Annotated in this window: 59 protein-coding genes and 1 riboswitch (2 of these 60 cut by a window edge); of the genes, 32 read left to right on the top strand and 27 right to left on the bottom strand. The window is 71.1% G+C overall.

The window, feature by feature from the left end; all coding sequences use genetic code 11:
- Positions 1–1,031 carry the 3' portion of a lipopolysaccharide biosynthesis protein gene (locus tag LHA26_RS06675; RefSeq protein ID WP_252167941.1) on the top strand. 451 nt of this gene lie to the left of the window's left edge, so the window shows 1,031 of its 1,482 coding nt (coding positions 452–1,482); its start codon lies beyond the left edge, outside the window; it ends in the stop codon at positions 1,029–1,031.
- A gap of 24 nt (positions 1,032–1,055) precedes the next feature.
- Here the strand turns inward: LHA26_RS06675 and LHA26_RS06680 are convergent, their stop codons facing one another.
- Positions 1,056–1,487: a CBS domain-containing protein gene (locus LHA26_RS06680; protein WP_252167942.1), complete on the bottom strand. Its 432-nt coding sequence runs from the start codon at positions 1,485–1,487 to the stop codon at positions 1,056–1,058.
- A gap of 73 nt (positions 1,488–1,560) precedes the next feature.
- Between LHA26_RS06680 and LHA26_RS06685 the strand changes: the two genes are divergently transcribed.
- Positions 1,561–1,893 (top strand): hypothetical protein, encoded by a 333-nt coding sequence (locus LHA26_RS06685; protein WP_252167943.1) that lies wholly within the window; start codon positions 1,561–1,563, stop codon positions 1,891–1,893.
- Positions 1,894–1,927: 34 nt separating this feature from the next.
- On the opposite strand, the gene LHA26_RS06690 is transcribed toward LHA26_RS06685, so the two are convergent.
- The 4 genes from LHA26_RS06690 to hisS form a co-directional block, all read right to left on the bottom strand.
- Positions 1,928–2,641: a DUF4167 domain-containing protein gene (locus tag LHA26_RS06690; RefSeq protein ID WP_252167944.1), complete on the bottom strand. Its 714-nt coding sequence runs from the start codon at positions 2,639–2,641 to the stop codon at positions 1,928–1,930.
- A 303-nt stretch (positions 2,642–2,944) separates the two neighbouring features.
- On the bottom strand, positions 2,945–3,769 hold the full coding sequence (gene prmC / locus LHA26_RS06695; RefSeq protein ID WP_252167945.1) for a peptide chain release factor N(5)-glutamine methyltransferase: 825 nt from the start codon (positions 3,767–3,769) through the stop codon (positions 2,945–2,947).
- Positions 3,759–4,835: a peptide chain release factor 1 gene (prfA, locus tag LHA26_RS06700; protein ID WP_252167946.1), complete on the bottom strand. Its 1,077-nt coding sequence runs from the start codon at positions 4,833–4,835 to the stop codon at positions 3,759–3,761. The genes prmC and prfA overlap by 11 nt, the downstream gene beginning before the upstream one ends.
- Complete coding sequence (gene hisS / locus LHA26_RS06705) at positions 4,835–6,091, bottom strand: histidine--tRNA ligase (RefSeq protein ID WP_252167947.1); 1,257 nt, start codon at positions 6,089–6,091, stop codon at positions 4,835–4,837. The genes prfA and hisS overlap by 1 nt, the downstream gene beginning before the upstream one ends.
- Before the next feature lie 106 nt (positions 6,092–6,197).
- On the opposite strand from hisS, the gene ppa reads away from it, so the two are divergent.
- Both ppa and LHA26_RS06715 read left to right on the top strand, forming a co-directional pair.
- The gene (gene ppa, locus LHA26_RS06710) at positions 6,198–6,767 is read left to right on the top strand and encodes an inorganic diphosphatase (RefSeq protein WP_252167948.1); all 570 of its coding nucleotides are present in this window, start codon (positions 6,198–6,200) and stop codon (positions 6,765–6,767) included.
- A 124-nt stretch (positions 6,768–6,891) separates the two neighbouring features.
- Entirely contained in the window at positions 6,892–8,820 is a 1,929-nt protein-coding gene (locus tag LHA26_RS06715; protein WP_252167949.1) for a M61 family metallopeptidase, read from the top strand.
- Positions 8,821–8,882: 62 nt separating this feature from the next.
- On the opposite strand, the gene LHA26_RS06720 is transcribed toward LHA26_RS06715, so the two are convergent.
- Positions 8,883–9,260, bottom strand: coding sequence for a DMT family transporter (locus LHA26_RS06720; protein ID WP_367890742.1), 378 nt, complete (start codon positions 9,258–9,260; stop codon positions 8,883–8,885).
- Between LHA26_RS06720 and LHA26_RS06725 the strand changes: the two genes are divergently transcribed.
- Positions 9,259–9,921, top strand: a complete 663-nt coding sequence (locus tag LHA26_RS06725; RefSeq protein WP_252167950.1) for a DUF1345 domain-containing protein — start codon at positions 9,259–9,261, stop codon at positions 9,919–9,921. The genes LHA26_RS06720 and LHA26_RS06725 overlap by 2 nt on opposite strands.
- On the opposite strand, the gene LHA26_RS06730 is transcribed toward LHA26_RS06725, so the two are convergent.
- The 6 genes from LHA26_RS06730 to rpmF form a co-directional block, all read right to left on the bottom strand.
- The gene (locus LHA26_RS06730; RefSeq protein ID WP_252167951.1) at positions 9,899–10,837 is read right to left on the bottom strand and encodes a hypothetical protein; all 939 of its coding nucleotides are present in this window, start codon (positions 10,835–10,837) and stop codon (positions 9,899–9,901) included. The two genes, LHA26_RS06725 and LHA26_RS06730, sit on opposite strands and share 23 nt — an antisense overlap.
- Before the next feature lie 23 nt (positions 10,838–10,860).
- Positions 10,861–11,328 (bottom strand): MerR family transcriptional regulator, encoded by a 468-nt coding sequence (locus LHA26_RS20250; protein ID WP_437441237.1) that lies wholly within the window; start codon positions 11,326–11,328, stop codon positions 10,861–10,863.
- A 14-nt stretch (positions 11,329–11,342) separates the two neighbouring features.
- On the bottom strand, positions 11,343–11,642 hold the full coding sequence (locus tag LHA26_RS06740) for an integration host factor subunit alpha (RefSeq protein ID WP_252167952.1): 300 nt from the start codon (positions 11,640–11,642) through the stop codon (positions 11,343–11,345).
- 70 nt (positions 11,643–11,712) lie between these two features.
- Positions 11,713–12,690, bottom strand: a complete 978-nt coding sequence (locus tag LHA26_RS06745; protein WP_302898070.1) for a beta-ketoacyl-ACP synthase III — start codon at positions 12,688–12,690, stop codon at positions 11,713–11,715.
- 8 nt (positions 12,691–12,698) lie between these two features.
- Positions 12,699–13,748, bottom strand: a complete 1,050-nt coding sequence (gene plsX / locus LHA26_RS06750; RefSeq protein WP_302898050.1) for a phosphate acyltransferase PlsX — start codon at positions 13,746–13,748, stop codon at positions 12,699–12,701.
- Between the two features lie 26 nt (positions 13,749–13,774).
- On the bottom strand, positions 13,775–13,954 hold the full coding sequence (gene rpmF, locus LHA26_RS06755; protein ID WP_252167954.1) for a 50S ribosomal protein L32: 180 nt from the start codon (positions 13,952–13,954) through the stop codon (positions 13,775–13,777).
- Positions 13,955–14,149: 195 nt separating this feature from the next.
- Here rpmF and LHA26_RS06760 point away from each other — a divergent pair, with 195 nt between their 5' ends.
- Positions 14,150–14,566, top strand: coding sequence for an MAPEG family protein (locus LHA26_RS06760; RefSeq protein ID WP_252167955.1), 417 nt, complete (start codon positions 14,150–14,152; stop codon positions 14,564–14,566).
- A 22-nt stretch (positions 14,567–14,588) separates the two neighbouring features.
- Here the strand turns inward: LHA26_RS06760 and LHA26_RS06765 are convergent, their stop codons facing one another.
- Entirely contained in the window at positions 14,589–15,263 is a 675-nt protein-coding gene (locus tag LHA26_RS06765) for an MBL fold metallo-hydrolase (RefSeq protein ID WP_302898051.1), read from the bottom strand.
- Positions 15,264–15,344: 81 nt separating this feature from the next.
- Here LHA26_RS06765 and pabB point away from each other — a divergent pair, with 81 nt between their 5' ends.
- Both pabB and LHA26_RS06775 read left to right on the top strand, forming a co-directional pair.
- Positions 15,345–17,105, top strand: coding sequence for an aminodeoxychorismate synthase component I (gene pabB / locus LHA26_RS06770; RefSeq protein WP_252167956.1), 1,761 nt, complete (start codon positions 15,345–15,347; stop codon positions 17,103–17,105).
- 49 nt (positions 17,106–17,154) lie between these two features.
- A complete protein-coding gene (locus LHA26_RS06775) occupies positions 17,155–18,357 on the top strand; it encodes a pyridoxal phosphate-dependent aminotransferase (protein ID WP_252167957.1) in 1,203 nt (400 codons plus the stop codon).
- 6 nt (positions 18,358–18,363) lie between these two features.
- On the opposite strand, the gene LHA26_RS06780 is transcribed toward LHA26_RS06775, so the two are convergent.
- A complete protein-coding gene (locus LHA26_RS06780) occupies positions 18,364–19,251 on the bottom strand; it encodes a S1/P1 nuclease (protein ID WP_252167958.1) in 888 nt (295 codons plus the stop codon).
- A gap of 56 nt (positions 19,252–19,307) precedes the next feature.
- Positions 19,308–20,219 carry an isoaspartyl peptidase/L-asparaginase family protein gene (locus LHA26_RS06785; RefSeq protein WP_252167959.1) on the bottom strand — a complete coding sequence of 304 codons (912 nt, stop codon included), beginning with the start codon at positions 20,217–20,219 and terminating at the stop codon, positions 19,308–19,310.
- 75 nt (positions 20,220–20,294) lie between these two features.
- On the opposite strand from LHA26_RS06785, the gene ispG reads away from it, so the two are divergent.
- Together ispG and LHA26_RS06795 are read left to right on the top strand one after the other, a co-directional pair.
- Positions 20,295–21,422 carry a flavodoxin-dependent (E)-4-hydroxy-3-methylbut-2-enyl-diphosphate synthase gene (gene ispG, locus LHA26_RS06790; protein WP_252167960.1) on the top strand — a complete coding sequence of 376 codons (1,128 nt, stop codon included), beginning with the start codon at positions 20,295–20,297 and terminating at the stop codon, positions 21,420–21,422.
- Positions 21,419–21,913, top strand: a complete 495-nt coding sequence (locus LHA26_RS06795; protein ID WP_252167961.1) for a GNAT family N-acetyltransferase — start codon at positions 21,419–21,421, stop codon at positions 21,911–21,913. The genes ispG and LHA26_RS06795 overlap by 4 nt, the downstream gene beginning before the upstream one ends.
- On the opposite strand, the gene LHA26_RS06800 is transcribed toward LHA26_RS06795, so the two are convergent.
- Positions 21,910–22,458 carry a SixA phosphatase family protein gene (locus LHA26_RS06800; protein WP_252167962.1) on the bottom strand — a complete coding sequence of 183 codons (549 nt, stop codon included), beginning with the start codon at positions 22,456–22,458 and terminating at the stop codon, positions 21,910–21,912. The genes LHA26_RS06795 and LHA26_RS06800 overlap by 4 nt on opposite strands.
- A gap of 17 nt (positions 22,459–22,475) precedes the next feature.
- A complete protein-coding gene (locus LHA26_RS06805) occupies positions 22,476–25,181 on the bottom strand; it encodes an ATP-dependent DNA helicase (protein ID WP_252167963.1) in 2,706 nt (901 codons plus the stop codon).
- A gap of 108 nt (positions 25,182–25,289) precedes the next feature.
- On the opposite strand from LHA26_RS06805, the gene LHA26_RS06810 reads away from it, so the two are divergent.
- The 3 genes from LHA26_RS06810 to LHA26_RS06820 all read left to right on the top strand — a co-directional run bounded on the left by LHA26_RS06810 (position 25,290) and on the right by LHA26_RS06820 (position 27,611).
- A complete protein-coding gene (locus LHA26_RS06810; RefSeq protein WP_252167964.1) occupies positions 25,290–26,057 on the top strand; it encodes an SPFH domain-containing protein in 768 nt (255 codons plus the stop codon).
- A 125-nt stretch (positions 26,058–26,182) separates the two neighbouring features.
- Positions 26,183–27,025, top strand: coding sequence for an RcnB family protein (locus LHA26_RS06815; protein WP_252167965.1), 843 nt, complete (start codon positions 26,183–26,185; stop codon positions 27,023–27,025).
- A 112-nt stretch (positions 27,026–27,137) separates the two neighbouring features.
- Positions 27,138–27,611, top strand: coding sequence for an RcnB family protein (locus LHA26_RS06820; protein ID WP_252167966.1), 474 nt, complete (start codon positions 27,138–27,140; stop codon positions 27,609–27,611).
- 24 nt (positions 27,612–27,635) lie between these two features.
- Here LHA26_RS06820 and LHA26_RS06825 read toward each other — a convergent pair whose 3' ends face one another.
- From LHA26_RS06825 to LHA26_RS20040, 3 genes are all read right to left on the bottom strand, one after another.
- Positions 27,636–28,376 (bottom strand): hypothetical protein, encoded by a 741-nt coding sequence (locus LHA26_RS06825; protein ID WP_252167967.1) that lies wholly within the window; start codon positions 28,374–28,376, stop codon positions 27,636–27,638.
- A gap of 43 nt (positions 28,377–28,419) precedes the next feature.
- Positions 28,420–30,009 carry a lysine--tRNA ligase gene (locus LHA26_RS06830; RefSeq protein ID WP_252167968.1) on the bottom strand — a complete coding sequence of 530 codons (1,590 nt, stop codon included), beginning with the start codon at positions 30,007–30,009 and terminating at the stop codon, positions 28,420–28,422.
- Positions 30,010–30,148: 139 nt separating this feature from the next.
- Complete coding sequence (locus LHA26_RS20040) at positions 30,149–30,943, bottom strand: cold-shock protein (RefSeq protein ID WP_302898071.1); 795 nt, start codon at positions 30,941–30,943, stop codon at positions 30,149–30,151.
- Between the two features lie 241 nt (positions 30,944–31,184).
- Between LHA26_RS20040 and LHA26_RS06845 the strand changes: the two genes are divergently transcribed.
- From LHA26_RS06845 to rpoN, 6 genes are all read left to right on the top strand, one after another.
- The gene (locus tag LHA26_RS06845) at positions 31,185–31,949 is read left to right on the top strand and encodes a TerC family protein (RefSeq protein ID WP_252167969.1); all 765 of its coding nucleotides are present in this window, start codon (positions 31,185–31,187) and stop codon (positions 31,947–31,949) included.
- 33 nt (positions 31,950–31,982) lie between these two features.
- Positions 31,983–32,600, top strand: coding sequence for a ribonuclease D (locus LHA26_RS06850; RefSeq protein ID WP_252167970.1), 618 nt, complete (start codon positions 31,983–31,985; stop codon positions 32,598–32,600).
- Positions 32,593–33,264, top strand: a complete 672-nt coding sequence (lptC, locus tag LHA26_RS06855) for an LPS export ABC transporter periplasmic protein LptC (protein WP_252167971.1) — start codon at positions 32,593–32,595, stop codon at positions 33,262–33,264. The genes LHA26_RS06850 and lptC overlap by 8 nt, the downstream gene beginning before the upstream one ends.
- Complete coding sequence (locus LHA26_RS06860; RefSeq protein WP_252167972.1) at positions 33,261–33,803, top strand: LptA/OstA family protein; 543 nt, start codon at positions 33,261–33,263, stop codon at positions 33,801–33,803. The genes lptC and LHA26_RS06860 overlap by 4 nt, the downstream gene beginning before the upstream one ends.
- An 81-nt stretch (positions 33,804–33,884) precedes the next feature.
- Positions 33,885–34,661: an LPS export ABC transporter ATP-binding protein gene (gene lptB, locus LHA26_RS06865; protein ID WP_252167973.1), complete on the top strand. Its 777-nt coding sequence runs from the start codon at positions 33,885–33,887 to the stop codon at positions 34,659–34,661.
- Between the two features lie 42 nt (positions 34,662–34,703).
- On the top strand, positions 34,704–36,155 hold the full coding sequence (gene rpoN, locus LHA26_RS06870) for an RNA polymerase factor sigma-54 (RefSeq protein WP_252167974.1): 1,452 nt from the start codon (positions 34,704–34,706) through the stop codon (positions 36,153–36,155).
- Positions 36,156–36,329: 174 nt separating this feature from the next.
- Here the strand turns inward: rpoN and LHA26_RS06875 are convergent, their stop codons facing one another.
- The gene (locus LHA26_RS06875; protein ID WP_252167975.1) at positions 36,330–38,156 is read right to left on the bottom strand and encodes an ABCB family ABC transporter ATP-binding protein/permease; all 1,827 of its coding nucleotides are present in this window, start codon (positions 38,154–38,156) and stop codon (positions 36,330–36,332) included.
- 235 nt (positions 38,157–38,391) lie between these two features.
- On the opposite strand from LHA26_RS06875, the gene LHA26_RS20045 reads away from it, so the two are divergent.
- The 5 genes from LHA26_RS20045 to LHA26_RS06895 are packed head-to-tail and all read left to right on the top strand — an operon-like array spanning position 38,392 to position 39,807.
- On the top strand, positions 38,392–38,523 hold the full coding sequence (locus LHA26_RS20045; RefSeq protein WP_302898052.1) for a hypothetical protein: 132 nt from the start codon (positions 38,392–38,394) through the stop codon (positions 38,521–38,523).
- Between the two features lie 30 nt (positions 38,524–38,553).
- Complete coding sequence (locus LHA26_RS06880; protein WP_252167976.1) at positions 38,554–38,739, top strand: PspC domain-containing protein; 186 nt, start codon at positions 38,554–38,556, stop codon at positions 38,737–38,739.
- 39 nt (positions 38,740–38,778) lie between these two features.
- Positions 38,779–39,210 carry a cupin domain-containing protein gene (locus tag LHA26_RS06885; protein ID WP_252167977.1) on the top strand — a complete coding sequence of 144 codons (432 nt, stop codon included), beginning with the start codon at positions 38,779–38,781 and terminating at the stop codon, positions 39,208–39,210.
- Complete coding sequence (locus tag LHA26_RS06890; protein WP_252167978.1) at positions 39,203–39,592, top strand: ribose-phosphate pyrophosphokinase; 390 nt, start codon at positions 39,203–39,205, stop codon at positions 39,590–39,592. The genes LHA26_RS06885 and LHA26_RS06890 overlap by 8 nt, the downstream gene beginning before the upstream one ends.
- On the top strand, positions 39,586–39,807 hold the full coding sequence (locus LHA26_RS06895; RefSeq protein ID WP_252167979.1) for a hypothetical protein: 222 nt from the start codon (positions 39,586–39,588) through the stop codon (positions 39,805–39,807). Before LHA26_RS06890 ends, LHA26_RS06895 begins: the two co-directional genes overlap by 7 nt.
- Positions 39,808–39,825: 18 nt before the next feature.
- Here the strand turns inward: LHA26_RS06895 and thiC are convergent, their stop codons facing one another.
- Complete coding sequence (gene thiC, locus LHA26_RS06900; protein ID WP_252167980.1) at positions 39,826–41,682, bottom strand: phosphomethylpyrimidine synthase ThiC; 1,857 nt, start codon at positions 41,680–41,682, stop codon at positions 39,826–39,828.
- 39 nt (positions 41,683–41,721) lie between these two features.
- Positions 41,722–41,827, bottom strand: a riboswitch (TPP riboswitch).
- A 94-nt stretch (positions 41,828–41,921) separates the two neighbouring features.
- Between thiC and LHA26_RS06905 the strand changes: the two genes are divergently transcribed.
- Together LHA26_RS06905 and LHA26_RS06910 are read left to right on the top strand one after the other, a co-directional pair.
- Complete coding sequence (locus LHA26_RS06905; RefSeq protein ID WP_252167981.1) at positions 41,922–42,596, top strand: glycine zipper 2TM domain-containing protein; 675 nt, start codon at positions 41,922–41,924, stop codon at positions 42,594–42,596.
- 178 nt (positions 42,597–42,774) lie between these two features.
- A complete protein-coding gene (locus LHA26_RS06910; protein ID WP_252167982.1) occupies positions 42,775–43,059 on the top strand; it encodes a UrcA family protein in 285 nt (94 codons plus the stop codon).
- Between the two features lie 13 nt (positions 43,060–43,072).
- Here LHA26_RS06910 and LHA26_RS06915 read toward each other — a convergent pair whose 3' ends face one another.
- Genes LHA26_RS06915 through LHA26_RS06935 form a run of 5 tightly spaced genes read right to left on the bottom strand, consistent with a single transcriptional unit; the run spans position 43,073 to position 48,553 of the window.
- On the bottom strand, positions 43,073–43,543 hold the full coding sequence (locus LHA26_RS06915) for a DUF2141 domain-containing protein (RefSeq protein ID WP_252168312.1): 471 nt from the start codon (positions 43,541–43,543) through the stop codon (positions 43,073–43,075).
- On the bottom strand, positions 43,431–44,204 hold the full coding sequence (locus LHA26_RS06920; RefSeq protein ID WP_252167983.1) for a sterol desaturase family protein: 774 nt from the start codon (positions 44,202–44,204) through the stop codon (positions 43,431–43,433). The genes LHA26_RS06915 and LHA26_RS06920 overlap by 113 nt, the downstream gene beginning before the upstream one ends.
- Positions 44,205–44,246: 42 nt before the next feature.
- Positions 44,247–44,999, bottom strand: a complete 753-nt coding sequence (gene ppk2, locus LHA26_RS06925) for a polyphosphate kinase 2 (protein ID WP_252167984.1) — start codon at positions 44,997–44,999, stop codon at positions 44,247–44,249.
- Between the two features lie 31 nt (positions 45,000–45,030).
- Complete coding sequence (locus LHA26_RS06930) at positions 45,031–46,059, bottom strand: glycosyltransferase family 2 protein (RefSeq protein WP_252167985.1); 1,029 nt, start codon at positions 46,057–46,059, stop codon at positions 45,031–45,033.
- Between the two features lie 4 nt (positions 46,060–46,063).
- Positions 46,064–48,553, bottom strand: coding sequence for a DegT/DnrJ/EryC1/StrS family aminotransferase (locus LHA26_RS06935; RefSeq protein ID WP_252167986.1), 2,490 nt, complete (start codon positions 48,551–48,553; stop codon positions 46,064–46,066).
- A gap of 252 nt (positions 48,554–48,805) precedes the next feature.
- On the opposite strand from LHA26_RS06935, the gene LHA26_RS06940 reads away from it, so the two are divergent.
- The 6 genes in view from LHA26_RS06940 to LHA26_RS06965 are tightly spaced (at most 53 nt apart) and all read left to right on the top strand, a layout consistent with a single transcriptional unit that may run on beyond the window.
- A complete protein-coding gene (locus LHA26_RS06940; RefSeq protein ID WP_252167987.1) occupies positions 48,806–50,383 on the top strand; it encodes an efflux transporter outer membrane subunit in 1,578 nt (525 codons plus the stop codon).
- Positions 50,383–51,717, top strand: coding sequence for an efflux RND transporter periplasmic adaptor subunit (locus tag LHA26_RS06945; RefSeq protein ID WP_252167988.1), 1,335 nt, complete (start codon positions 50,383–50,385; stop codon positions 51,715–51,717). Before LHA26_RS06940 ends, LHA26_RS06945 begins: the two co-directional genes overlap by 1 nt.
- Before the next feature lie 9 nt (positions 51,718–51,726).
- Positions 51,727–52,434, top strand: coding sequence for an ABC transporter ATP-binding protein (locus LHA26_RS06950; protein ID WP_252167989.1), 708 nt, complete (start codon positions 51,727–51,729; stop codon positions 52,432–52,434).
- A gap of 53 nt (positions 52,435–52,487) precedes the next feature.
- Positions 52,488–53,693 (top strand): ABC transporter permease, encoded by a 1,206-nt coding sequence (locus LHA26_RS06955; RefSeq protein WP_252168313.1) that lies wholly within the window; start codon positions 52,488–52,490, stop codon positions 53,691–53,693.
- Entirely contained in the window at positions 53,690–54,385 is a 696-nt protein-coding gene (locus tag LHA26_RS06960; RefSeq protein ID WP_252167990.1) for an EF-hand domain-containing protein, read from the top strand. The genes LHA26_RS06955 and LHA26_RS06960 overlap by 4 nt, the downstream gene beginning before the upstream one ends.
- On the top strand, positions 54,382–54,444 hold the beginning of the coding sequence (locus LHA26_RS06965; RefSeq protein WP_252167991.1) for a response regulator. It continues 648 nt past the right edge of the window; the window shows 63 of its 711 coding nt (coding positions 1–63); the start codon lies at positions 54,382–54,384; the stop codon falls past the right edge of the window. Before LHA26_RS06960 ends, LHA26_RS06965 begins: the two co-directional genes overlap by 4 nt.

Raw genomic sequence — 54,444 nt, forward strand, 5'->3', positions numbered from 1 at the left:
TCGACTTCCGCACCCAGGGCCGCGCCAATCTGGTGGCGGCGGCGGCGGGCGCGATCACCGCGCCGCTGTGTGCGCTCGCCGGGTTCGGCGTCTGGACGCTGGTCGCGGCGCCGCTCGCCCTGTTCGGAACGCGCGCGCTGATGCTGGGGCTGCTCGGCCGCTGGTGGATCCGCCCGCGCTTCGCCATCGCCGGCGCGGGCGATCTGCTCGCCTATGGCGGCACGGTGCTGGTGAGCGACATTCTCTGGTTCGTCCAGAACCAAGCCGATATCGTGATCGCCGGCCGGCATTTCGGCGCGGCGGCGCTCGGCTGCTATTCCGAGGGCCTGTTCCTCACCCAGCTTCTCGTCAACAAGTTCGTGCCCGCGCTCAACGAGGTCGCCTTTCCCAGCTATGCCCGGCTCCAGGCCGAGCAGGGCGCGGTGGGGGAGAGTTTCGCGCGCGCGGCGGGCGCGATCATGCTGGTGGCGCTGCCCTGCTATGCCGGGCTGGCGGCGACGGCGGCGCCGCTGATCCTGGCGGTGATGGGCCCGCGCTGGGCGGACGCGATCCCGATCGTGCGCGTGCTCGCGCTCGCCATGCCCTTTGTGACGCTGCACATCCTCTACCCGCCCGCGACCAACGCGCTGGGCCGCCCCGGCATTGCCGCGCGCGCCACCGCGGCCGGCGCGGTGCTGCTGCCGCTCGCCTTTCTGGTCGGCGTGCGCTTCGGGCCGGTCGGCATGGCGGCGGCGTGGCTGGCGACGATGCCGGTGCTGCTCGCCATCTCCACCTATTTGTCGCTGCCGGTGCTGGCGCTGCCGGCGCGCCGGCTGGGCGCGCAGATCCTGCCGCCGTTGCTGGCGGCGACGCTGATGGGGCTCGCGGTGGCGCTGGCCGATCGGCTGCTGCCCGCGCTCGGGCCCTGGCCGAGGCTGGGCCTGCTCGTGGCGTTGGGCGTCCTGAGCTATGGCGCGCTCGCCTGGCTGGTGGCGCGGCCGGTGGTGAGGACCGCCTTCGCCATGGTGCGCGGGCGCGGCGCGGCGGCCTGAGCGCCCGCGCGACCGGCGCGCCGCCTAATTGCCCGCGATATAGTGACGCATCGCCTCGGCTTCGGCCTCGATCCGGTCGATCCGCAGCTTGACCAGATCGCCGATCGAGATGAAGCCGACCAGCGCCTCCCCCTCGATCACGGGCAGGTGCCGGATGCGGCGGTTGGTCATCACCGCCAGCGCCGAAAGCAAGGGCGTGGTGGGGCTTACCGTCACCACCGGGCTCGTCATCACCTCGCCCACGCTGCGCGCGAGCAGGGCGGCGCCCTCGCGCGCCAGGCCATAGATGATATCGCGTTCCGAGATGATGCCGCTCACCCGGCCGACCTCGTCCAGCACCGGCATCGCGCCGATCCGCTGCTCGGCCAGCCGCGCCACCACCTCGGCGACGCGCTCATCGGCACGCGCCGATAGGATGGACTTGCCTTTCCGCTCCAAAATCGCTGCGACCGTCATCGCCGCCTCCTCTCGTCCACCGGTCTGGCGCCGGCGCGGCGATGATCCCATGTATGGCGACGGAAGGAAAGCCATGGCCGATCCTGAACCTGCCCCGCCACGGCCCGGCATCGCGAGCCAGGCGGCCTGGGCGCGCTATCGCCGCATCATGCGCGGCATGACCGCGCTCGCCCTGGTCTGCGTGCTGGTCGCGCTGGGGGTGCTGCGCGCGAGCGGGCCGCTGCATCTGCACGAGGCGATCGCCACCGCGCTCGGCGTCTTCTTCACGGTGCTGGTGGGCACCGGCCTGATGAGCCTCGCCTTCCTCTCCTCGGGCAGCGGGCACGACGCCGCCGCCGGCGCGGTCTTCACTCCCGAACGCCCGACGCGCAAACGCCGCCGTCCCGGCTGGGACGACGGCGTCTGAATTCGCTTCCGCGCCGGAGCGCGGGCGCGGCGGCTCAGGCGGCGGCGACGCTGTCGCCACCCTCCTTCACCACGCGGCGGGTACGGCGCTTCTTGGGCGCAGGCTCGTCCCCGCCCTCGCCGGGCGCCTCGGCGGCGGCATGGCCGTTGGCGAGCGGCGGCGTCTGCGGCTCGGCCTCGGAGAAAGCGGGCGGCAACCGGTCCATCTCGAGCCGGGGCTGCTCGTCGCCGCCCTCGGGGCGACGGCTGCGGCGGCCACGGCGGTTGCGACGCGCCTCGCCTTCCTCGCTCGTGTCGGCGGCGATCGGCGCCTCGGCGCCATTGGCCGCCGGCGCGGCGACGGGCTCCGGTGCCGGCTCGTAGCGACGATCGGCGCGGGGTTCGCGGCGCGCCGGCGCGGGCCGCTCGAACTCGCCCTCCTCGCCGTCATTATCGTCGCGATCGCCATCGTCATAATCGAAATCGTCGCGCGGACGGCGCTGCTGGTTCTGCTCCTCGAAGCGCTGCCGGCTCTCGCCCAGAACGCGGAAATAATGATCGGCGAACTGCAGATAATATTCGGTCATCACGCGATCGCCCTGCATCTGGGCGTCGCGCGCGAGATTCTTGTACTTCTCGTGAAGCTGGGCGGCGTTGCCGCGCGCCCGGTTATCGATCCGATTGCCCCGGTCCGAGCCATTACCCGCGCCGTTACGCACCTGCGGGCCGCCGCGGCCACGGCGGCGGCCGTTCTGCCGATTGTTGATCAACGTCTGCTGGTCCTCGTCACTGGTGGACTAAGCTCACCGCTCCTGCCGGAAATCCCCTCCGGCTCACCCTCCGGAACATCCGGACGGTCGGTTTCGCCGATCGCACAGCGTGCGCAGGGCCATCCGGGAGCCGGAACTCCCAGCCCGCGTCCCGCCGGGGTGGCGGCCGCCAAAGGCTACGGCTTGGGGTCGGGGCGCGCCATGTGCGCGAAAAACACCTCGCGCAGACATCGGCCACTCGCTGACCCCCGATGCCCCATGTAGTGTGGGAAGGTTACGAAACCAAGCACATTCTCGCGAAAATCAACCTGTGATGGCAAGGCAGCGGGCATGTCCGGCGAGATCGTGACGCACCGCCACGCTCAGGCCCTGCGCCCGCGCCAGCGCCGCCACGGCATCCGCTTGGGACCAGCCGATTTCCACGCAGGCGACCCCGGCCGGCGCCAGCTGCGCCGGGAGCAGCGGCAGCAGCGCGCGATAGGCGTCCAGCCCGTCTTCCCCGGCGAACAGCGCGCCGTGCGGCTCATGCTCCACCACGTCGCGGGGCAGGGTCTCGCCCGTGCCGATATAGGGCGGGTTGCACAGGATGAGATCGAACCGATCGCCCGTGCCGCTCCAGTCGCCGGCGCGGATCTCGGCGCGCGCGGAGAGGCCGAGCGCGGCGGCATTGGCGGCGGCGGTGGCGAGCGCCGCCTCGGCGCGATCGATCCCGACGCCGCGCGCGGCCGGCCAGTGGCGCAGCGCCGCCAGCAGCAGCGCGCCCGAGCCGGTGCCGAGATCGAGGATGGTGCGCGGCCCGGCGCTTCCCGCGAAATGCGCGATCGCGGCTTCGATCAGCGTCTCGCTGTCCGGCCGCGGGATCAGCACGCCCGGCCCCACCGCCAGGTGCATGTCCCAGAAATCGCGGCCGCCCACGATATAGGCGATCGGCTCGCCGGCGGCGCGCCGGGCGAGCCGCGCGGCGAAGCCGTCGGGCACCGGTCCGTCCGCGCCGAGGAGCAGCGTCTCGCGCTCGATGCCGAGCGCGTCGGCCATCAGCAGCTCGGCGTCGAGCCGGGGCGTGGCGCTGCATGCGGCGAGCTGGGCGGCGGCGCGGCGCAGTGCGGCGCGGCGCCCCTCAGCCGGCATCCAGCGCGGCGAGCCGGCCCGCCTCGTCCTCGGCGATGAGCGCGCCGATCAGCTCGTCCATCTGCCCCTCCAGGATTTCGGGAAGGCGGTGGAGGGTGAGGCCGATGCGATGATCGGTCACGCGGCCCTGGGGAAAATTATAGGTGCGGATCCGCTCCGAGCGATCGCCCGAACCGACCATGGAGCGGCGCGCGCCGGCCCGCTCGGAGGCGAGCCGCTCGCGCTCCAGCTCGTACAGCCGTGCGCGCAGCACCTTCATCGCCTTGGCCTTGTTCTTGTGCTGGCTCTTCTCGTCCTGCTGGCTCACCACCAGGCCCGAGGGCAGATGGGTGATGCGCACCGCGGAATCGGTGGTGTTGACCGATTGGCCGCCCGGCCCGGACGAGCGGAACACATCGATGCGCAGATCCTTGTCGTCGATCTGCACGTCCACATCCTCGGCCTCGGGCAGCACCGCCACCGTCGCCGCCGAGGTGTGGATGCGGCCGCCGCTCTCGGTCACGGGCACGCGCTGCACGCGGTGCACCCCGCTCTCGAACTTCAGCCGGGCGAACACGCCCTGGCCGGTGACGCTGGCGACCACTTCCTTGAAGCCGCCCAGCTCGGCCGCGCTGGCCGAGATCAGCTCCACCCGCCAGCCATGCTGCTCGGCATAGCGGCCATACATGCGGAACAGATCGCCCGCGAACAGGGCGGCCTCGTCGCCCCCGGTCCCGGCGCGGATCTCGAGTATGGCCGAACGCTGGTCCGCCGCGTCGCGCGGCAACAGGCTGAGCGCGAGCTGGCGCTCGGCATCGGGCAGGCGCTCGCGCAGCGCCGCCGCTTCCTCGGCCGCCATGGCGCGGATCTCGGGATCGGGATCGCCGTCCATGCCGGCCAGCACCGCCAGCTCGGCGCGCAGCCGGCGCACCTCGGCGGCGGCCACCGCGACCGGCTCGATCTCGGCATAATCGCGCGACAGCTGAACGAATTGCTCGGCGGCGAGGTCGCCGCGCGCCATGGCGGCGGCCAGCTCGTCGCGCCGCGCCTCGATCGCGGCGATCCGCTCCGACGTGATCGTAACCATCAGCCGCGCGTCTCGAGCCCGACCCATTCGGCCAGGCGATCCAGCGGCACCGCCGCCTGCTCGCCGGTGTCGAGCCGTTTCACCGCCGCCTCGCCGCGCGCCAGCTCGTCCTCGCCGAGGATGACGGCGAAGCGCGCGCCGGCGGCGTCCGCCTTCTGCATGCGCCGCTTCATATTGCCCTTATACGCCATGTCGCAGGCCAGACCCGCGCGGCGCAGCGCGGCGAGGATGCCGCCCGCCGCCGCCTCGCCCGCCGCGCCCATCGGCACCACCGCCACGTCGATCCCCGGCGCGGCCGGCGCGTCGATCAGCATCGCCAGCCGCTCGATCCCCGCCGCCCAGCCGACGCCCGGCGTGGCCGGGCCACCCAGCGCCTCGATCAGCCCGTCATAGCGGCCGCCCGCCAGCACCGTGCCCTGCGCGCCCAGCCGATCGGTCACGAACTCAAAGGCGGTATGGCGATAATAATCGAGCCCGCGCACCAGCCGCGCATTGCGCGTCCAGGCGACACCGGCCGCGTCCAGCCCGCGCGTCACCGTCTCGAAGAAGAGCGCCGCCTCGTCAGTCAGGAAGCCGTCGATACCGGGCGCCGAGTCCGCCACGGGGCGGTCGCGCGGGTCCTTGGAATCGAGGATGCGCAGCGGGTTCTTCTCCAGCCGGACCAGGCTCTCCTCCGAAAGCTGGTCGCGATGCGCGGCGAAATGGGCGACCAGCGCCGCGCGCCAGGCATCGCGGGTCGGCTGGTCGCCGAGCGTGTTGAGCTCCAGCGTCACCCCCGCGATGCCGAGCGTGCGCAGCAACTGATCGGCCATAGCGAGCAGCTCGATGTCCGCCTGCGGCTCGGCCGCGCCGATGATCTCGGCGTCGATCTGATGAAATTGCCGGTAGCGTCCCTTTTGGGGACGCTCATAGCGGAAGACCGGGCCGTGCGTGGCGAGCTTGAGCGGCACGAATTGCTGCCAGCCTTCGCTCAGAAAGGCGCGCGCGAGGCCGGCGGTGAATTCCGGCCGCAGCGTGATGGAGTCGCCCCCGCGATCAGTGAAGCTGTACATCTCCTTGGAGACGACGTCGGTGGTTTCGCCGATGGAGCGGGCGAAAACCGCGGTTTGCTCGATCACCGGCACCGCCACCGGCGCGAAACCGTAGAGGCGCGAAACCTGGGCGAAGGCGGTCGTCACGGCCTGGTGCCGGCGTACCGCCTCGCCCAGCAGATCCTGCGTGCCACGAATGGGGTGGGGAATATCGGCCCGGCTCATAGCGGCGGCGTCCTAAAGGAAAATATGGAACGGGAAAATAGCTTCGCACATGCACAAAAGAGCCGCTTGTCCGGCCCCCGCCCGGCAAGCTATGTCCGGCAGCGCTATGAACATCGATCTCATCCCCATCGGGACCAACCCGCCCCACGAGCTCAACGTCATCATCGAGGTGCCGGTCGGCGGCGAGCCGGTGAAATATGAGTTCGACAAGAAGTCCGGCGCGCTGTTCGTCGACCGGATCCTCCACACGCCGATGCGCTACCCGGCCAATTACGGCTTCGTGCCGCACACCCTCTCGCCCGATGGCGACCCGCTCGACGCGCTCGTCGTCGCGCGCTCGCCCTTCATCCCGGGCTCGGTGGTGCGCGTGCGGCCGGTCGCCGTGCTCAAGCTCGAGGACGAGGCCGGCGGCGACGAGAAGCTGCTCGCCGTGCCGGCGGACGCCACCTTCCCTTATTATTCCAAGGTCGGCGAGCGTAACGATCTGCCCGAGATCGTGATGCAGCAGATCGAGCATTTCTTCACCCACTACAAGGATCTCGAGCCGAAGAAGTGGGTGCGCGTCGGCTCGTGGGGCGATGCCGAGGAAGCGCGCCGCATCGTCGTCGAGGCGATCGAACTGGCCGCCAAGAAGCGCGCCGAACACGGCACCGACGCCGGCGTGAAGCAACTCTGATCCGGCGCCCGGCGCGCCGCTATATGTAGAATCCGAAATATGTGAAATCTGACCGCCGCGCTCTGGACCTGGGGCGCGGCGGACGGCATCCCTGGCTGATAACCGCCAGGGAGACCCCCGACAGATGACCCGCTTCGCCCGTGCGCTCGCCAGCGCCGCGCTCTTCGCTCTCGCCGCGCCGCTCGCGGCCCAACAGCCCGCCACCAACAGCCTGCCCCAGCCGCTGCCGATCCCGGATACGATCCCGGCGGCGCAGGATACGCCCTATCCCGGCACCATCCGCCTGGCGGTCGACGCCAGCGACACCAGCCAGGGCATCTTCAAGGTGCGCGAGACGATCCCCGTCGCCGCCGCCGGGCCGCTGGTGCTGCTCTACCCGCAATGGATCCCCGGCACCCACAGCCCCACCGGGCCGATCTCCAAGCTGGCGGGGCTGCGCTTCACCGGCAACGGCCAGGTCATCCCGTGGACGCGCGACAAATACGATGTCTATGCCTTCCATCTCGACGTGCCCGCGGGCGTGACGAGCGTCGAGGCCGTGTTCGACTATCTCTCGCCGACCGATGACAATCAGGGCGGGCTGGTGATGACCCCGGACATGCTCAACCTGGATTGGAGCGCCATGTCGCTCTACCCGGCGGGCCATTTCGTCCGCCGCATCCTGGTGAGCCCAAGCGTCTCCTACCCCGCCGGCTGGAAGTCGGCGAGCGCGCTGATCCCGGGCCTGTCGGGCGACAAGGTCGCCTATCCCACGGTGGATTACGAGACGCTGGTCGATTCGCCCGCCATGGCCGGCCGCTATGCCCGGTCCGAGCCGCTCTCGCCCAAGGTCAATCTGAACATCATCGCCGATCGCCCGGACCAGCTGGTGATCAAGCCGGAGCAGCTCAAGCCGCATAAGGAGCTGGTCGTGCAGGCGCGCAAGCTGTTCGGCGCCGAGCATTACGATCATTACGACTTCCTCTTCTGGCTGTCCGACACGATGGGCGGCCAGGGGCTGGAGCATCACCGCTCCTCGGAAGACGGCGTCGACGGCGATTATTTCACCGATTGGGATGGCGCGATCCGCGATCGCAACCTGCTGCCGCACGAATATACCCATAGCTGGGACGGCAAATTCCGGCGCGGCGCCGATCTCTGGACGCCCGATTACCGCCAGCCCATGGGCGACAGCCTGCTCTGGGTCTATGAGGGCCAGACCCAATATTGGGGCTATATCCTCCAGGCGCGCTCGGGCCTCGTCAGCAAGGCCGATACGCTGGATCAGCTCGCCGCCACCGCCGCCTATTACCAGAACTCGCCCGCCAAGACGTGGCGCACGGTGGTGGATACCACCAATGATCCCACCATGTCGCAGCGCCGCCCGCTCGGCTGGCGCAACTATCAATGGTCGGAAGATTATTACGAGGCCGGCAAGCTGGTGTGGCTCGATGCGGACCAGCTGATCCGCGAGAAGACCGGGGGCAAGAAATCGCTCGACGATTTCGCACGGCTCTTCTTCGGCATGCGCGATGGCGATTGGGGCGTGCTCACCTATCGCTTCGAGGATGTCGTCGATACGCTCAACAAGGTCATGCCCTATGATTGGGCGAGCTTCCTGAAGGAGCGCATCTATGCGGTGCGCGATCAGGCGCCGCTCGATTGGATCACGCGCGGCGGCTATAAGCTCGTCTATACCGATACGCCGGGGGCGGCCTGGAAGGCCGGCGAAACCCGCCGCAAGATGAAGGATTTCAGCTACTCGATCGGGTTCGCCGTGGGCCGCGAGGGCCGGCTCGCCTCGGTCGCCTGGGATAGCCCCGCCTTCAAGGCCGGCCTCACCCAGGGCACCAAGCTGCTGGCGGTGAACGGCCACAGCTATGACGACGACCAGCTCAAGGTGGCGATCGTCGCGGCGCAGACCAGCAAGGCGCCAATCCGCTTCGTGATCCTGCAGAATGATCAGGTCCGCACGATCGACATCCCTTATGCGGGCGGCCTGCGCTACCCGCATCTGGAAAAGACCGGCAAGGGCGAGGGCGGCCTCGACAAGCTGCTCGCCCCCAAGGCCTGATCCACCCCGCCCGCGCGCCTGTGCCGGCGCGCGGGCGGCCCCGCGGCGCGCGCGCCGCCACCTCAGCCCGCCAGGCGCAGCCCCGCGACGCAGGCGATCAGGCCCGCGATCAGCGCCATCCGCGCGGCGCCCAGCGGTTCGCCGAAGCAGAGCGCGCCCACCAGCACCGTGCCCAGCGCGCCGATCCCGCCCCACACCGCATAGGCGGTGCCCATCGGGATGGTGCGCGCCGCCCATTCCAGCGCGCCCATGCTCAGCGTCACCGAGGCGAGGAAGCCGGCGGTCCAGCCGATATTGCGGAACCCATCCACGAAGCGCAGGCAGGTGGTGAAGCCGACTTCGCCCAGCCCCCCGATGATGAGCAGCACCCAGGCCATCGTCCAACTCCTGACGAAATTGTCACATGCGCCGGCCGCGCCGCCGCCTATGCTCGCCGCCATGGCATCCCCCTCCTCGCTCGGCAATCGCATCGCCCCCGCGCGCTTCCTCGTCTTCTTCGCGCAGCTGGTGGTGCTGGCGCCGCTGCTCACGCCGTGGATGGGCGGCCGGCATGCGGTGATGGCGGCGTTCGATGCCAGCGCGGCGCTGTTCCTGCTCTCGCTCTGGCCGCTGTTCCGCGATGGCCGGCCCAAGGGGATGCGCGCCCACGCCGCCGCCAACGATGCCAATCGCGCGCTGCTGCTGGCGATCACCGTGTCCGTCACGCTGGTCATCCTGATCGCGATCGGCTCCGAGCTGGCCGATCGCCACGGCCTGCGCCCGGCCACCATCACGCTGCTGATCGCCACGCTCGCCTGTGCCTGGCTGTTCGCCAACACCGTCTATGCGCTGCATTACGCGCACATCTACTACAGCCAGGGCGATACCGACGGGGATGGCAGCGAGGAGGATCTCGGCGGGCTCGACTTTCCCAAGACGCAGGAGCCCGGCTACTGGGATTTCCTCTATTTCGCCTTCACGCTCGGCATGACCTTCCAGACATCGGACACCCAGCTCACCACCACCAAGATGCGCATCGTGGTGGTCTTCCACTGCCTCGCCGCCTTCGTCTTCAATCTCGGCGTGGTCGCCTTCACCGTCAACGTTCTGGGGAGCAGCTGAGCGCGGCGATCGCGGCGGCGGTGCGGCGGCGATATTCGCCGCGCGCATAGCGGTGGGTGCCGACGAAATGGAGGAAGCGCGCGTCCGGCGCGACCGGCTCGGCCCAGTAATTGCTGTAGCGGGCATAGGGCAGCAGCACGGGATCGGCGCTGTTGGCGATCAGGAAATTGGAAGCGACCTGCTCGCTGCCCCAGCGCGCCCAGCTCGCCGCGCCGACCACCGCCTCGGCGGCGCGGCTGAACCGCTCCGCCGCCTCGGCGCCGAAGCCGCCCCGCGCGAAGCCGGCAAAGCCCGCGCAGCCCCGCACATAGCGCGCGTCGCGCCAATCGGGCAGGCGATCCCAATTGCTCTCGATCGCGCGCTGGACATGCGCCGGCCCGCGCGGATCGACCCCGCCCTGCGGATGATAGGCGGCCAGAAAGCCGGGCAAATCGAGCAGGCCGTGCCGCTCCACCCCGGCATCGCCGAGCAGGGTGAAGCTGCGATTGGCGGCGATCGCCGCCGCCACCTCCGGCACCGGCCCGAGCGTCACCGTGTCCGAATCGAGCTGGACGACATAATGGTCGCCGGTGCGGCCGAGCAGCGCCAGCAGCCGCTCCCAGCAGCCGCCCTGCGGGCACGCGCCGCGCGCCACCGCGGCGATCGGGACTATCTCCGCGCCGCCGCACTGCCGGTCCAGCAGCGCGCGATCGGCGGCGGTGAGGCTGCCATCGTCGAGCAGCACCACCCGCCCGCGGCCGAGCGCGGCATGGAGCGATTTCACGGCCACCAGATAGGGCAGCACCACCCGCGTGCCGATCATGGAGAAGAGCAGCACGCCATCGTCACGCGCGGCGATCGGCGGCGCGGCCAGCACCCGGCGCGCCGTCCAGCGATGGCGACGCGCCTCCACGGCGCGGAAAAGGCGGGCGATCATGCGCCCGGCCTAAGGCGCAGGGGTTAAGATATGCTGGCCCCGCTCGGCTCGTCCGCGAGCAGGCCCGCGAGCAGATCGCGAATCGCGCGCAGCTCGTCGAGCAGCGGATCGGGCGCGGCGGACGCGGGCGAGCCCGGCTGCGGAGCGGCGGACGCGGACGGCGCGGGTGGAGCGGTCGCCGCATGCCCGTTGGCGCCGGCGCCGCCACCCTCCGGCGCGGGCGCAGACGTAGGCGTAAGCGTGGGCGGGGCGGGCGCGTCGGCGAGCAGCTTCTGCACGCCGCGCACCGTATAGCCCTGCTCGCCCAGCAGCGACTGGATATGGCGCGCCAGCGCCACGTCCTCGGGCCGGTAGTAGCGGCGGTTGCCGGCGCGGGTCAGCGGCTTGAGCTGCGGGAACCGGGTTTCCCAATAGCGCAGCACATGCTGGGGCACACCCAGCGCCGCCGACACCTCACCGATGGTTTTGAAGGCCGTGTCAGACTTGGTCACGTCCCTCGCAACGCTCAGCCCGCGCGCGCGATCCGATCCCGCAACATGGTGGAGGCGCGGAAGGTAAGCACGCGGCGCGGCGCGATCGGCACCTCGACGCCGGTCTTGGGATTGCGGCCCACCCGCTCGCCCTTGTCGCGCAGCACGAAGGTGCCGAATCCCGAGATTTTCACATTCTCGCCCTTGGCCAGGGCTTCGCACATATGGGCGAGCACGCGCTCCACCATCCCGGCCGAATCGGCCCGCGACAGGCCCACTTCGGAATGAATACGATCGGCGATGTCCGCCCGTGTCAGCGTTCCAACTTCTGCCACACCCTTCCCCCTGGTTACGGAGATTAGCTTTTAACGCGGGGATTTCCGGGATGAAAAGACCGTAAGACTATCAATATCGTATGATCGCGGCGCCCCAGGTGAAGCCGCCGCCCATCGCCTCCAGCGCGAGGATCTGGCCCGGCTGCACGCGCCCGTCGCGCACCGCCGCGTCCAGCGCCAGCGGCACCGAGGCGGCCGAGGTGTTGGCGTGGCGATCCACCGTCATCACCACCCGATCCGGCGAAAGCGCGAGTTTCCGGGCGGTTGCCTCAAGGATCCGGGCATTGGCCTGATGCGGCACCAGCCAGTCGATCGCGTCGGCGGCAAGGCCGATCTCGTCCAGCACCTCGCCCAGCACGGCGGCGAGATTGACGACCGCGTGCCGGAACACCTCGCGTCCCTTCATCCGCAGCTTGCCCACCGTCCCGGTGGTGGACGGGCCGCCATCGACATAGAGCAGGCCATTGTGCCGGCCATCGGCGTGCAGCCGGGTGGCGAGCACGCCGCGCGCCTCGGCGGGGTCGGCCGGCTCCATCGCCGCCGAAAGCACCACCGCGCCCGCGCCGTCGCCGAACAGCACGCAGGTGGCGCGGTCCTCCCAATCGAGGATGCGGCTGAACGTCTCGGCGCCGATCACCAGCGCGTGACGGAAGCCGCCGCCGCGAATCATGCTGTCGGCCACCGTCAGCGCGTAGAGAAAGCCCGAGCAGACCGCCGCCACGTCGAACGCGACGCAATCGTCGATGCCGAGCAAGGTCTGCACCTTGGTGGCGGTGGCCGGGAAGGTCTGGTCCGGCGTGGCGGTGGCCAGCACGATCAGATCGATCGACTCGGGCGCCAGCCCCGCCGCCGCCAGCGCGGCCCGCGCGGCCTCGGCGCCCAGCGTCGCCGTGGTCTCGCCCTCGCCGGCGATGTAGCGCGCGCTGATGCCGGTGCGCTCGACGATCCACTCGTCGCTCGTGTCCACCCGCTGCGCCAGTTCCGCATTGGTCACCCGCCGCGCCGGCAGCGCCGATCCGGTTCCACTCAGCACGGCGCGGCGAATCAGGGCGTCGGTCATTGCGCGGGGATCGCCTCGCTGGGGGTGGCGGCGCGGTAGACATCCAGATCGCGCGCGATGCGCCGCACGAGATCCTCGCGCGCGAGCTTGGCCGCGAGCGCCACCGCATTGGCCACGCCCTTGGCGTCGGCGCCGCCATGGCTCTTCACGACAATGCCATTAAGCCCCAGAAAAATGGCACCATTATGGTTATTCGGATCCAGATGCACCTTGAGCAGGTGCAGCGCCGGCCGCGACAGCAGGAAGCCCAGCTTGGAGCGGAGCGAACTGGTGAAGGAGCGGCGCAGCAGATCGGTGACGAACCGCGCCGTGCCTTCCGCCGTCTTGAGCGCAATATTGCCCGAAAAGCCATCCGACACGATGACATCGACCTCGCCGCGCGAAAGCCGGTCGCCCTCGATGAAGCCGCTGAAGCTGAGCGGCAGCGGGCCGGCGGCGCGCAGCGCGGCGGCGGCGTCCTTCAGCTCCTCGGTGCCCTTCAGCTCTTCCGTGCCGATATTGAGCAGCGCCACGCGAGGCGTCGGCAATTCCATCGCGGTGCGCGCATAGGCCGCGCCCATCAGCGCGAACTCGATCAGATTGCGGGCGTCGCACTCGGTATTGGCGCCGAGATCGAGCATCACCACGTCGTTGGCGCCGAAGGTCGGCAGCAGCGCGGCGAGCGCGGGCCGATCGATCCCCGGCATCGTCCTGAGCGCGAGCTTGGCCATGGCCATCAGCGCGCCGGTATTGCCGGCGGACACGGCGGCGCTGGCGCGCCCCTCCTTCACGGCGGCGATGGCGAGCCCCATCGAGCTGGTCTTGGCGCGCCGGATCGCCTGGCTCGGCTTGTCGTCGCCCAGGATGCGGTCGGGCGCGTGTTCGATCTCGCAGGCGTGCGCGAGCGACCGGTGCCGATCAAGCTCGGCCCGGATCGCCGGCTCGTCGCCGACCAGCAGGAAGCGCAAGGACGGATCGGCGCTCAGCGCCCGGGAGACCCCGGCGAGCATGATGGCCGCGCCACGATCTCCGCCCATCGCGTCGATGGCGATTCGCGGCGTGTCCACGCCCCGTCCTTTCGCAGTGACGCCGATCAGGCTTCGACCGAGACGATCTCGCGCCCGTTATAGTGGCCGCAGGCGTTGCACAGATTGTGCGGACGCTTCAGCTCGCCGCAATTCGGGCATTCCTGGAAGGACTCCACGGTCAGCGCGTGGTGGCTGCGACGCATGTTGCGCCGCGAGGGCGAGGTCTTTCGCTTGGGGACGGCCATCTCGGCACCTATTCTGATCTACACAAGGATGCGGGGCCGATATGCCACCGAACGTGCCCGGGGCTCCCACCCACGGATTCGCAGGCAGCCGGCCTCGACGCGAAGCGCGGCCTATAGCGATTTCGGCCGCTGTTGCAAGCGCGCGTGCGCCATGCGAGCGAGACGCTCCCTCCTCCTCCTGATCGGAGCCCGTCCATGCTGCCCGTCTCGCTCACTCTGGCCGCCGCCTTGGGCCTGCTCAGCCTCTGGCTCGCCTTCCGCCTCTCGCGGATGCGCATGGCGGGCAAGGTGATGATCGGCGATGGCGGCGATCCGCGCCTCGCGGCCCGCATGCGCGCCCATGCCAATTTCGTGGAATACAGCCCCTTCGTCCTCGCCCTGGTGGTACTGATCGAGCTTGCCGGCGCGCCCCGCCGCGCCTTGTGGCTGGTCGCCGCGCTGTATGTGGTGGCGCGCGTCGCCCACGCCTTCGGCATGGACAATCCGCGCCGCAACGCCGCCCGCGCCGGCGGCGCGCTGGTCACCTGGCTGGTCCTGCTCGGCCTGTCGCTCTGGGCGATCGTCATCGCCAGCCACGCCCCCGGCGCCACCGGCCATGTGACGCTGTTCTGAGCCGCAGGCGGCCGCCGCCACCTCAGCCGGCGGCCGCCGCCAGAACGTGATCGGCCACGAAGGGATTGCTGCGCCGCTCGATCCCGAAGCGCGAGGCCTGGCCATGGCCGGGCACGAACACCGTATCGTCGCCGAGCGGCCAGAGCTTGCCCGTGATCGACGCGATCAGCGCGTCATGATCGGACCGGGGAAAGTCGGTCCGTCCGATCGAGCCCTGGAACAGCACGTCGCCGACCTGGGCGAAGCGCGATTCGGGATGGTGGAAGATGACATGGCCGGGGGTGTGGCCCGGCGTGTGGTAGACGTCGAGCGTCAGCGCGCCCACCGTCACCTGATCGCCATCCTCCAGCCAGCGATCGGGCTCGAACACCCGGCCTTCCAGCCCGAAGCCGCGCGAATCATCCTCGAGCCGCGCGATCCAGAAGCGATCCTCCTCCTGCGGCCCTTCGATCGGCACGCCCCGTTCGGCGGCGAACACGCCCGCCAGCCCGCAATGGTCGATATGGCCGTGGGTGAGGAGGATCTTCTCCAGCGTCACGCCATGCTGCGCGATCGCCGCCGCGATGCGATCGAGATCGCCGCCGGGGTCGATCACCGCCGCGCGCCGGGTGGCGGTGCACCAGATCAGCGTGGCGTTCTGCTGAAAGGCCGTCACCGGGATCACGGCGGCGCGCAAGGGGGGCTCGATCTCGCTCATCCGTCAGACGATGGGGGAGCGCGCCGGCCCGCGCAAGCGCGCAGGCTTGCGGCGGCCGGCCCGATCGCGGCAGGAGGCGCCATGCTCGATCCCGCCTCCTGCTTCGTCCTGCTCGATGATGCCAGCGGCCCCGATGCCGCGCCGGCGCGGCTCTACCAGCATCCGCGCGACCAGGTGATCGCCCACGCGCCGGAGGAGATCCCGGCTGCGCTCGCCCGGCTGCGCGCCGCGCGCCACGCCGGCCTGCATGCCGCCGGCTATTGCGCCTATGAGGCGGGCCCCTTCGGCGACGGCGCCGCCCGCCCGGGCGACGGCGCGCCGCTGCTCTGGTTCGGCCTGTTCGACGGCTATCGCACGATCGCGTCCGACGCCGTGCCCGCGCTGCTGCCGGATGGCGCCGGCGCCTGGGCGAGCCCGCCCGCCCCGCTGATCGATCGCGACGCCTATATCGCCGCCGTGGCGCGCATCCAGGCCTGGATCGCGGCGGGCGACATCTATCAGGCGAACCTCACCTTCGCCGCCGCGCTGCGGATCGTCGGCGATCCGCTGGCGCTCTATGCGCGCATCCGGCGCCACGCCGCCGCCGGCTGGGGCGGGATCATCCGCGACGGGACCGAGCGGCTGATCCTGTCCTTCTCGCCCGAACTCTTCTTCCGGCTCGACCAGGGCCGGATCACCGCCCGGCCGATGAAGGGCACGGCGCCGCGCGGCGTCGATGCGGCGTCCGACGCCGAGGCCGCCCGCGCGCTGGCGCGCGATCCCAAGCAGCGCGCCGAGAATCTCATGATCGTCGATCTGCTGCGCAACGATCTCGCGCGGGTGGCGGTGCCGGGCAGCGTGGCGGTGCCGGCGCTGTTCACCGTGGAACGTTATCCCACGCTCCACCAGCTCACCTCCACCGTCACCGCCGCGCTGGCGCCGGGCCTCGACGCGGTGGCGGTGCTCGAGGCGGCCTTTCCCTGCGGCTCGATCACCGGCGCGCCCAAGCTGCGCGCCATCGCCCTCACGCAGGAGGTGGAGTCCGCCCCGCGCGGCCTCTATACCGGCGCGATCGGCCGGATCGACGCCGATGGCGACGCCGCCTTCAATGTCGCCATCCGCACGCTGGTGGTGACGGGGGAAGCGGCGCGCCTGGGCCTGGGTTCGGGTATCGTCGCCGATTCGCACGGGGCCGCCGAATGGCGCGAGTGCCGCGCCAAGGGAGAATTTGTGAGCCGCGCCTGCCCGCCTTTCGACCTTCTCGAAACCATGCGCTTCGATCCGTTCGACGGGCTGCTCGAAACCGAGCGCCATCTCGCGCGGCTCAAGGCCTCGGCCGAGGCGCTAGGCTTCGCGGTGGATCGTCACGCGGTGCGCAACGAGCTTCAGGCCGCCACCTTCCGCCTGCGCGAGCCGGCGCGGGTGCGCGTGCGCGCCGCGCCGAGCGGGCGGGTGGCGATCGAGGTCCGGGCGCTGCCCGCCACCCCCGCCGCGCCGGTCGCGGTGGCGATCGTGCCGCTGCCCGTCGCGCCCGAGGATTTCCGGCTGCGGCACAAGACCAGCGCCCGCGATTTCTACGACGAGGCGCGCCGCGCCGCCGGCTGTTTCGAGGTGGTGTTCGCGCGGAGCGATGGCTGGCTCACCGAGGGCAGCTTCACCTCGCTGTTCGTCGAGCGCGACGGCCGGCTGCTCACGCCCCCGCTCGCGCACGGGCTGCTGCCCGGCATTCTGCGCCAGGCCTTGCTCGAGTCCGGCCGCGCGATCGAGGCGCCGCTGCGCGCCGAGGATCTGCGCGATGGATTCTTGCTCGGCAACGCCGTGCGAGGATTGATTCAGGCACGGTTGAACGATCGGGCGCCATGAGGCTATAGGCGCGCCCGCGTCTCCCGCCTTCATGGAAAGTGTCTGTCCCATGCGAACCACGTCGCTCGCGCTCGGCCGCATCGCGCCCTCCCCCACGCTCGCCATGACGTCGCGCGTGCTGGATCTGAAGCGTCAGGGGGTCGATGTGATCGGCCTCAGCGCCGGCGAACCGGATTTCGACACGCCGGACTACGTGAAGGCCGCCGCGATCGAGGCGATCCAGGCCGGCAAGACCAAATACACCAATGTCGACGGCACCGCCGAGCTTAAGGCCGCCATCGCCGCCAAGTTCGAGCGCGACAATGGCCTGCGCTTCACCGCCGATCAGATCAGCGTCAATGTCGGCGGGAAGCACACCCTGTTCAACGCGCTCGTCGCCACCATCGACGCGGGCGACGAGGTCGTCATCCCCGCGCCCTATTGGGTGAGCTATCCGGATATCGTCCAGTTCGCGGGCGGCGTGCCGGTGTTCGTCCCCGCCGGCGCCGATCGCGCCTACAAGATCACCCCCGAGCAGCTGGACGCGGCGATCACGCCGCGCACCCGCTGGGTGATCCTCAACTCGCCCTCCAATCCCACCGGCGCCGCCTATAACGAGGCCGAGCTAGCGGCGCTGGGCGAGGTGATCGCGCGGCATCCGCAGGTCTTCGTCCTGTCCGACGATATCTACGAGCATGTCGTCTACGACGATTTCCGCTTCACCACGCTCGCCCAGCTCCGCCCCGATCTGGCCGACCGGATCCTGACGGTGAACGGCTGTTCCAAGGCCTATGCGATGACCGGCTGGCGGATCGGCTATGCGGGCGGCCCGGCCTGGCTCATCAAGGCCATGGCCAAGCTCCAGTCGCAATCCACCTCCAATCCCTGCTCGATCGCCCAGGCGGCGGCGGTGGCGGCGCTGAACGGTCCGCAGGATTTCCTCGCGGAGCGAAACGCCGCCTTCAAGCGGCGGCGCGACATGGTGGTGGCGCGGCTCAACGCCATTCCCGGCATCAGCTGCCCGACGCCCGAGGGCGCCTTCTACGTCTATCCCGACGTGTCCGGCGTGATCGGCAAGACCGCGCCCGACGGCACGCGGATCGAGAATGACGCCGTGCTGGCCGATCAGCTGCTCGCCGCCGGCCGCGTCGCGGTGGTGCACGGCGCCGCCTTCGGGCTCGAGCCGGCCTTCCGCATCAGCTACGCCACCTCGGACGAGGCGCTGGCCAGCGCCTGCGATCGCATCGCGGAATTCTGCACCGCGCTGCGCTGAGCCGGCTCAGCCGCCGCGGCGGCGCGGCGGCACCCGGCCCGCCACCGCCGCGTCGAGCATCGCCGCGAGGCGGAGGCCGCCCTTCGCGATCTGCGCCCGCACCAGCGGCGTGAGGCGCTGGATCGCGGCCTCGTCGAGATGGCCCGGGCCGGGCTGCGCCGGGCAGGCGGGCGCGCCGCCGCTCGCGCTGGGATAGACGGTGTCGCGCGCGATCCCCCAGCTTTCGCGCGCCCAGTCGAGCGGGCGGCCGGCCACCACCGCCGCCCGCTCGGCCGGCGGCACGGCCGAGAGCAGCCCCGCCACGCCGGCCGGCGGCGTCGTCAGCGCGCGCTCGGCGAGCAGCCCGTCCCAAATCGAATGGAGGTTGCTCGGCACGCGACCGTACAGCGCCTTGGCTTTGTTGCCGCCCTGATCGCCGTCGCGCTCGGCGGCATGCAGCGGCTGGTGCAGATCGCCGACGAGATGGACCAGGAAGATCAGCGCCATCAGCCGCTCGCGCGGGTTGAGCGTGCGATCCGCGAGCAGCCGCTGGTTGCGCTCGATCTGCGCGGTCACGCACTGGCCGCCGGGGCAGGTGCCGCGCTCGGTGAAGGCGGTGCAGACGTCGAAATCCTGATAGTGCCAGGCATAGGCGTAGCTGAACCGGTCCCCCAGCGTCTTCACGCAGTCCGGCCAGGTCGAAGCCTGGGCGAGCGTGCGCGCCGGACAGGTCGGCGTGTCGAGCCGGCGGGACTGCGCCAGCAGCCGCTGCAGCGCGGCGCGCGTGGCGGGGCGGATCTGCGCCCAGGCGATCCGCGCCACCATCTGGTGGCCATAATCCCACCAGGCCGCCGCCGGCGAAAGCGGCAGCAGGGCAAGCAGCAGGGCGAGCAGCGCGGATCGGATGCGAATCATGTCGCGCCCTCTACTGGATTGATCCCGCGCCACAATGCCAGCGCTGCAACAGAGGCTCAGCGATAGATGGCGATTTCGGCGGGCGTATCGGCCGCGATCCGGCCGCGATACATGCCGGGCGTGTTGAACCGCCAGCACGCCTCGCCTCTGGGCGTGACGAGGATGAAGCCGCCCTTGCCGCCGAGCTGGCCCAGCTCGGCCAGCACCGCGTCCGCCGCCGCGTCCGGGGTGGCGCCGGCGAGCCGCAGCCGCGCGCACAGTTCGTGGGCAAGGCCCATGCGGATGAAATGTTCGCCCGATCCCGTGCAGGAAATCGCGGCGGCGCGATCATCGGCGTAGGTGCCGGCGCCGATCAGCGGCGAATCGCCGATCCGGCCCCAGCGCTTGGCGGTGAGGCCGCCGGTCGAGGTGGCCGCCGCGACATGGCCGGCGGAGTCGCGCGCCACCGCGCCGACCGTGCCGTATTTCATGCCCGAATCGAACGGCAGGTCGGGCCGCGCCTTGATCTCGTCGAGCTGGCGCCGGCGCTCGGGCGTGGCGAACCAGTCCGGCGGCGCCTGTTCGGCCCCGCGCGCCCTGGAAAAGGCGTCGGCGCCCGCGCCGGCCAGCAGCACATGCGGCGTATCGCGCATCACCGCGCGCGCCAGGCTGACGGGATTGCGGGTGGCGGTCAGCCCGGCGGCGGCGCCGGCGCGGCGATCCCGCCCGTCCATGATCGCCGCGTCGCACTCGATGCCGCCCTCCCAGGTGAAGACGGAGCCGCGCCCGGCGTTGAAATGCGGATCATCCTCCAGCACCCGGACCGCCGCCTCGACCGCGTCCACGGCGCTGCCGCCCGCCTCTAGCAGCGCGGCGGCGGCGGCCAGCGCGGCCCGCAGCCCGGCGGCGGCGCCCTGCTCCTCCGCGGCGCTGAGCCGGCCGGGCGCCATCGCCCCGGAACCGCCATGGATCATCACCGTCCAAGCCATCGCTCTCGTCCACCCGCTTACTTTACGCCGTGCGAGCGCCTATAGAGGCGCGGAGAGCAACCGTTAAGGCATCCCATGTCGCTTCGTCCTTGGCGTGACATCACGCGCCGCCAGAGCCGCCAGATCATGGTCGGGAACGTCCCCGTCGGCGGCGATGCGCCGATCACGGTGCAGACCATGACCAACACGCCCACGCCGGACATCCGCGCCACGGTGGACCAGATCCGCCGCTGCGAGGAAGCGGGCGCGGATATCATCCGCGTGTCGTGCCCGGACGAGGAAAGCTCGGCCGCGCTGCGCCAGATCACGCGCGCCGCCCGCGTGCCGATCGTGGCGGATATCCACTTTCACTATAAGCGCGCGCTCGAGGCGGCCGATAACGGCGCGGCCTGCCTGCGGATCAATCCCGGCAATATCGGTTCGGCCGCGCGCGTGGCCGAGGTGGTGCGCGCCGCCAAGGCCAATGGCTGCTCGATCCGGATCGGCGTCAATGCCGGCAGCCTCGAGAAGGATCTGCTCGAAAAATATGGCGAGCCCTGCCCCGAGGCGCTGGTGGAAAGCGCGCTCGATCACATCAAGCTGCTGCAGGACGCCGATTTCCACGAATATAAGGTGGCGGTGAAGGCATCCGACCTGTTTCTCGCCGTGGCCGCCTATCAGCAGCTCGCCGAGGCGGTGGATTGCCCGCTGCACCTCGGCATCACCGAGGCCGGGGGCCTGATCGGCGGCACGGTCAAATCCGCGATCGGCATTGGATCGCTGCTCTGGTTCGGCATTGGCGATACGATCCGCGTCTCGCTCTCGGCGGAGCCCGAGGAGGAGGTGCGCGTCGGCTACGAGATGCTCAAGGCGCTGGGCATCCGCACGCGCGGCGTGCGCGTCGTCTCCTGCCCGTCCTGCGCGCGCCAGGGCTTCGACGTGATCCGCACCGTGGAGGCGCTGGAATCGCGGCTCCAGCACATTTCCACGCCGATCTCGCTCTCGGTGCTGGGCTGTGTCGTCAACGGCCCCGGCGAGGCGCGCGAGACGGATATCGGCGTCACCGGCGGCGGCAATGGCAAGCACATGATCTATCTCTCGGGCGTGACCGATCACACGATCGGCGACGAGGCGATGATCGATCATGTCGTCAAGCTGGTCGAGGCCAAGGCCGCCGAGATCGAGGCCGCCAGCGCGGCGGCGACGGCCCAGGCCGCCGAATGAGCGTGCACGTCCGGCGCGCGGCGCCGGAGGATGTGCCCGCCTTGCTCGGCCTCGTCCGCGCGCTCGCCGCCTATGAGCGCGCGCCGGACGCGGTGGAAGCCGATGCCGCGGCGCTCGATCGCGCGCTGTTCGGCGCGACCGCCCACGCCCATGCGCTGGTCGCCGAACGGCATGGCCGCGTCGTCGGCATGGCCATCTGGTTTCTCAGCTTCTCCACCTGGACGGGGCGCCCCGGCCTCTATCTCGAGGATCTTTTCGTCGAGCCCGAGGCGCGCGGCCTCGGGCTGGGCCGCGCGCTGTTCGCGGCGCTGGCGCGGGAGGCGGTGGCGCGCGGCTGCGCGCGGATGGACTGGGCGGTGCTCGACTGGAACCGCCCCGCCATGGATTTCTACGAGCGGCTCGGCGCCGCGCCCAAGGCCGAATGGCAGGGCTGGCGGCTGGAGGGCGCGGCGCTGCGCGCCTGCGCGGCGGACGGTGGCGCCGCCGCCTAGCCGCGTTCCGGGCCGAGCGTCGGATCGAGATCGCGCGGGCGGACGAAGCGGATCAGCTGGCCCCCGCCCGGCGCCACCGCGCTCCACCGATCGGCCTCGAAATGCAGCTCGGCGATCGCGGCGGTGGGATATTTATCCTCCACCGAACCGCGCGTCGCCAGCTCCTCCTCGCCGCCGGCGCCGGCCAGCAGCAGAACCAGCTCCTCGATCCCGGGATTATGCGCCGCGATCATCAGCGTCTCGACGCCATCATCGGCCTCCTGGATCGCCTCGAGCAGCGTCTGCGCGGTGGCGAGATAGAGGCGGCGGTCCCAGGCGGGGGTGATCCGCCGGCCATAGCCGTCCGCCATCGCGTCCAGCGTCTCGGCCACGCGCACCGCCGGCGAGGCCAGCACCGCATCGAAGACCAGCCCCAGCGTCCGCATATGACGGCCCATGGTGGCGGCGGCGCGGCGGCCCTTGGCGTTCAGCCCGCGATCGAAATCGCGCATGGTCGGCTGGTCCCAGCCGGATTTGGCGTGGCGGAAGGTGATCAGACGCTTCATGCCGCGCTCCCCGCCGCTCAATCTCCGGAGGCCTGATGCCCGATGGCGACCGGCTTGGGAAGGCCGCTCGCCACCCGCGCCACCACCTCGTCGAGCGGGAGGCGCCGGATCGGCACGCCGGCGGGAAAGGCGGTGAGCAGCCGCGAGGGGGTGGCGGAGGAGAGCAGGACGAACTGGCCGCGATCGCGCGCCGAGCGGATCAGCCGGCCAAAGCCCTGCGCCAGCCGCGCCCGCACCACCTCGTCGTCATAGCTGCCGCCGCCGCCGGCGGCGCGCCGCGCGGCGTGCAGCACCGTCGGCCGCGGCCAGGGCACCTGCTCCATCACCACCAGCCGCAGCGATTCGCCGGGCACGTCGATGCCGTCGCGCAGCGCATCGGTGCCGAGCAGCGAGGCGCGCGGATCGTCGCGGAACATGTCGACCAGCGTGCCCGTGTCGATCGGATCGACATGCTGCGCGAAGAGCGGCAGCCCCTCGCGCGCGAGCCGGTCCGCGATCCGCGCATAGACGGCCTTGAGCCGCGCGATCGCGGTGAACAGTCCGAGCGCGCCACCGCCGCTCGCCGCGATCAGGCGGAAATAGGCATGGGCGAGCGCCACCGGATCGCCGCGCGGCACGTCGGTGGCGATCAGCACCTCGGCGGCGGCGGCATAGTCGAACGGGCTCGCCACCGCGAACCGTTCCACCGGCGCGTCGAGATGGCGCACGCCGGTGCGCGCCTCGGCATGATCCCAGCCGCCGCTGCCGGTGAGCGTCGCCGATGTCACCAGCACGCCCTGCGCCGGCGCGAGCACCGCGGCGGCGAGCGGCCGGCCCGGATCCAGCCAGCGGCGATGCACGCCGATGTCGAATTCGCGGCCTTCCACCCGATCCACCGCCAGCCAGTCGACGAAATCGGGATCGGGCGCGCCGCCCAGCCGGCCGAGCAGCGCGATCCACGCCGCCAGGGTCCGCGCGCGCTGCGCCAGCCCCGCCGCCGCGCCCTCGATCCGCGCCCGCGCCGGCCCGTCCAGCCAATCGGGCGCTTCCTCCAGCACCGCCAGCAGCCGGCCGCCCAGCGCCACCATCGGCCGCATCAGCTGCTCCAGCGCCGCCGACGCGGCGGTGGCGGCCTCAATCACCGGCCCGTCGAGCGCGGCGACCTCGGTCTCGATGCCATAGCCGGCATCGGCGGCGGTGGCGCGGGCCAGCACCACCTGCCGCACCGCGCCGAGCAGCGCCTCGATCGGGCCGCGCGGCGCGCCTTCCGCCAGCCGGCCGAGCCATTGGTCGGCGGGCAGCGCCTCGGCCGCCTGGATGATCGCGTCGAGCGCCGCCGCGCCCGCCTCGTCATAGGAGACGACATCGGCGAGCCGCGCCGCCAGCCCGCGCCGCCGCCCGCGCGAGGCGCGCTCCGGCCCCACGATCCAGCGGCGCAGCTCGATCCCCTCCTGCCCGGTCAGCGCCGCCGCGAAGGTCGAATCGGCGGCGTCGTGGAGATGATGGCCCTCGTCGAAGATGATCCGCCCGAGCGCGCGCCCCTCGTCGCGCCGGCGTTCCGCCAGCAGCATCACCAGCGCATGGTTGGCGATCACGATGTCCGCCTCCTCGGCGCGGCGGATCGAGCGCTCGATGAAGCAGCGGCGATAATGGGGGCAGCCGGCATAGACGCATTCGCCGCGCCGGTCGGTCAGCGCGGTGGCGCCGGCGCGCCGGAACAGGCTGGGCAGCCAGCCGGGCAGATCGCCGCCCACCATATCGCCGTCGCGCGTATAGGCCGCCCAGCGCGCCACCAGCTGCGCCAGCACCGCCGCGCGCCCGGCGAAGCCGCCATAGAGCGCGTCTTCCAGGTTGAGGAGGCAGAGATAATTCTCGCGCCCCTTGCGCACCGCCACCTTGGCGTGGCGCGCCGCCGGATCGGGGAAGAGCCGGTGCGTCTCCTTGTCGAGCTGGCGCTGGAGCGCGCGCGTATAGGTGGAGACCCAGACGCTGCCCGACGCCGCCTCGGCCCAGAGCCCGGCGGGCGCGAGATAGCCCAGCGTCTTGCCGATGCCGGTGCCCGCCTCCGCGAGCAGCAGCCGCGGCCGGCCCTCGGCCGCGCGCGGCGCGAAGGCATGGACCGCCGCCGCCGCATAGGCCTGCTGCCCCGGCCGCGCCTCGGCACCCTGGCCGGTGAGGCGGGTGAGCGCCGCCTGCGCCTGATCGGGCGTGATCACCACGCTGCGCGGCTGCGGGCGCGGCGCCGCCTCCTCCCATTCGGGCAGCCGCGCGAACAGCCCGCGCTCGCTGCGCTCGGGCATGGTGAGCCGGGCGAGCAGCTGCTGCGCCCAGGGCCAGCGCAGCCGCGCCAGCGCCTGCGCGACCGTCCAGGCGCCGTCGCGCTCGGGCCAGTCGGCCGCGCCGGTACGGGCCAGCAGCGCATCGGCGATGTCGAGCAGCGTGGCGGCGGCGACATCGTCGCCGGCCGGCGGCGCGAGCCCGAGCATGCGCGCCAGGCCCGCCGGCGTCGGCACCGCGAAGCGGGCGGGATGCACGAAGGCGAACAGCTCGAGCAGATCGAGCCCGGACAATTCGGCATAGCCCAGGCGCTGGCCGACCAGAGGCGCGTTGAGCAGCACCAGCGGCTGCTCGGCGGCACGCGCGATCGCCTCGCCGCGCGCCAGCGGCCGCACCGGCGCGCCACGCTCGGCCAGCCAGATGCCGCCATGGGTGGCGTGGAGCGCGGCGGAAACAGGAGGAAGCATCGGCCGCCGCTATAGCGCGGTCGCGAACGAAAGGAAAACGCGGAAGCCGCATCGCGGCCCTGCCACAGGGCTGCTATAAGACCATCATCCCTGATCGAGGCGTGCGCCATGTCGATGCTCCTGCCCTTTGCCGTGCCCCTGATCCTGCTGCTGATCGCCGCGCTGAAAAGCTTCGGCATCAACCAGGAATATGAACGTGCCGTGGTGTTCCGGCTCGGCCGGGTGATCGAGCCCAAGGGGCCCGGCTGGTATTGGCTCGTGCCCTTCATCGATCGCGCGCAGCGGATCGACACGCGCACCATCACGGTCGCGCTCGATACGCAGGAAACGGTGACGCGCGACGGCGTGCCGGTGCGCGTCAATGCCGTGCTCTGGTTCCGCGCCACCAATCCGGTGCGCGTGCTGACCGTGGTGGAGCAATGGCAGCGCGCGGTGCTCCAGGCGGCTGAGACCGGCCTGCGCGACGCCATCGGCCAGTCCGATCTCGACCAGCTGCTCAAGGATCGCAGCGCCATCAACGAGCGGCTGATGGGCATGCTGGGCCGCGCGGTGGCGCAATGGGGCGTCGCGATCGACGCGGTCGAGATCAAGGATCTCGACATTCCCGAGGCGATGCAGCGCGCGATCGCGCGCGAGGCCGAGGCGATCCGCGAGAAGCGCGCGCGGATCATCAAGGCCGAGGGCGAGCGCGAGGCGGCGCAGACGCTGGCCGATGCCGCCGCCACCATCGGCACGAGCAGCGGCGCGCTCGAGCTGCGCCGCCTGCAGACACTGAGCGAGATCGGCGTGGAGCATAACAGCACCGTCATCGCGCTGCTCCCGGTCGAGCTGCTGGAGGCCGCCAAGGCGATCGGCACCCGCGCCAGCGGCGGCTAAGTCCGGGAAAGCTTGCGGATTGCTGACAAAGCAATTCAGTCGCGCGTCAGCGCCGCCGCGCCAGAAGGAAAGCCTGGGGCGCGGCACGCTCGCCGCCGCCCGCCGAGTCCGGAAAGGCTCATCCGATGCGTCCCTGGCTTGCCGCGCTTCTCGTTACCGCCGCCACACCGCTCCTCGCCCAGCCGCCCGCCCCGCCCGCCGGCCCCGCGCCCGCGCAGCATCCGGGTGGCGGCGGCTGGCATCATGACGGGCCGTCCCCCGGCGGCGCGCGGCCGGCGCCCCCGCCCGGTGCACCGGGCGGCCCGGGCGCGCCCGGCGGCGTCAACCCGGGCGCGCCGCGCGGCTGGGGCGATCATCCCGGCGGCGCGGGCGATCCGCGCGGCCAGGGCTGGAACGGCGGCCGGCCGGGCGGCGCCCCCGCGCCGTCCCCCGCCGATCGCGGCGGCTGGCATGATGGCCGCCAGCCCTGGCCCGCGGGCGGGTGGAACGGCGCGCGTCCGCAGGGCAATGGCTATCCGGCGCAGGCCGATGGCGGCTGGCGCGACGGCCGTGGCGCGGACCGCCGACCCGATGGATGGCGCGACGATCGCCGCGGCTGGGGCGGCGGCGCGCCCGGCTGGACCGGCGATCGCCCCCTCCCGCCCGGCGCGGGCCGCGGCGGCTGGGATCGGAGCTGGCACGATCAGCCCCGCTATGATTGGCGCGGCTGGCGCGACACGCATCGCGATCTCTACCGCCTGCCCCCCTATCGTCCGCCGCTCGCCTATGGCTATCAGCGCTTCGGCATCGGCGTCCGGATCGCGCCCGCCTATTTCGGCGAGCGCTACTGGATCGGCGATCCCGAATATTACCGCCTGCCTCCGGCCTATGGGCCCTATCGCTGGGTGCGCTATTTCAACGATGCGTTGCTCGTCGACATCTATACCGGACAGGTGATGGACGTTCTGCCGGACTTTTTCTGGTACTGATCTTTCGGAAAGATGAAGCAGACGTTCCGCCGTCATTCACCGGCGGCGCCCTATACCGGGCTCATGGCCAGTCCGGCCATGCCGATACAGTCTTTGATTGAAGGGAGAGTTCATGCGTAGGCTTATTTTCGGCGCGCTGCTCGCCGCCACCCTCGCTCCCGCCGCCATGGCGCAATCCTATGGCGAGGTGCGTCGCGATGATCGCGATGTCGCCCGCAGCCAGCGCGATCTCGACCGTGCCTATGCGCGCGGCGATCGCGACGATATCCGCGACGCCCGCGCGGACTTGCGCGATGCCCGCGCCGAACGCCGGGAGGATTGGCGCGATTTCCGCCGCAGCCATCCCGATGTCTATCGCGGCCCCGCCTATGTCGGCCCGACGGGCGACTGGCGCTATCGCCCGATCAACCCGGGCTATCGCTTCGAGCCCGCCTATTATCAGCGGCGCTACTGGATCGATCCCGCGCGCTACCGCCTGCCCGCCGTCTATGGCCCGCAGCGCTGGGTCCGCTACGGCAATGACGTGGCGCTGGTCGATATCCGCAGCGGCCGCGTGCTGCGCGTCTATCCCCGCTTCTTCTACTGACCGGCGCCGTGCGCTTCGGCCGGCTCAGCCGAGCTGGCCGAAGGGCAGGAGCTGCTTGGCCAGGCTCGCCGCCGCCGCGCCGTCGCCCCGGCGCAGCGGCGGCAAGAGCCGCACCGCCGCGCGCTGCACGATCCGGTCGAGCGGCGTCGGCGCCGGCGCCGCGGCGGCGCGTTCCGCCAGCGTGAGCGGGGTCTGCGTGTCCTTGGGGTCGATCCGGGCGCGGATCAGCGCGGCATAGGCCGGGAAGAAGGCACGGCCGCCGCCGAGCGCCAGCGCCCGGTCCAGCGCGGCATAGCCGCTGCTTTTGTCCGCGCCCAGCAGCGTGCGGGCCAGGAACGGGCCGAGATCGCTCACCGCCGTCAAATGCCAGCCCGCCACCGCGACCTGCACCTCGGGATCGCGGGGATAGGCCTGGGCGAGCGCGAACAGCGCGGTACGGGCCGCCTTGGCGTCGCCGGGCGAGCGGCGCAGCTGGCCGCGATAGCCGGTGCCGAGCGCCTGTTGCAGCCGCGCCTCCTTGTCGCCGGGCCGCGCCGTCAGCTCGCCCCGCGTCTCGTCGATCGCCTGATCCACCAGCGCCAGCGCCGCCGCCTTGTCGTGCGTCTCGAAGGCGGCGCGCAGCAGCGTGTCGCGTGGGCTGGCCGCCATAGCCGGCGCCACCGCCAGCAGCGTGGCGGCGGCGAACAGGCCGAGGCGGCGGGCCAGAGGCGGCGGACGAAGAGCGGAGGTGCGGCGCCCCGGTCGGGCCGAAAGGAAGCTATCCATGCCGGTCAACGCGGAAACCGGCCACAGGTTCGTGGCTTTTCGGTTACACCGTAGTGGAAACGGCCTGACCGATCAGCGCCCGCGTGTTGCCGAGACCGTAGAGCGCGGCGAAGCTGCCCATGCGCGGCCCCTGGCTGGAGCCGAGCAGCACCTCGTAGAGCACGCGGAACCAGTCGCGCAGCGGCTCATAGCCGGCGGCCTTGCCCGCCTCATAGACTTCGGTCTGGATCGTCTCCGCCGATGCCGTCTCGGGCAGCGCGGCGAGCCGCGCGTCGAGATCGCGCAGCGCCGCCGCCTCGCGCGCGTCGGGCGCCCGCCGCACCAGCGATCCCGCCACGAAATCGCGGAAATAGGCGATGGCATGGCCGATCAGCGCATCCAGCACGGGATGCGTTTCGGGCGAGGCCTGGGGCGCGTAGCGGCGGACATAGCGCCACAGCAGCGCGCGATCGTCGGTCGCGGCGACGCCGACCAGGTTGAGCAGCAGCGAGAAGCTCAGCGGCATGTCCACGCGCGGCACGCGGCCGAGATGCACATGGTGCACCGGATTGCCCAGCTTCTGCTCGATCGGCTGATCGGGATAGGCGGCGAGGAACTGGAAATATTCGTCCACCGCCTTGGGAATGACGGAGAAGCTCAGCGCCCGCGCCTTTTTCGGCTCGCGATAGATGTAGAAGGCGAGGCTCTCGATCGGCGCGTAGCGCAGCCATTCCTCGATCGTCAGGCCATTGCCCTTGGTCTTGGAGATCTTGGCGCCATGCTCGTCGAGGAACAGCTCGTAATTGAAGCCCTCGGGCGGCCGCGCGTCGAGCACGCGCGCGATCTTGCCCGATTGCGTCACCGAATCGATCAGATCCTTGCCGGCCATCTCGTAATCGACGCCCAGCGCGACCCAGCGCAGCGCCCAATCGACCTTCCACTGCGCCTTGGCCTGACCGCCCAGCACCGACTGGACGCGCCGCGCGCCGGTGTCCGGATCGGCATAGGCGATCAGCCCGGCCTCGGCGTCGACCACCTCGATCGGCACCTGCAGCACCTTGCCGCTGTCGGGATGGATCGGGAAGATCGGCGAATAGGTCTTGCGGCGCTCCTCCCCCAAAGTGGGCAGCATCACCGCCATGATCGCCTCGTACCGCGCCAGGATCGTCTTCAGCACCGCATCGAAGCGCCCCTCGGGATAGGCTTGGGACGCGGCGAGAAATTCATAGTCGAAGCCGAAGGCGTCGAGAAAGGCGCGCAGCCGGGCATTGTTGTGCGCGGCGAAGCTCTCGTGCGTGCCGAAGGGATCGGGCACGCGGCACAGCGGCTGATCGAGATAGGCGAGCAGCCGCTCGGCATCCGGCAGATTGCCGGGCACCTTGCGCATCCCGTCCATATCGTCGGAAAAGGCGATCAGCCGGCTCGGCGCGTCGGAGAGTTCGGCGAGTGCGTTGCGCACCATCGAGGTGCGCGCCACTTCGGTGAAGGTGCCGATATGCGGCAGGCCCGAGGGGCCATAGCCCGTCTCGAACAGGATCGGCGCGCCGCCCGGCTTGCCCTCGGGCCAGCGCTTCAGCAGCTTGCGCGCCTCCTCATAGGGCCAGGCCTTGGAGCTGTGGGCGGCGGCGCGCAGCGCGGGATCGATGTCGCTCATGATCGCGCGGGCATAAACAGCCGCGTCGCGCGAAACAATGGCGGAGCGCCCGGGTGCCGCGCGCCGCACCCAAGGCCGCGCATGAAAAAGCCCGGCCCGCGCGTGGCGGACCGGGCCTTTCAGCCGAAGCGGGCGGTGCTTACTGCGCCGCCTGCAGGTTCACGGCGGCGTACTTGCCGCGGCGATCCACCTCGAGCTCGAACTCGAGCCGATCACCCTCGTTGAGGGTGGTCATGCCGGCGCGCTCGACGGCCGAGATGTGGACAAAGGCGTCCGGCTGGCCATCATCCCGCTGGATGAAGCCGAAGCCCTTCATCGGGTTGAAGAACTTCACCACGCCCGAGGCGCGCTCGCCGGTCAGCTGGCGGGCCGGGGCGCGCGGCGCCTCGGCCACGGCGATCGGCTCGCCCTCGATCTTCAGCTCGGTCGCAGAGATGCGGCCGCCGCGATCGACGAGCGTGAACTCCAGCGGCTGGCCCTCGGCCAGCCCGGTGAGGCCCGCCTGCTCGACCGCCGAGATGTGCACGAACACATCCTCGCCGCCATCATCGCGCACGATGAAGCCGAAGCCCTTCTGGCCGTTGAAAAACTTCACGGTGCCCTTGGCGGTGCCAACGATCTGCGCGGGCATGCCGCGGCCGCCGCCGCCAAAGCCGCCACCGCCGCCCCGGCCACCGCCGAAACCACCGCCGCCGCCGAAGCCGCCACCACCGCCGCCATAGCCGCCGCGACCACCGCCGCCGCCGCCACCGAAACGGTCACCGCCGCCGCCGCCGCCGAAGCGGTCACCACCGCCAAAGCCGCCACCGCCGTAGCGATCGCCACCGCCGAAGCCACCGCCGCCATAACCGCCGCCGCCGAAATCGTCGTCGCCGCCGAAGCCGTCGCGCTTGTCCCTGCCGCGCTGCCCGCGCCGCCCACGATCAAAACTCATCTGAGACGTATCTTTCCCGGTGTGCCCGTAATCAAATGAAGCGCGCGAGAGGACACAGCCCGCGTCTCCGGGCGCGAAATCTTGCACGCCTGCGTCTGTCATAGCGCATCTACCCACAGGCGGCGAGCCATTTTGTCGCCACAATAGGACGCCCAGCCGCAATCGGCGCGTCTGATGCAGCCGCGCCACGGCGGGCGCGACGCTTGCGGCTTTCCGCGCTTTTCGGCAGCACGAGCGGGTCATGTCCAGCCTCCTCGCCAGCTTCGCCGCGCCTTCCACCTGGCTCGCGCTTGTCACCTTGATCGTGATGGAGGTGGTTCTTGGGATCGACAATCTTGTCTTCATATCGATTCTTTCGAATCGCCTGCCGCCCGCCCAGCAGCAGAAGGCGCGGCGGCTGGGGCTCGGCCTGGCGCTGGGGCTGAGGCTGGCGCTGCTCTCCACCATCGCCTGGCTGGTCGGCCTCACCGAGCCCGTGCTCGATCTCGGCCTCACCGGTCCGCTGGTCGATGGTCATCCCGCCTTCGAGACGGCGCTCTCGCTGCGCGATTGCATCCTGCTGGCGGGCGGCCTCTTCCTGATCTGGAAGGCGACGCGCGAAATCCACCACAGCCTCACGCCCGAGGAGGAGAAGGCCGGCACCGCCAGCCCCGCGCCGGGCTTCGGCGCCGCGATCGTCCAGATCCTCGCGCTCGATCTCGTCTTCTCGATCGATTCGATCCTCACCGCCATCGGCATGACCAATGATCTGCCGGTCATGGTGGTGGCGGTGATCGTCGCGGTCGGGCTGATGCTGCTCGCGTCCGGGCCGCTCGCCCGCTTCATCCAGCGCAACCCCACGGTGGTGATGCTCGCGCTCGGTTTTTTGCTGATGATCGGCGCGGTGCTGATCGCGGATGCGCTCGGCGTCCATGTGCCCAAGGGCTATATCTATGCCGCCATGGCATTTTCCGCGCTGGTCGAGGCGCTCAACATGGCCGCGCGGCGGCGGCGCGCAAAGCATTGAGCCGCGGCCGCCAAGTCTTTATGCGCGGACTCCATGACCGTCTATTTTCATGAAGAGGATCTGCCCGAGGACGCGCTCGCGCCCGGGGCGGTGGCCGTGGACACCGAGACGATGGGGCTCATCACCCCGCGCGATCGGCTTTGCGTGGTGCAGATCGCCGATGGCCGGGGGGATGAGCATCTCGTCCGCTTCGGGCCCGGCAGCCGCTTCGAGGCGCCGCGGCTCAAGGCCGTGCTCGCCGATCCGGAGCGCACCAAGCTCTACCATTTCGCCCGCTTCGATCTCGCGGCGATCCGCCATTATCTCGGCGTGGTGGCGGCACCCGTCTATTGCACCAAGATCGCCTCGCGCCTCACCCGCACCTATACCGATCGCCACGGCCTGAAGGAGCTGGTGCGCGAGCTCCTCGGCATCGAGATCTCCAAGCAGCAGCAATCCTCCGATTGGGGCGCCACCACGCTGAGCGACGCCCAGAAGGATTATGCCGCGTCCGACGTGCGCTATCTCCACCAGCTGCGCGAGCGGTTCGACGAGCGGCTGGTGCGCGAGGGCCGGATGGCGCTGGCGCAGGCCTGTTTCGATTTCCTGCCCGCGCGCGCCGAGCTTGATCTCGCCGGCTGGCCCGAGATCGACATTTTCGCCCATGCCTGAGGCCGCCGCCGGCCCGCTCTCGGCGGCGGCGCGCGAAGGCCGCGCCCGCCGCCGGCGCTGGGCCGTGCCCGGCTCCGGCCATGATCGCCTGATCGCGGTGGCGCGGGTGGTGCTCCCCGCGCTGGCGCTGGTGCTGGTGCTGGTGCTGGCCCTCACCCCCGTCACCACCGGCCATGAGATCAGCTTCGTCCTGTCCAAGAACCGCGTCGCCACCGCGCCGGAGCGGATGCGCGTGACGCGCGCTTTGTACCGCGGCGAGGATGATTCGGGGCAGCCCTTCGCGCTCTCCGCCGCCTCGGCGGTGCAGGCGCGCTCGGCCGATCCCGTCGTCCAGCTCAAGACGCTGCGCGCCCGCATCGGCCTGGCCGGCGGCCCGGCCACGCTCACCGCGCCCACGGGCGCGTACAATATGGACAATCAGAAGGTGGCGCTGAACGGCGCGGTGCAGTTCCGCAGCCAGGACGGCTATCATATCGATACCCATGACGTGGATCTCGACATGAAGACGCGGGCGCTTTCCAGCCGCACTCCGGTCACCGGCCGCATGCCGCTCGGCACCTTCTCGGCGGATCGGATGCAGGCCGATCTCGACGCCAGATCGGTGGTGCTTACCGGCAACGCCCGCTTGCATATCGACCAGGGACACGGCAAGGCGCAGCCATGATCCGGCGTTCGCTCGTGCTGCTCCTTCTCCCCGTCGCGAGCGCGCTCGCGGCGCAGGACAAGCCGCATGACAGCAACGCGCCGATCGATTGGGAAGCCGATCGCATCGAGGTGCAGGATCGCGAGCACAAGGCCACGCTGATCGGCAATGTCCATGTCCGCCAGCAGGAGATGACGCTCACCGCCGATCGCGTCGTCGCGCTCTATACCGGCAGCATCGCCAACAGCCAGGGCAATAGCGGCGGCGAGGCGCTCAAGGTGCAGCGGCTCGATGCCAATGGCCATGTCGTCGTCACCCGTCCCAACGAAGTGGCGCGCGGCAATTACGGCATCGATGATCTGCAGAAGAAGCTGATCACGCTGATCGGCAATGTCAGCCTCGATCGCAACGGCTCGGTCGTGCGCGGCGGCCGGCTGGTGATCGATCAGACCACCGATCGCGCCACCGTCGATGGTTCGGCGGTCGGCGGCGCGGGCACCACCGGCAAGGGCGGCCGCGTCTCGGGTCGCTTTGTCGTGGATCAGGATTCGAAGAAATAGCCGCCGCGCCGCGCGGGCGAGGCTTGATCGCGCCCCCGCAAAGCTGCCACATGCCCGTCCTATGGTCTTGGTTCGCCCCGCATGACGACAATCGCGCTCCCCGCCCGCGACACCGCCGCACCGCCGGCCACGGCGCAACGCGGCCTCGCCATCGTCTCGATCGCCAAGGCCTATGACAATCGGCCGGTGCTGCAGGATGTCAGCCTCGAGGTGGCGCGCGGCGAAGTGGTGGGCCTGCTCGGCCCCAATGGCGCCGGCAAGACGACCTGCTTCTATTCGGTGATGGGGCTGGTCAAGCCCGATGCCGGCCGCATCCTGCTCGACGGCGAGGATATCACCGGCCTGCCCATGTATCGCCGCGCCGTGCTGGGGCTCGGCTATCTGCCCCAGGAAACCTCGATCTTTCGCGGGCTCACGGTGCAGCAGAACATCTCCGCGGTGCTCGAGATGAGCGAGCCCGATCCCCGCGTCCGCGCCGATCGGCTGGAGCAGCTGCTCGGCGAATTCCATATCGGCCATCTTCGCGATGCGCGCGCCACCGCGCTGTCCGGCGGCGAGCGGCGGCGCTGCGAGATCGCGCGCGCGCTCGCGGCCGAGCCCTCGATCATGCTGCTGGACGAGCCGTTCGCCGGCATCGACCCGATCTCGATCGCCGACATCCGCGATCTGGTGAAGGATCTCAAGCGCCGCGACATCGGCGTGCTGATCACCGATCACAATGTCCGCGAGACGCTCGACATCGTCGATCGCGCCTGCATCATCTATGATGGCAAGGTGCTGTTCCAGGGCGCGCCGGCGGCGCTGATCGCCGATCCGGACGTGCGCCGCCTCTATCTTGGCGAGGGCTTCGCGCTCTGATCATGCAGCGCCGCCGCTCACTGTCCGGGCTCGGCTGACACAATGGGCCTCGGCCCGCGCCTCGATCTCCGCCAGACCCAGTCGCTGGTCATGACGCCGCAGCTCCAGCAGGCGATCAAGCTGCTGGCGCTCTCCAATCTCGAGATCGAGGCGTTCGTCGCCGAGGAGCTGGAGAAGAATCCGCTGATCGAGGCGGGCGGCGAGGATGGCGCGGCGGAGATCGCCGAGACGATCGAGCCCGTCGCCGATCCGCTGCCCGATTCGCTCGCGGGCGGCGGCGAGCAGGCGCTGGACATCGATCCCGGCGAGGAGCGATTTCAGGATTCGGCGGCGGACGCCATGGCCGGTATGGCCGCCACGGCCGGCGGCAGTGGCGAGGATGCGCCCGATCTCGATCAGTTCGCCGCCGCCCTGCCGACGCTGGCGGAGCATCTGGACCAGCAGATCGGCACGCTCTGTTCGGGTGAGGATCTCGCCATCGCCCGGCATCTGATCGCCTGTCTCGACGAGGCGGGCTATGTCGCCGTGCCGCTGGACGAGGTGGCGGCGCGGCTCGGCCAGCCGCTCGCCCGCGTCGAACGCGCGCTGGCGGCGGTGCAGAGCCTCGATCCCACCGGCGTCGGCGCGCGCGATCTCGCCGAATGCCTGGCGCTCCAGGCGCGCGAGGCGGACCGCTATGATCCCGCCATGGCGACGCTCATCGGCCATCTCGATCTGCTCGCGCGGGGGCAGATCGCCGCGCTGCGACGGCTGTGCGGCGTCGACGAGGAGGATTTCGCGGACATGGTGCGCGAGCTGCGCGCCTATGATCCCAAGCCCGGCGCGCGCTTCGCCGCCGCCGAGGCGAGCCCGGTGGTGCCCGACATCTTCGTCACCGCCACCACCGCCGGCGGCTGGTCGGTGGAGCTGAACGCCGCCACCCTGCCGCGGCTGATCGTCAACCGCCGCTACCAGGCCGAGCTGGGCCATGCCGCGCGCGATCCGGCGAGCAAGGCGTGGCTGGCCGAATGCGCCACCAGCGCCAATTGGCTCATCAAGGCGCTGGATCAGCGCGCCCGCACCATCGTGCGTGTCGCCACCGAGATCGTCCGGCTCCAGGATGGCTTTTTCCGCCACGGCGTCGAGCAGCTGCGCCCGCTCACGCTGCGGACCGTGGCCGAGGCGATCGGCATGCACGAAAGCACCGTCAGCCGCGTCACCTCCAACAAATATCTCGCCTGCGGGCGCGGCCTGTTCGAGCTCAAATATTTCTTCACCAGCGCCATCCAGGCGGCGGATGGCGGCCAGGCGGCCTCGGCGGCGGCGGTGAAGAACCATATCGCGCGGCTGATCGCCGAGGAGCCGGCCGATGCGGTGTTGTCGGACGATGCGCTGGTCGATCTGCTGCGCGCGCGCGGCTTCGATATCGCGCGCCGCACCGTCGCCAAATATCGCGAGGCGCTGGGGCTCGGCTCGTCGGTGCAACGGCGGCGGCAGCGGCGCATCGCCGGATGACAGCCTTGTCATCGCAAAAAAAAGGCCGGCTTCGAGAGCCGACCTTTGAAAGTTTAGGAGAGGATGCCTGAAAGGCCCGATCCTTTTGCCTTTAACCAAGATGAGTTGCAAGACGGAACATAGTCTCGGTCGTTGCGCGCTTCGTACCTGCGGATGCGCGCGATGCAATCGTCATCAGGCGGCCGCGCGCGCCTCGCCCTTCTCCGCCTCCGCCGCCTGGCGCGCCCATAATTCGGCATAGCGGCCGCCCGCCGCCATCAGCGTGGCGTGGCTCCCGCGCTCGATCACGCGGCCGGCATCGAGCACGACGATCTGATCGGCCTGGGTGATGGTGGAGAGGCGGTGCGCGATGCTGATCGTCGTGCGGCGCTGCGCCACGCGGTTAAGCGTCTCGAGAATTTCCGCCTCGGTCCGGCTGTCGAGCGCGCTGGTCGCCTCGTCCAGCACCAGGATCGGCGGGTTCTTCAGCAGGGTGCGTGCGATCGCCACGCGCTGCTTCTCGCCGCCCGAAAGCTTGAGCCCGCGCTCGCCCACCTCGGTGTCCATGCCCGCCGGCAGGCTGGCGATGAAGCCGTCGATCGCCGCGCCGGCCGCCGCCGCCTGGATCGCCGCGGCATCGGCGCCATCGCGGCCATAGGCGATGTTATAGCCGATCGTGTCGTTGAACAGCACCGTATCCTGCGGCACGATGCCGATCGCCGCGCGCAGCGAGGCCTGGTCGACCTGCGCGATATCCTGGCCGTCGATGGTGATGCGGCCGCCCTGCGGATCGTAGAAGCGGAACAGCAGCCGCGCGATCGTGGATTTGCCCGCGCCCGAGGCGCCGACGATCGCCAGGCTGGTGCCGGCGGGCACGTCGAGATCCACGCCATCGAGGATCAGCCGCTCCGGCTCATAGCCGAAGCGCACATTCTCGAAGCGGACATGCCCCGCCGCCACGTGCAGCGGCGGCGCGCCGGGGCGGTCCACCACCTCCGCCTCGGTATCGATCAGCGCGAACATGGCGGCCATGTCGATCAGCCCCTGGCGCACGGTGCGATACACCATGCCGAGCAGATCCAGCGGCCGGAACAGCTGCGACAGCAGCGTCGAGACGAGCACCGCGTCGCCCGGCGTGAAGCGGCCCTTGGCCCAGCCCCACGCGACCATCGCCATGCCAATCGCCAGCATCGCGTTGGTGATCAGCGACTGGCCGATATTGAGCCAGGCGAGCGAGGTCTCGTTGCGCGTGGCGGCGCGGGCATAGGCCGTGATCGCTCGGTCATAGCGTTCGGCTTCGCGCGCCTCGGCGTTGAAATATTTGACCGTCTCGAAGTTGAGCAGCGAATCCACCGCATGCGCCACCGAGCGCGTGTCGAGATCGTTCATCTTCACCCGCAGCGCGTTGCGCCAATCGGTGACGATGCGGGTGAAGGCGATATAGGCGATCACCATCGCGATCGTCGTCATCACCAGCCAGCTGCCGAAGCGGCTGCCGAAGATCTGCAGCACCAGCACCAGTTCGAGCAGCGTCGGCCCGATGTTGAACAGCAGGAAATAGAGCATCGTGTCGATGCTCTTGGTGCCGCGCTCGACGATCTTGGTGACGGCGCCCGTGCGCCGCGACAGGTGGAAGCGCAGCGAGAGCGCGTGGAGATGGCGGAAGACATGCGCCGCCAGCCGCCGCCCGGCATCCTGCCCCACCCACTCGAACACCGCGTTGCGCAGATTGTCGAACAAGGTGGTGCCGAAGCGCGCGGCGGCGTAGCCCGCGACCAGCGCCAGCACGAGGCCGATCTCCCCGCGCGATCCCGCCGCCATCCGGTCCACCGCGCCCTGCAGCGCGAAGGGCGCGCCATAGACCTGCACCAGCTTGGACAGCAGCACGCAGACAAAGGCGGCGACGATCCGCAGCTTCAGCCCCGGCGCGTCGGCGGGCCAGAGATAGGGAAGGAATCGGCGCAGGGCGGCGAGCCCCGCCTCGCGCGGCGCCGGGCCGGTGGTCGGTGCGTCAGGTGGCATGATGGTTGAGAGATAGGCGGTGCGCGCAGCGAGGCCAATGGCCGATCCACAAAGATCGCGGACAAAGAACGCCATTGTTCGGTGACGTACACCGATAGTCGGCGCGATCCGCGCGTTCCCCGCGCGCCACCGCCCCAAAAGCCCCCGCCGCACGGCGCTTCGGGCAGTTGGCACGGCCCCTGCATAATGATGGGCAGGCCGCCAATCCGGCGGCCACGAAAAAGGGATCATCGCCATGTTCGCCAAGTTCACCAGCCTCCGCGACACCGCCGTCTCCGCCGCCGCGTCGCTGCTCTTCTCGGGCCTGCTCGTCGCCGCCGCCGTGGTGCCCGCGCAGACCGCCATGGCCGCCACCTTCGGCCTCTGAGCCTTCCGCATCCCATCAAGGATCCGTGCCATGTCTTCCTTTGTCAGCGATCGCCGCCAGGGCCTGTGGCTCGGCGTGTGCCAGGGTTTCGCCCAGGCGACCGGCGCGCCCGTCGGGCTGGTGCGGCTGGCCGTGCTCTTCCTGACGCTGGCCGGCCTCGGCCTGCCCGGCATCCTCGCTTATGTGCTGATCGGCTGGCTCACCGGGCCGCGCTGAGCCCTTGCCGAACCCCGCGCCCGACCCAAGATGAACGGGATGGACAGCGCCCGCGACCTGATCGAGACCCTCGCCCTCTCCGAGCATCCGGAAGGCGGCTGGTATCGCGAGACCTGGCGCGCGGAGGCGGCGCCCGGCATCCGTCCCTCGGCCACCGCGATTCTCTTCCTGCTCGAGGCGGGGCAGCGCTCGCACTGGCATCGCGTCGACGCCGCCGAAATCTGGCTATGGCACGCCGGCGCGCCGCTCACCCTCCGCATCGCCGCCGCCGATTCGGCGGGGGTGGAGGCGGTGACGCTGGGCGGCGATGTCCGCGGCGGCGCCCGCCCGCAGCAGCTCGTGCCCGCCTATCACTGGCAGGCGGCCGAGGCGGACCAGGGCGGCTGGAGCCTGGTGTCGTGCATCGTCTCGCCCGGCTTCGATTTCGCCGGCTTCACCTTGGCGCCGCCCGATTGGGCGCCCGGTGCATGAGGCGATCGCGGATGCGCCCCGCATCCGCGCGCTGCTCATCGCCGCCGCGCGCGATGGCCGGGCGCTGAGCTATTCGGAGCTGCTCGCGCAGCTCGGGCTCGGTTTTTCGCGGCCCAAGATGCGCGCGCTGTGCAAGACTTTGGGCCGGATCGATGAGGAAGGCGCCGCGCTCGGCGAGCCCGGGCTCGCGGTGCTGGTGGTGCGCCAGTCCGATGGCCTGCCGGGCCAGGGCTGGTGGACGGGCGGCCAGGCGCTCGCGCTCGGCCATGACGGGCTGTGGACGGGCCCCGAGGCGGAGGCGCTGGTGCGGCGGCTGCAAGGCGCCGCCTTCCGCTATTGGCGGGATGCCGATCCCGCCGGAAAGGAGAAGAGGGCGTGTTGAACCTTGTCTCGCTCTGCGTCGGCGGCATCGCGCTGTTCTGGGCGATGCTGGCCTTCCTGCCGCTGTTCGGCTGGATGTACTGGTTCATCCTGCCGTTCGCGCTGTTCGGCCTCGCGCTCGGCGCGCTCTCGCGCCGCTCGGCCGGCCGCACGCTCAACCTCATCGTCCTCGCGGTCGGGCTGATGCGCCTGATGATCGGGGGCGGGCTCGTCTAGCGGCCCGCCCCCCCTGCCTCACTCCGCCGCCGGCAGATAGATCTCGCCGCCGGTCGCGCGGAACTTCTCGCTCATCTCGGCCATGCCGGCCTCCGCATCCGCCGGCGCGGCGGCGAGGAACTGGTCCGCCGGCGCATTCTGGCGGGCGGCGAAGTCCCGCACCTCCTGGGTGATCTTCATCGAGCAGAATTTCGGCCCGCACATGGAGCAGAAATGCGCCGTCTTGGCGCCCTCGGCGGGCAGCGTCTGATCGTGATAGGCCTCGGCCGTGTCGGGATCGAGCGACAGGTTGAACTGGTCGCGCCAGCGGAACTCGAACCGCGCGCGGCTCAGCGCATCGTCGCGCAGCTTGGCGGCGGGATGCCCCTTGGCGAGATCGGCGGCGTGCGCGGCGAGCTTATAGGTCACCACGCCCACCTTCACATCGTCGCGGTCGGGCAGGCCGAGATGCTCCTTGGGCGTGACATAGCAGAGCATCGCGGTGCCGAACCAGCCGATCATGGCCGCGCCGATCGCGCTGGTGATATGATCATAGCCGGGCGCGACGTCGGTGGTCAGCGGCCCGAGCGTGTAGAAGGGCGCCTCGCCGCAGGCCTCGAGCTGCTTGTCCATGTTCTGCTTGATCTTGTGCATGGGCACATGGCCCGGCCCCTCGATCATCACCTGGCAATCATGCTTCCAGGCGATCTGCGTCAGCTCGCCCAGCGTCGCCAGCTCGGAGAATTGCGCCTCGTCATTGGCGTCGGCGATCGAGCCGGGGCGGAGGCCGTCGCCCAGCGAGAAGGCGATGTCATACGCCTTCATGATCTCGCAAATCTCCTCGAACCGCTCGTAGAGGAAGCTCTCGCGGTGATGCGCCAGGCACCATTTGGCCATGATCGATCCGCCGCGCGAGACGATGCCGGTCACGCGCTTCGCGGTCATCGGAATATAGGGCAGGCGCACGCCCGCATGGATGGTGAAATAATCCACTCCCTGCTCGGCCTGCTCGATCAGCGTGTCGCGAAAAATTTCCCAGGTGAGATCCTCGGCGATGCCGCCCACCTTTTCCAGCGCCTGGTAGATGGGCACGGTGCCGATCGGCACCGGCGAATTGCGCAGGATCCACTCGCGCGTGTCGTGGATGTTGCGGCCGGTGGAGAGGTCCATCACCGTGTCGGCGCCCCAGCGGATCGCCCACACCATCTTGTCGACTTCGCTGGCGACATCCGAGGCGACCGCCGAATTGCCGATATTGGCGTTGATCTTCACCAGGAAATTGCGGCCGATCGCCATCGGCTCGGTTTCGGGATGGTTGATATTGTTGGGGATGATCGCGCGGCCGCGGGCGATCTCGTCGCGCACGAATTCGGGCGTCACATAATCGGGGATGGCGGCGCCGAAATCCTGGCCGTCGCGCACCAGCTGCTCGGCCAGCGCCGCACGGCCGAGATTTTCGCGCGTGGCGACATATTCCATCTCGGGCGTGATGATGCCGCGCCGGGCATAGTGCATCTGGGTGACATTCTGCCCCGGCTTGGCGCGCAGCACGCGCCCGCGCACCTGCGGGAAGGGCGGCACGCCGCCCGAGCGGTCGGGACCGAGCTGGCCATTATCCTCGGGCCGCACCTCGCGCTGCGTAACCTCCTCGACATCGCCGCGCCCGCGCACCCAGTCGCGCCGCAGCTCGGGCAGGCCGGCCATGATGTCGATTCGCGCGTTCGGATCGCTGTAGGGGCCCGATGTATCGTACAGCCGCACCGGCGGCTCCTTGGCGCCGGGCTCGAGCATCACCTCGCGCATCGCCACGCGGTGCGGGCCGACATGAATCTTGCGCGATCCCCGGATGGGGCCGGTCGTCACCTTCATTTCCGTGCGCGCGGGAATATCGGCCATGTCACGCTCCTCGCTGGGCGGAGGCGGAAACGGATACCGGCAAGGCGGCCGCTCCCTCCCTCCGCCGGTATCAACCGGTTCAGGTTCGACGGGTCGCGGCACCGGCGCCGCCTCTCAACCCTTGCGGGTTCCCCGGGGAATGGAGCGCAAACTAGGGCAAAGCCGGCAGCCGGTCAAAGCCTCGCTTGGCGACGGAGACCCGCAGGACATCGCGCGTTCAGCCGCAGCGGTGGATCGGGATGGCCGTGAAGGAGGAGGAGGATATGCAGGTTCGACGTCCATGGAAACTGGCGGGCGCGCTGGTGGCGCTGCTGCCGCTCGCGGGCTGCTACGAGGATGGCTATGGCGCGGGCGGCTACGGCGCGCCCCCGCCGCCGCCGCCTCCGCCCGGCTATTATCAGGATCGGCCGCCGCCGCCGCCGCCCGGCTATTATGGCGATCGGCCGCCGCCGCCCGGCTATGATCGCGGCTATGACAATCAGGCCGCCCCGCCCCCGCCGCCGCCCGGCACGCGCGGCGATGACGGTTATCGCGACGAGCCGCCGCCCCCGCCCCCGCCGCCGCAGGATGGCGGCTATCGCCAGGCGCCCCCGCCCGCCGATTGGCAGCGCTATGACGAGGGCCGGCCCCCGCCCGGCCAGGACGCCTATTATGCGGATCGCTACTACCGGCCCGATCCCGGCCAGGGCCGCGCGCTCGGCCGTGACGATCGCGTCTATCGCGGCCAGGACGGGCGCTATTATTGCCGCCGCTCGGACGGCACGACCGGGCTGATCGTGGGCGCGGTCGCCGGCGGCATCCTCGGCAATCTCATCGACGGCGGCCATAGCCGCGTGCTCGGCACGCTGCTCGGCGGCGGCGGCGGCGCGCTGCTCGGCAAGTCGATCGATCAGGGCCAGGTGGTCTGCCGCTGACGGACCCGGGGCGGGCTCTGGCCCGCCCCGCCATTTGCCGGTGCGATTTCCCGAAGCTTGGCGCGATCGTCACGGACCCTAAACGGACTTGGGCCGGATTCCGGGCGATCGGCCAATTGGCACGGCTCCTGCAACGCTCCTGGCATCCGCAGCGTCGCGGAAAGCCAAGGAGCCTGCCATGTCGAAGATCCTGTCCCGCCTGCTCGTCGCCGCCACCGCCGGCGTCGCGCTGCTGCCCCTCGCCGCCCCGGCCCAGGCCGAGGATGTCCGCCAGGTCGAGGTGCGCTTCAACGATCTCAACCTGCAGAGCAGCGCCGGCCAGGCCCTGCTGCACCGCCGGCTGAGCAGCGCCACCAGCACGGTCTGCGAAGAGACGAGCGCGCTCGCCACCCAAACCTGCCGGCTCGAGTCGCTGCGCCGCGCCCGCGCCGAGCTTGCCAAGAAGGGCGTGCCGGCGGCGTGACGCCGTCCGCCTCTCAGAGAAAGTAGCGCAGCTTGACCATCTCGTCCGTGGCTTGGCCCGTCACCGTGATTTCCGCCGCGCGGAAGCTGGGCGGGCCAAACCAGAGGCGCGGATTGTTGGAGAAGCCCACGCCCTCGATCGGGATGCCGAAGCGCGTGTCGATCCGGCCATTGCCGTTCTCGTCATGGAACAGCGCCACGGCATAGTGGCCGCTCGGCAGATCGTCGAAGCGCATCCGCGTGGCGGCGGCCGCCGCCACGGTGCGCCGGCGCGCCACCGGATCCTTGTCGCACGCCGGGAAATGCGCGGGATCGGCGGTGATGCACACCTGCACCAGCCCCTTGGTGGAGCGCAGCCCCTCAAGCCCGATGTCAAGACTGGCGAGCGGGGCGGCGCCGCCCAGCCCGCCCGCCGCCAGGACGAGCAGCGTCGAACGAGCCCAGCCCCTGATCGGTGCCGCAGGCGCGGTCCCAGAAACGGAAATAGAGTCCATAATTGCACCTATAGTGCTCGTGGTGGCGCTGGTGATGGCTGGCGGTGATCAGCCAACGCCCGGCCGGCCCTTCCACCAGCGCGCGCGGAAAAATTTCCCAGCCCATGTGATTGGTCACGCCCATCACGGTCATGATCGTCAGCACCGTGGCGAGCGCGGTGACATGGATGGGGATGAGGAAGACGAGCGCGGGGATCACGATCGCCCCGCTCACCGCCTCCCAGGGATGGAAGCTCATCGCCGCCCAGGCGGTGGGCGGGCGGCTGGCATGGTGCACGGCATGGGCGATGCGGAACAGCCGCGGCCGGTGCATCAATCGGTGCGTCCAGTAGAACCAGCTGTCGTGCAGCAGCAGGAAGAGCAGCACCGAAGCCGGCCACCAGAGCAGCGGATAGGCGTGGATATCGGCATAGATGCGCGTGAGCCCGCGCGCGCGCCACGCCCAGGCGACCAGCCCGGCCGGCACGCCGTAGATCGCGGCCGACACCAGCGACCAGCCGATCTCGCGCCGGATCTGGCGGGCGAGGCCGGCATAGCGGCCGGGATGCCGCAGCCGCGTCGCCAGCGCGAAACCGCCGCTCGCGAGCAGATAGCGCACCGCCACGATCATCGTCATCGCGACGGCGGACAGGGCCAGGGCAGCGATCGGCATGAGCCCCTTATACAGAGGGGGCGGCCCTCGGCCAGCCCCGGCTCAGCGCGCCAGCCGCCCGTCGTGCAGCGCCTCGACGGCGAAGGGGAAGAGCGTGGCGGGATCGGGATCGGCGATCTCGGCGGCGATCGCGGGCGGCGCCGCGACGCGCAGGATATGCCGGATCACCGCCAGCCGCGCGCGCTTCTTGTGATCGGCGCGCACGCACATCCACGGCCCCAGCGGCGTGTGGGTGCGCTCCAGCATCGTGTCGCGCGCGGCGGAATAGCCGTCCCATTTCTCCTGGGCGACATTGTCGAGCGGCGAGGTCTTGAGCGCCTTGAGCGGATCGGTGCGGCGCGCGGACAGGCGCTTTTCCTGCTCTTTTTTGTCGATATCGAGCCAGATTTTGACCAGTTTGATGCCGCTTTCGACCAGCATCCGCTCAAAATCGGGCGCATCGCGCAGGAATTCGGCCTGTTCGGCGGGAGTGGAGAAGCCCATCACCACCTCCACCCCGGCGCGGTTGTACCAGCTGCGGTTGAAGATCACGATCTCGCCCGCCGCCGGCAGCTGCGCCACATAGCGCTGGAAATACCATTGGGTGCGCTCGCGGTCCGAGGGCTTGGGCAGGGCGACGCTGCGCGTAAGGCGCGGGCTGAGATGCTCGGTGATGCGCTTGATCGTGCCGTCCTTGCCGGCGGCGTCGCGCCCTTCCAGCACGATCACCAGCCGCTCGCCGCTGTCCGCCATGGCCTGTTGGGTCCGCACCAGCGCCAGTTGCAGCGCGGCAAGCTCATCCTGATACTCGCTCATCGCGCCACCATGGGTGGCCGCCCGTTTCCGGTCAAACCCTTAAGCGGCGAACGATCCGTCGCGCGGCACCGATCACCGCGTCGCGCACGGGCGGGGCGGCGGCGCGCGCACGGGCGAAGCCGGGGCAGGCGGCGCGCAGCGCGCGCGGGCCATAGGCGCCGGCGCGCAGCCCGCGCCGGGCGATCGCCCACCAGGTGGCGGCGGCGGCGCCGGGCGCATAGTCGGGCGCGATCGCGCCTTGCGTGGCGAGCAGGCGATCGAGCACCGCGCCGCACGCCGCCAGCGTCGCGGCGTCGGGCGGGGCGTGGGCGGCGGCGGCGTGGCGGCTCATCAGCACCCCCGCCGCCGCCGCCTCCGCGCCGAAATCCGCCGCATAGCGCTCAGCCAGCACCGCGCCGGCCGCCAGGATCATGCGCTCCTCGAACAGGCGCGAGCTGCCGCCGGCGTGCAGCCGGTAGCGCACCAGCGGCTCGGCGAGCCGGCCGATCCGCCCGAAGGCGCGGATGCGGTGGTAAAAGTCGAAATCCTCGGCATAGCGCCGCGCATCGCGCTGGAAGGGCTGCAACCGCAGCGCCGGCTCGGCGCGCATCATCACGCTCGACCAGGCGAGCGGGTTGGCGACCAGCAGCTGCCAGTCGATCGCATCGGGATCGGTGAGCGCGGGAAAGGGATCGGCCCCCGCCTGCGGGCCAAAGGGCGCGATGGTGGAGGCGAGCAGCACCGCCTCGGGATGCGCCTCCAGCCAGGCCACCTGCTTGGCGAAGCGGGTGGGATGGCAGAGATCGTCCTGGTCCAGCCCGGCGATGTAGCGGCCGCGCGCCAGCGGCGCGCCGAGGCTGCGCGCGCGGGCCGGGCCGCCATTTTCGGGCGCGCGCACCACGCGGATGCGGGGATCGCCCAGGCTTTCCACCAGCGCGACGGTGTGATCGGGCGAGCCATCGTCGATCACGATGATCTCGAAATCCTGCACCGTCTGCGCGCGCACGCTGTCGATCGTCTCGCGGATCAGCGCCGCGCCCTTGTAGCTCGGCATCACCACGCTGATGAGCGGCGCCGTCATGGCGTCAGGCGACCGCGCGGGCACAGGCGGCCTCGGCGCGGGCGAGCAGCTGCGCCGCGATCCGCTGGCCGACATCGTTCTGCCAGAGCCACAATCCGTTGGCCTGGCCCCGGAAGCTCGGCTCGCCGCCAAGCGCGCCGCTCGGCACGAAGCCGGCGGCGAGACCGATGCCGAACACCCCGTCCAGCGGCTCGCCCGCGGCATCGACGACGCGGCACTGATCGTCCACCATCGGCCCGTGCGCGGGCGCGTCGGCGCGCAGCCGGATCGCGCGGCCGGCCTGATCGATCAGCGGCAGCGCATGGGGGCGGTAGCCGAACGCCGCCACCACCAGATCGGCCTCGTCCAGCAGCCGCGCCGCCACGGCATCCTCGGCGCCGCCGAGCCGGTGAAGACGCAGCCGGGGATCGCCCGCGCGGCCGCCAATGCCGAGCGCATGGACGACCAGCTCGCGCGCCTCCAACCGGAAGCCGGCCAGGCGGTAGACGAAGCCCGAGACGGGGCAGATATCGTCGGGCCCGAAATCCTCGAAGCCATCGGCGCGCGCCGCCGCCGCCGAGGGATAGAAGGGCCGGAGCGGCCGGCGGTGCAGCAGCGCCAGCCCGCCCGGCGCGAGCGGCACGCCCGCCTTGAGCAGCCGCACCGCCGCCGTGACCGCGCTGGTCGAGCCGCCGACCAGCGCGATCCGCAGCGGCCGGCCGGTGGGCAGCGACGCGAGCGCCGCCTCGACCCCGCCCTCGCGCAGCAGCGCGTCCGACTGGATCAGCCGGTCGCCGCAGCGCTCGATCAGCGAACGGCCCGCCACCAGCTCCTCGGCGAGCCGCGTCGCCGGCTGGTGGCCGCCGGTGGCGAGCACGAGGCTGTGCCCATGAAGCTCGATCGCCTCGCCATCGGCGCGGCGGCGCGCGCGCACGCGCCAGCCGCCGCCACCCAGCTGCTGCGCCGCCACCACCTCATGGCCGGTGAGCAGCACGCCGCCGAGATCGTCGAGCCGCTGCGCCAGCCGCGCGCCGAGCCGATCGAGATAGGCGCCGACCTTGGCCAGCGGCACGCCAAGGCCGCCGATATGCGCGCGCAGCGCCTTGGCGACCGCCTCGTCCTCCAGCCGCAGCGCCGGCGGCAGCGCGGTATCGGCGGTGAGGAAGGTCTCGGCGGTGGAATCGGACGCGATCGCATAGGCGCCGAGCTTGCCCGATCCGATGTGCGGCGCGCGCTCGATCACCGCCAGACCGGCGGCGGCGAGCGGCTCGAGCTGGCCGGCCTTGGCGGCGGCGCCGATCAGCGCGCTGCCCGCCGGCCCGCCGCCGACCAGAATCGCGCCGAACAGCCGCGAGCGCGGCGTGGCGGGCTGCGCACGCGGCAGGCGCGGCTGGCGGCGACAGGCCTCGATCAGCGCGTCGGCGACGCGGTCGACATCGGCGATCGTCATCGCGTCCGTCACCGGCAGCACCAGCATGCGGCTGGCGATCGCGTCCGTCACCGGCAGCGGCTCGATCAGACAGGTGTCGCGGAAATGCGGCTGCTCGGCCAGATGCGGGCTGAAATAGCGGCCGGCGCCGATCCCGGCCTCGGCGAGCCGGGCGATGATCGCCTCGCGGTGCGGCGCCAGCGCGGCGGGCAGCAGCACGGGCATGAACTGGAGCGCGGGCCGGCGACCGCGCGGAACCTGCAGGGTGAAGCCCGCCAGCCGGCGGCGATAGTGGTCCGCCAGCGCGGCGCGGTGCGTCGCCACCGCCTCGATCTCGCCCAGCTTCTCCAGCGCGAGCAGCGCGGGCACCTCGGCCAGCTTGGCGTTGAGGCCCGGCAGCGTCGCGCTGCGCCCCGCCTCGAAGCCGAAATTGGCCATGGCGCGGAGCCGCTCGACCAGCGCCTCGTCGCGGCAATAGATGAGCCCGCCCTCGCCGGTGGCGAAGGTCTTGGTGGCGTGCATCGAGAAGACGACGGGGAAGGGGCAATCGGTGCCGAAGCCGCGATCCGCCTCGTCGCGCGCGCCGAGCGAGGCGGCGGCATCGATCACCACCGCCAGATCGTGGCGCCGCGCGAGCCAGGCATAGCGTTCCCAATCGAGCCCGTTGCCGAAGGTGGCATAGGGGAGGATCGCCCCGATTCGCGCGCCGTGCCGCGCGAGCAGCCGCTCCTCCTCGGCCGCCGCCAGCGCCCAATCATCGGGATCGCAATCCGCCAGCACCGGGGTGAGCCCCACCCATTGCGCGGCGTGCGCGGTGGCGGCGAAGGTGAAGGCGGGGAGGATCGCCAGCGTCCGGTCGCGGCGGCCGAGCAGGCCGTGGCGCAGCGCCAGCATCAGGCCGAGCGTGGCGTTGGCGACGGCGACGCAGGCACCGCGCCCGCCGAACAGCCGCGCCGTCGCCTCCTGCTCGAAGCGCCGCGCGACCGGGCCGGAATTGCTGTAGATGCCGCTCTCCTCGATCGCCTCGAGCGCGGCGCCGAGCCGGCTCAGCCGGGGCGGAAAGGGGCGGATCAGCGGCAAATCCATCAGGCGCTCCCGAGCGGCGGCCGCCGGGCGCGACGGCGCCCCTGGCCGGCACCGGCGCCTGTCCAAACACGGCACAGTCTCGCGCTCCGCTATGCCAAAGCGGGTGCTAAGAAAGGCTTACGCCAGCACGCCGAAGGGATCGAGCGCATCTCGGGACTTCGCAGTTGCACAAGCCGGCGCTATCACGGCGGTGTCATGGGAAGCTGCGCGGGCCGTCGGGCGCGCCACGGCGCGGAGCGAGCGGGAGACGGCATGAGGAAAGCGGGCGGCCTTATCGCGAGCCCGGTGGCGCTCGCGCTGCTGGCAAGCGCCTGCACGGTCGGCCCGCGCTACCGGCCCCCCGCGCCGGGGTCGCTGGGCGTGCCGGACGCCTTCGCCGCCGCCAGCCCCGCCTTCGCCGCGCCCGCCGATGCCGCCGAGCTGGCGCGCTGGTGGACCGGGCTCGGCGATCCCGTGCTCGATGCGCTGATCGGCGAGGCGCTGGCGCGCGGGCCGGATATCGTCGCCGCCGGCGCGCGGCTGCGCGAGGCGCGCGGTTCGCTGCGCACGGCGCGCGCCACCCTCTTCCCCAGCCTCAGCGGATCGGCATCGGCCGGCCATACCACGCTGCTGGGCAAGGGCGGCGACGTGCTGATCGCGCCGCCCGGCAGCGGCCTTGGCGCGGGCGGCACCGGCGGCGCCGCCACCTTCAGCACCGGCGGCAGCAGCACCAACATCTCGGCCGGGCTCGACGCCAGCTACGAGGTGGATCTGTTCGGCGGCGTGCGGCGCGGCGTGGAAGCGGCGCGCGGCGACGAGGCCGCCGCGCTCGAGGCGCTGCGCGATACGCAGCGCACCATCGCCGCCGAGGTCGCGCTGGATTACATCACCGCCCGCGCCGCGCAGGAGCGGCTGGCGATCGCCCGCGCCAATCTCGCCAGCGAGGACGAGACGGTGGCGATCGTCGGCTGGCGGGTGCAGGCGGGGCTCGTCTCCGCGCTCGATCTCGCCCGCGCCCGCGCCCAGCGCGAGCAGACCGCCGCGACCATCCCCTCGCTCGAGACGAGCCTGGTCGAGGCGGGCAGCGCGCTGGCGATCCTGTGCGGCCTCACCCCCGAGACGGTGCGCGCGCGGCTGGCGGCGGCGGCGCCGATCCCGCCCGCCGACCGGATGCTGGGCGCCGACGTGCCGCTGGCGATGCTGGAACGCCGCCCCGACGTGCGCGCCGCCGAGCGCCAGCTGGCGGCGGCGAGCGCGCGCATCGGCGTGGCGCGCGCCGCGCTCTATCCCGCGCTGCGGCTCAGCGGCACGCTGGTCGGCAATGGCGGCTCGATCGGCGATCTCACCCGCTTCGCCACCGGCACGCTGCTCGCCAACCTGACCGCGCCGATCTTCGACGGCGGCGCCATTCGCGGCCGCATCGAGACGGCGCGCGGCGCCGCCGACGAGGCGCTCGCGACCTATCGCAAGACGGTGCTGACCGCGCTCGGCGATGTCGAGAATGCGATGACCGCGCTCGCCAACAGCCATGAGCGCGCGGTGTCGCTCAGCCTCGCGGCGGATCAGTCGCAACAGGCGCTGCTGCTCGCGCAGAGCCAGTATCGCGCCGGGCTGGTCGATTTCCAGACGCTGCTGGACAGCCAGCGCACCCTGCTCGGCACGCAGGACGCCGCCGCCAGCACCCGCGCCGATCGCGCCACCGCGCTCGTCCAGCTCTACAAGGCGCTGGGCGGCGGCTGGCAGGCGGCGCCGATGCCCGTCTCGGCCCTGCCCCTCACCCCGGCGGCGATCGAGCTGCCCGACCTCGCCGCGCCGGCCCCCGCCGCGCCGGCCAACCCGCAAGGCCAGTGATGACCGAGCCGATCGCGCCCCCGGCCGACCAGGATATCGACAGCTTCCTCGGCGTGGAGCGTCCCACGCGGCGGCGGCGCATCGCCCGCCGCCTCGCGATCGGGGTGGCGCTGGTGCTGGTGCTGCTGTTCGTGGTGCGCTGCGCCTTCGGCACGCGCGAGCCGGAGCATTATGCCACCGCGCCGGCGCGGCGCGCGGATCTCACCGTGTCGGTGGCGGCCACGGGCAATCTCACCCCGACGCGCCAGGTGAATGTCGGGTCGGAAGTCTCGGGCATCGTGACCCAGGTGTTCGTGCAGAACAACGATCATGTCGCCAAGGGCCAGCCGCTGGCGCGGCTCGACACGGCGCGGCTCGAGGATGCGCTGCGGCTCAGCATCGCGCAGCTGCGCGCGGCCGAGGCGGCGGTGGCGCAGAACCAGGCGACGCTCGACCAGTCCGCCGCGACCTATCGCCGCTATCAGGAGGTGGCGCGGCTTTCGGGCGGCAAGGTGCCCTCCAAGACCGAACTCGACACCGCCCGCGCCGATTTCGAGCGCGCCCAGGCGAATCTCGCGGCGGCGCGCGCGCAGGTCGACCAGAACCAGGCGACGGTGAGCAGCAACCGCACCAATCTCGCCAAGGCGACGATCTACTCGCCCGTCGACGGCGTGGTGCTGTCGCGCCAGGTCGAGCCCGGACAGACGGTGGCGGCGCAGTTCAACGTCGCGACGCTCTTCACCATCGCCGAGGATCTCGCCGCGATGAAGCTGGACGTGAAGGTGGACGAGGCCGATGTCGGCGAGGTCCATGCCGGCGATCCCGCCAATTTCACGGTCGACGCCTATCCCGGCCGCGTCTTTCCGGCGCGGGTCGAGCGGATCGATTTCGGCGCCAACGCCACGCCCACGGTGAACAGCGCCGGCAGCAGCACCAGCAACGCCACCACCGCCGTGGTCGCCTATACGGCGTCGCTCTCGGTCGCCAATCCCGATCTCGCGCTGCGGCCGGGGATGACGGCGAGCGCCACGATCATCACCGCCGTCCGCCGCAACGTGCTGCTCGTGCCCAATGCCGCGCTGCGCTTCCGCCCGCGCGACCAGGCCGAAAGCGGCGGCTTCCTGCTCGGCGGGCCGAAGGATGGCAGCGGCGGCTTCGGCCAGGCCGGCCAGGACAAGAGCGGCGCGATCGGCCGCGGCAGCCGCCAGGCGGTGTTCGTGCTGCGCAAGGGCAAGCCCGTGGCGGTGCCGGTGGTGGTGGGCGACAGCAATGGCAGCCTCACCGCCGTCTCCGGCGCGGGGCTGCGGCCGGGGGTGGCGGTGATCACCGGCACGCTCGCCCATGCCGCGAGCTGAGCGGACGCCATGGCCGATCCGCTGATCCGGCTCACCGCCGTCACCAAGCGCTACGGCAGCGGCGACGCCGCCGTGCATGCGCTGCGCGGGATCGATCTCGCGGTGGAGCGCGGCGCCTTCCTGGCGGTGATGGGCCCGTCGGGCTCGGGCAAATCCACCGCGATGAACATTCTCGGCTGTCTCGACGTGCCGAGCAGCGGCAGCTTCCTGTTCCGCGGCCAGGCGGTGGAGGCGCTCGACCGGGATCAGCGCGCGCTGCTGCGGCGGCGCTATCTCGGCTTCGTCTTCCAGGGGTTCAACCTGCTGCCCCGGACCAGCGCGCTCGAGAATGTGGAACTGCCGCTGCTCTATCGCGGCGCCGGCCGGCATGCGCGCTATGCGCTGGCCATGGCCGCGCTGGAGCAGGTCGGCCTCGCCGACCGCGCCGACCACACGCCCGCCGAACTTTCGGGCGGGCAGCAGCAGCGCGTCGCCATCGCGCGCGCCATCGTCACCCAGCCCGACGTGCTGCTCGCCGACGAGCCGACCGGCAATCTCGATTCGGAGCGCTCGGTGGAGATTATGGGGCTGCTCACGCGGCTCAACGAAGAGCAGGGGCTGACCATCCTGATGGTGACGCACGAGCCCGAGATGGCCGCCTATGCCCGCACCATCGCGCATTTCCGCGATGGGCTGGTCGAGCGCATCGCCGCGCCGCCGGCGCGCGCCCCGGCATGACGCACGCGCCGCTTCCCGCGCCGCCGCCCGTGCGCCGCATCGCCACCGGCCGGCTGATCGCCACCTCGGCGCTGCTGGCGGCGCGCGCCATCCGCCGCCACCTGCTGCGCTCCTTCCTCACCGTGCTCGGCATCGTGATCGGCGTGTTCGCGGTGGTGACGATGGTGACGCTGGGCAATGCCGCGACCCGATCGGTGCGCGAACAGATCAGCAGCCTTGGCGCGAACGTGCTGACGATCCTGCCGGGCGGGGGCGCCGGGCGCGGCGGCGGCCAGGTGCCGCCGCCCTTCAAGATCGCCGATGCCGAGGCGGTGCGCGACCAGATCGCCGGCGTGACCGAAGTGGCGCCGCAGGTGCAGACCAGCGCCACCGCCGTGCGCAACGCCGCCAACTGGTCCACCACCGTCACCGGCGCGGGCAACGCCTTTCTCGATACCCAGACCTGGCTCGTCAGCGACGGCCGCCGCTTCACCCAGAGCGAGGAGGAGGCGGGCAAATCCGTATGCCTGCTCGGCAGCACGGTGCGCGCGCGCCTCTATCCCACCGAAAACGCGCTGGGCAGCCGGCTGCGCGTGGGCGGGATCAGCTGCGTCGTCGTCGGGCTGCTGGCCACGCGCGGCCAGGGCGGGTTCGGCCAGGATGGCGACGATATGGTGATCATGCCGCTCAAGGCGGTTCAGCGCCGCTTCACCGGCAACCAGGATATTCGCGTGATCACCGTATCGGCCGATCCCGCCTATGACAGTGCCGCCATCCAGAACGCCATCGCCGCGCTGCTGCGCGAGCGCCGCAACATCACCGGCACCAAGCAGGATGATTTCACCATCTTCGACCAGCGCCAGATCGCGGACACGCTGTCGGGCGCGACCACGATGCTGACGACCTTCGTGGGCGCGGTGGCGGCGATCTCGCTGCTGGTCGGCGGCATCGGCATCATGAACATCATGCTCGTCTCGGTGACCGAGCGGACGCGCGAAATCGGCATCCGGCTGGCGATCGGCGCGGTCGCCGCCGAGGTGCGCATGCAGTTCCTGGTCGAGGCGGTGGTGCTGTCGATGCTGGGCGGGCTGATCGGCATCGTGCTGGCGCTGGGCGCCTGTTTCGGGCTGACCCGCGCCTTCGGGCTCGGCTTCGCCTTCGAAACCAAGATCAATCTCGCCGCCTTCCTCTTTTCGGCGCTGATCGGCGTGGTGTTCGGCTATTTCCCGGCGCGCCGCGCCGCCCTGCTCGACCCGATCGACGCGCTGCGCCACGAATGATCCGCCGCCTGCTGCCGCTCCTGCTGCTCGCCGCCGCGCCGCCCCCGCCGGCGCCGCCCGCGCCGCCGCCGGCCAGCGCGGGCGACGATATCCTCGTGCAGGGCCGACCCTATGGCCCGTGCGGGCCGCGCTACGCGCCGCTCTATATCGCGCCGATGGGCGAGCCGGTGCGCACCAACGGCCATAGCGATCCGATGGCGCGCTGGTTCGCCGCCGCCGACGCCGACCATGACGGGCGGCTCACCCAGGCCGAGCTGGCCGCCGACGCCGAACGCTATGCCCGCACGCTCGACACGGATGGCGATGGCGAACTCGATCCCCAGGAGGTGAGCGCCTATGAGAATGACGAGGCGCCCGAGATCAAGCTGTACCAGCCCGGCCTGTTCCGCGAGCCGCACGACAGCAAGGGCCGGCGCGCGGCCAAGCGCGAGGCGCGCGAGCGGGTGGACTATGTCGCCGCCTATGGCGCGGGCCATTATGCCTCGCTCAACGTGCCCGAACCGATCGCCTCGGCCGACCTCGACATCAACCGCGGCGTGTCCATGAGCGAGATCAGGACGGTCGCCGCGCAGCGCTTCGCGCTTCTCGATCCCGGCGCGCGGGGCTATCTCAGCCTTGATGCGTTGCCCCGCTCGCCTGCCCAGCAGGCGATCGACGCCTGCTTCGCGCGCCAGGAGAGCCAGAAGAAATGAATGATGCGGCCGCCCCCCGATTGCTGGTGGTCGACGATGACGCCGAACTGGTGGATCTG

The sequence above is a fragment of the Sphingomonas morindae genome (genome assembly GCF_023822065.1).
GTDB lineage: Bacteria > Pseudomonadota > Alphaproteobacteria > Sphingomonadales > Sphingomonadaceae > Solisphingomonas > Solisphingomonas morindae.

Coding starts and splice junctions, on each gene's coding strand:
- LHA26_RS06680 (WP_252167942.1), bottom strand. CDS start 1,487: ATGACGGTCGCAGCGATTTTGGAGCGGAAAGGCAAGTCCATCCTATCG.
- LHA26_RS06685 (WP_252167943.1), top strand. CDS start 1,561: ATGGCCGATCCTGAACCTGCCCCGCCACGGCCCGGCATCGCGAGCCAG.
- prmC (WP_252167945.1), bottom strand. CDS start 3,769: ATGCCGGCTGAGGGGCGCCGCGCCGCACTGCGCCGCGCCGCCGCCCAG.
- prfA (WP_252167946.1), bottom strand. CDS start 4,835: ATGGTTACGATCACGTCGGAGCGGATCGCCGCGATCGAGGCGCGGCGC.
- hisS (WP_252167947.1), bottom strand. CDS start 6,091: ATGAGCCGGGCCGATATTCCCCACCCCATTCGTGGCACGCAGGATCTG.
- ppa (WP_252167948.1), top strand. CDS start 6,198: ATGAACATCGATCTCATCCCCATCGGGACCAACCCGCCCCACGAGCTC.
- LHA26_RS06715 (WP_252167949.1), top strand. CDS start 6,892: ATGACCCGCTTCGCCCGTGCGCTCGCCAGCGCCGCGCTCTTCGCTCTC.
- LHA26_RS06725 (WP_252167950.1), top strand. CDS start 9,259: ATGGCATCCCCCTCCTCGCTCGGCAATCGCATCGCCCCCGCGCGCTTC.
- LHA26_RS06720 (WP_367890742.1), bottom strand. CDS start 9,260: ATGGCGGCGAGCATAGGCGGCGGCGCGGCCGGCGCATGTGACAATTTC.
- LHA26_RS06730 (WP_252167951.1), bottom strand. CDS start 10,837: ATGATCGCCCGCCTTTTCCGCGCCGTGGAGGCGCGTCGCCATCGCTGG.
- rpmF (WP_252167954.1), bottom strand. CDS start 13,954: ATGGCCGTCCCCAAGCGAAAGACCTCGCCCTCGCGGCGCAACATGCGT.
- LHA26_RS06760 (WP_252167955.1), top strand. CDS start 14,150: ATGCTGCCCGTCTCGCTCACTCTGGCCGCCGCCTTGGGCCTGCTCAGC.
- LHA26_RS06765 (WP_302898051.1), bottom strand. CDS start 15,263: ATGAGCGAGATCGAGCCCCCCTTGCGCGCCGCCGTGATCCCGGTGACG.
- pabB (WP_252167956.1), top strand. CDS start 15,345: ATGCTCGATCCCGCCTCCTGCTTCGTCCTGCTCGATGATGCCAGCGGC.
- LHA26_RS06775 (WP_252167957.1), top strand. CDS start 17,155: ATGCGAACCACGTCGCTCGCGCTCGGCCGCATCGCGCCCTCCCCCACG.
- LHA26_RS06780 (WP_252167958.1), bottom strand. CDS start 19,251: ATGATTCGCATCCGATCCGCGCTGCTCGCCCTGCTGCTTGCCCTGCTG.
- LHA26_RS06785 (WP_252167959.1), bottom strand. CDS start 20,219: ATGGCTTGGACGGTGATGATCCATGGCGGTTCCGGGGCGATGGCGCCC.
- ispG (WP_252167960.1), top strand. CDS start 20,295: ATGTCGCTTCGTCCTTGGCGTGACATCACGCGCCGCCAGAGCCGCCAG.
- LHA26_RS06795 (WP_252167961.1), top strand. CDS start 21,419: ATGAGCGTGCACGTCCGGCGCGCGGCGCCGGAGGATGTGCCCGCCTTG.
- LHA26_RS06800 (WP_252167962.1), bottom strand. CDS start 22,458: ATGAAGCGTCTGATCACCTTCCGCCACGCCAAATCCGGCTGGGACCAG.
- LHA26_RS06805 (WP_252167963.1), bottom strand. CDS start 25,181: ATGCTTCCTCCTGTTTCCGCCGCGCTCCACGCCACCCATGGCGGCATC.
- LHA26_RS06810 (WP_252167964.1), top strand. CDS start 25,290: ATGTCGATGCTCCTGCCCTTTGCCGTGCCCCTGATCCTGCTGCTGATC.
- LHA26_RS06815 (WP_252167965.1), top strand. CDS start 26,183: ATGCGTCCCTGGCTTGCCGCGCTTCTCGTTACCGCCGCCACACCGCTC.
- LHA26_RS06820 (WP_252167966.1), top strand. CDS start 27,138: ATGCGTAGGCTTATTTTCGGCGCGCTGCTCGCCGCCACCCTCGCTCCC.
- LHA26_RS06825 (WP_252167967.1), bottom strand. CDS start 28,376: ATGGATAGCTTCCTTTCGGCCCGACCGGGGCGCCGCACCTCCGCTCTT.
- LHA26_RS06830 (WP_252167968.1), bottom strand. CDS start 30,009: ATGAGCGACATCGATCCCGCGCTGCGCGCCGCCGCCCACAGCTCCAAG.
- LHA26_RS20040 (WP_302898071.1), bottom strand. CDS start 30,943: ATGAGTTTTGATCGTGGGCGGCGCGGGCAGCGCGGCAGGGACAAGCGC.
- LHA26_RS06845 (WP_252167969.1), top strand. CDS start 31,185: ATGTCCAGCCTCCTCGCCAGCTTCGCCGCGCCTTCCACCTGGCTCGCG.
- LHA26_RS06850 (WP_252167970.1), top strand. CDS start 31,983: ATGACCGTCTATTTTCATGAAGAGGATCTGCCCGAGGACGCGCTCGCG.
- lptC (WP_252167971.1), top strand. CDS start 32,593: ATGCCTGAGGCCGCCGCCGGCCCGCTCTCGGCGGCGGCGCGCGAAGGC.
- LHA26_RS06860 (WP_252167972.1), top strand. CDS start 33,261: ATGATCCGGCGTTCGCTCGTGCTGCTCCTTCTCCCCGTCGCGAGCGCG.
- lptB (WP_252167973.1), top strand. CDS start 33,885: ATGACGACAATCGCGCTCCCCGCCCGCGACACCGCCGCACCGCCGGCC.
- rpoN (WP_252167974.1), top strand. CDS start 34,704: ATGGGCCTCGGCCCGCGCCTCGATCTCCGCCAGACCCAGTCGCTGGTC.
- LHA26_RS06875 (WP_252167975.1), bottom strand. CDS start 38,156: ATGCCACCTGACGCACCGACCACCGGCCCGGCGCCGCGCGAGGCGGGG.
- LHA26_RS20045 (WP_302898052.1), top strand. CDS start 38,392: ATGTTCGCCAAGTTCACCAGCCTCCGCGACACCGCCGTCTCCGCCGCC.
- LHA26_RS06880 (WP_252167976.1), top strand. CDS start 38,554: ATGTCTTCCTTTGTCAGCGATCGCCGCCAGGGCCTGTGGCTCGGCGTG.
- LHA26_RS06885 (WP_252167977.1), top strand. CDS start 38,779: ATGGACAGCGCCCGCGACCTGATCGAGACCCTCGCCCTCTCCGAGCAT.
- thiC (WP_252167980.1), bottom strand. CDS start 41,682: ATGGCCGATATTCCCGCGCGCACGGAAATGAAGGTGACGACCGGCCCC.
- LHA26_RS06905 (WP_252167981.1), top strand. CDS start 41,922: ATGGCCGTGAAGGAGGAGGAGGATATGCAGGTTCGACGTCCATGGAAA.
- LHA26_RS06910 (WP_252167982.1), top strand. CDS start 42,775: ATGTCGAAGATCCTGTCCCGCCTGCTCGTCGCCGCCACCGCCGGCGTC.
- LHA26_RS06920 (WP_252167983.1), bottom strand. CDS start 44,204: ATGCCGATCGCTGCCCTGGCCCTGTCCGCCGTCGCGATGACGATGATC.
- ppk2 (WP_252167984.1), bottom strand. CDS start 44,999: ATGAGCGAGTATCAGGATGAGCTTGCCGCGCTGCAACTGGCGCTGGTG.
- LHA26_RS06930 (WP_252167985.1), bottom strand. CDS start 46,059: ATGACGGCGCCGCTCATCAGCGTGGTGATGCCGAGCTACAAGGGCGCG.
- LHA26_RS06935 (WP_252167986.1), bottom strand. CDS start 48,553: ATGGATTTGCCGCTGATCCGCCCCTTTCCGCCCCGGCTGAGCCGGCTC.
- LHA26_RS06940 (WP_252167987.1), top strand. CDS start 48,806: ATGAGGAAAGCGGGCGGCCTTATCGCGAGCCCGGTGGCGCTCGCGCTG.
- LHA26_RS06945 (WP_252167988.1), top strand. CDS start 50,383: ATGACCGAGCCGATCGCGCCCCCGGCCGACCAGGATATCGACAGCTTC.
- LHA26_RS06950 (WP_252167989.1), top strand. CDS start 51,727: ATGGCCGATCCGCTGATCCGGCTCACCGCCGTCACCAAGCGCTACGGC.
- LHA26_RS06960 (WP_252167990.1), top strand. CDS start 53,690: ATGATCCGCCGCCTGCTGCCGCTCCTGCTGCTCGCCGCCGCGCCGCCC.